Source organism: Clostridium oceanicum (genome assembly GCF_039521385.1).
In the GTDB taxonomy this organism is placed as follows: Bacteria; Bacillota; Clostridia; order Clostridiales; family Clostridiaceae; genus Clostridium_F; species Clostridium_F oceanicum.
The window spans coordinates 288,358-346,028 of the sequence record NZ_BAAACG010000013.1 but is presented as its reverse complement, the minus strand read 5'-3'; the positions used below and the strand labels follow the sequence as shown (position 1 = coordinate 346,028).

The 57,671-nt window shown below is 26.5% G+C and carries 44 protein-coding genes (2 of these 44 only partly in view); 6 read left to right on the top strand and 38 right to left on the bottom strand.

Annotation, left to right across the window (positions count from 1 at the left end):
- From ABDZ71_RS15490 to ABDZ71_RS15475, 4 genes are all read right to left on the bottom strand, one after another.
- A protein-coding gene (locus ABDZ71_RS15490) for a helix-turn-helix domain-containing protein (protein WP_343762974.1) crosses the window boundary here: on the bottom strand, nt 1–683 show its 5' portion. 571 nt of this gene lie to the left of the window's left edge; 683 of the gene's 1,254 nt are visible here — the first part of the coding sequence; it begins with the start codon at nt 681–683; its stop codon lies beyond the left edge, outside the window.
- Nucleotides 684–711: 28 nt separating this feature from the next.
- Nucleotides 712–2,016 carry a helix-turn-helix domain-containing protein gene (locus ABDZ71_RS15485; protein WP_343762971.1) on the bottom strand — a complete coding sequence of 435 codons (1,305 nt, stop codon included), beginning with the start codon at nt 2,014–2,016 and terminating at the stop codon, nt 712–714.
- Between the two features lie 460 nt (nt 2,017–2,476).
- On the bottom strand, nt 2,477–2,641 hold the full coding sequence (locus tag ABDZ71_RS15480; protein ID WP_343762969.1) for a YtxH domain-containing protein: 165 nt from the start codon (nt 2,639–2,641) through the stop codon (nt 2,477–2,479).
- Nucleotides 2,642–2,772: 131 nt separating this feature from the next.
- A complete protein-coding gene (locus tag ABDZ71_RS15475) occupies nt 2,773–3,816 on the bottom strand; it encodes a YkvA family protein (protein WP_343762966.1) in 1,044 nt (347 codons plus the stop codon).
- A gap of 588 nt (nt 3,817–4,404) precedes the next feature.
- Between ABDZ71_RS15475 and ABDZ71_RS15470 the strand changes: the two genes are divergently transcribed.
- Nucleotides 4,405–6,135 (top strand): ATP-dependent metallopeptidase FtsH/Yme1/Tma family protein, encoded by a 1,731-nt coding sequence (locus ABDZ71_RS15470; RefSeq protein WP_343762963.1) that lies wholly within the window; start codon nt 4,405–4,407, stop codon nt 6,133–6,135.
- Nucleotides 6,136–6,253: 118 nt separating this feature from the next.
- On the opposite strand, the gene ABDZ71_RS15465 is transcribed toward ABDZ71_RS15470, so the two are convergent.
- Nucleotides 6,254–7,258 carry a rhomboid family intramembrane serine protease gene (locus ABDZ71_RS15465; RefSeq protein ID WP_343762960.1) on the bottom strand — a complete coding sequence of 335 codons (1,005 nt, stop codon included), beginning with the start codon at nt 7,256–7,258 and terminating at the stop codon, nt 6,254–6,256.
- 54 nt (nt 7,259–7,312) lie between these two features.
- Nucleotides 7,313–8,374, bottom strand: coding sequence for an HD-GYP domain-containing protein (locus tag ABDZ71_RS15460; RefSeq protein ID WP_343762958.1), 1,062 nt, complete (start codon nt 8,372–8,374; stop codon nt 7,313–7,315).
- Between the two features lie 250 nt (nt 8,375–8,624).
- Here ABDZ71_RS15460 and ABDZ71_RS15455 point away from each other — a divergent pair, with 250 nt between their 5' ends.
- Nucleotides 8,625–9,005: a hypothetical protein gene (locus ABDZ71_RS15455; RefSeq protein WP_343762956.1), complete on the top strand. Its 381-nt coding sequence runs from the start codon at nt 8,625–8,627 to the stop codon at nt 9,003–9,005.
- Between the two features lie 10 nt (nt 9,006–9,015).
- Here the strand turns inward: ABDZ71_RS15455 and ABDZ71_RS15450 are convergent, their stop codons facing one another.
- The 6 genes from ABDZ71_RS15450 to ABDZ71_RS15425 form a co-directional block, all read right to left on the bottom strand.
- Nucleotides 9,016–9,447, bottom strand: coding sequence for a Fur family transcriptional regulator (locus tag ABDZ71_RS15450; RefSeq protein ID WP_343762954.1), 432 nt, complete (start codon nt 9,445–9,447; stop codon nt 9,016–9,018).
- A gap of 170 nt (nt 9,448–9,617) precedes the next feature.
- Nucleotides 9,618–10,166, bottom strand: coding sequence for a manganese efflux pump MntP (locus tag ABDZ71_RS15445; protein ID WP_343762952.1), 549 nt, complete (start codon nt 10,164–10,166; stop codon nt 9,618–9,620).
- A 470-nt stretch (nt 10,167–10,636) separates the two neighbouring features.
- Nucleotides 10,637–10,972 carry a single-stranded DNA-binding protein gene (locus ABDZ71_RS15440; protein ID WP_343762950.1) on the bottom strand — a complete coding sequence of 112 codons (336 nt, stop codon included), beginning with the start codon at nt 10,970–10,972 and terminating at the stop codon, nt 10,637–10,639.
- 277 nt (nt 10,973–11,249) lie between these two features.
- Entirely contained in the window at nt 11,250–11,951 is a 702-nt protein-coding gene (locus ABDZ71_RS15435) for a M48 family metallopeptidase (protein WP_343762948.1), read from the bottom strand.
- Nucleotides 11,952–12,127: 176 nt separating this feature from the next.
- Complete coding sequence (locus tag ABDZ71_RS15430; RefSeq protein ID WP_343762946.1) at nt 12,128–12,964, bottom strand: SLAP domain-containing protein; 837 nt, start codon at nt 12,962–12,964, stop codon at nt 12,128–12,130.
- Nucleotides 12,965–13,166: 202 nt separating this feature from the next.
- Nucleotides 13,167–17,099: a DUF5050 domain-containing protein gene (locus tag ABDZ71_RS15425; protein ID WP_343762944.1), complete on the bottom strand. Its 3,933-nt coding sequence runs from the start codon at nt 17,097–17,099 to the stop codon at nt 13,167–13,169.
- A 210-nt stretch (nt 17,100–17,309) separates the two neighbouring features.
- Between ABDZ71_RS15425 and ABDZ71_RS15420 the strand changes: the two genes are divergently transcribed.
- Nucleotides 17,310–17,816, top strand: a complete 507-nt coding sequence (locus ABDZ71_RS15420; RefSeq protein WP_343762942.1) for a YhcN/YlaJ family sporulation lipoprotein — start codon at nt 17,310–17,312, stop codon at nt 17,814–17,816.
- Nucleotides 17,817–18,067: 251 nt separating this feature from the next.
- Here ABDZ71_RS15420 and ABDZ71_RS15415 read toward each other — a convergent pair whose 3' ends face one another.
- The 14 genes from ABDZ71_RS15415 to ABDZ71_RS15350 form a co-directional block, all read right to left on the bottom strand.
- A complete protein-coding gene (locus ABDZ71_RS15415) occupies nt 18,068–19,537 on the bottom strand; it encodes an APC family permease (protein ID WP_343762940.1) in 1,470 nt (489 codons plus the stop codon).
- 572 nt (nt 19,538–20,109) lie between these two features.
- Nucleotides 20,110–21,579, bottom strand: coding sequence for an APC family permease (locus tag ABDZ71_RS15410; RefSeq protein ID WP_343762938.1), 1,470 nt, complete (start codon nt 21,577–21,579; stop codon nt 20,110–20,112).
- 671 nt (nt 21,580–22,250) lie between these two features.
- Entirely contained in the window at nt 22,251–22,721 is a 471-nt protein-coding gene (locus ABDZ71_RS15405) for an HAD family hydrolase (RefSeq protein ID WP_343762936.1), read from the bottom strand.
- A gap of 122 nt (nt 22,722–22,843) precedes the next feature.
- Nucleotides 22,844–23,593, bottom strand: a complete 750-nt coding sequence (locus ABDZ71_RS15400; protein WP_343762933.1) for a phosphate ABC transporter ATP-binding protein — start codon at nt 23,591–23,593, stop codon at nt 22,844–22,846.
- A 3-nt stretch (nt 23,594–23,596) separates the two neighbouring features.
- A complete protein-coding gene (gene pstA / locus ABDZ71_RS15395; protein ID WP_343762932.1) occupies nt 23,597–24,427 on the bottom strand; it encodes a phosphate ABC transporter permease PstA in 831 nt (276 codons plus the stop codon).
- 148 nt (nt 24,428–24,575) lie between these two features.
- The gene (pstC, locus tag ABDZ71_RS15390) at nt 24,576–25,439 is read right to left on the bottom strand and encodes a phosphate ABC transporter permease subunit PstC (protein ID WP_343762931.1); all 864 of its coding nucleotides are present in this window, start codon (nt 25,437–25,439) and stop codon (nt 24,576–24,578) included.
- Nucleotides 25,440–25,654: 215 nt separating this feature from the next.
- A complete protein-coding gene (locus ABDZ71_RS15385) occupies nt 25,655–26,515 on the bottom strand; it encodes a phosphate ABC transporter substrate-binding protein (RefSeq protein WP_343762929.1) in 861 nt (286 codons plus the stop codon).
- 337 nt (nt 26,516–26,852) lie between these two features.
- Complete coding sequence (locus ABDZ71_RS15380; protein WP_343762928.1) at nt 26,853–28,379, bottom strand: DUF5050 domain-containing protein; 1,527 nt, start codon at nt 28,377–28,379, stop codon at nt 26,853–26,855.
- Between the two features lie 112 nt (nt 28,380–28,491).
- On the bottom strand, nt 28,492–29,541 hold the full coding sequence (locus tag ABDZ71_RS15375; protein ID WP_343762926.1) for a cell wall-binding repeat-containing protein: 1,050 nt from the start codon (nt 29,539–29,541) through the stop codon (nt 28,492–28,494).
- Nucleotides 29,542–29,855: 314 nt separating this feature from the next.
- Nucleotides 29,856–30,362 (bottom strand): rhodanese-like domain-containing protein, encoded by a 507-nt coding sequence (locus ABDZ71_RS15370; RefSeq protein WP_343762924.1) that lies wholly within the window; start codon nt 30,360–30,362, stop codon nt 29,856–29,858.
- Nucleotides 30,363–30,563: 201 nt separating this feature from the next.
- Nucleotides 30,564–33,731 carry a leucine-rich repeat protein gene (locus ABDZ71_RS15365; protein ID WP_343762922.1) on the bottom strand — a complete coding sequence of 1,056 codons (3,168 nt, stop codon included), beginning with the start codon at nt 33,729–33,731 and terminating at the stop codon, nt 30,564–30,566.
- Between the two features lie 136 nt (nt 33,732–33,867).
- On the bottom strand, nt 33,868–37,050 hold the full coding sequence (locus tag ABDZ71_RS15360; RefSeq protein WP_343762920.1) for a leucine-rich repeat protein: 3,183 nt from the start codon (nt 37,048–37,050) through the stop codon (nt 33,868–33,870).
- A gap of 465 nt (nt 37,051–37,515) precedes the next feature.
- On the bottom strand, nt 37,516–40,500 hold the full coding sequence (locus tag ABDZ71_RS15355; protein WP_343762918.1) for a cell wall-binding repeat-containing protein: 2,985 nt from the start codon (nt 40,498–40,500) through the stop codon (nt 37,516–37,518).
- Between the two features lie 524 nt (nt 40,501–41,024).
- On the bottom strand, nt 41,025–42,047 hold the full coding sequence (locus ABDZ71_RS15350; RefSeq protein WP_425544722.1) for a cell wall-binding repeat-containing protein: 1,023 nt from the start codon (nt 42,045–42,047) through the stop codon (nt 41,025–41,027).
- Nucleotides 42,048–42,447: 400 nt separating this feature from the next.
- Here ABDZ71_RS15350 and ABDZ71_RS15345 point away from each other — a divergent pair, with 400 nt between their 5' ends.
- The 3 genes from ABDZ71_RS15345 (at nt 42,448) to ABDZ71_RS15335 (ending at nt 44,555) form a co-directional block, all read left to right on the top strand.
- Complete coding sequence (locus tag ABDZ71_RS15345) at nt 42,448–43,473, top strand: FAD:protein FMN transferase (RefSeq protein ID WP_343762915.1); 1,026 nt, start codon at nt 42,448–42,450, stop codon at nt 43,471–43,473.
- Between the two features lie 37 nt (nt 43,474–43,510).
- Nucleotides 43,511–43,897, top strand: coding sequence for a NusG domain II-containing protein (locus ABDZ71_RS15340; protein WP_343762914.1), 387 nt, complete (start codon nt 43,511–43,513; stop codon nt 43,895–43,897).
- Between the two features lie 139 nt (nt 43,898–44,036).
- Complete coding sequence (locus ABDZ71_RS15335) at nt 44,037–44,555, top strand: Gx transporter family protein (RefSeq protein WP_343762913.1); 519 nt, start codon at nt 44,037–44,039, stop codon at nt 44,553–44,555.
- Nucleotides 44,556–44,761: 206 nt separating this feature from the next.
- Here ABDZ71_RS15335 and ABDZ71_RS15330 read toward each other — a convergent pair whose 3' ends face one another.
- From ABDZ71_RS15330 to ABDZ71_RS15275, 12 genes are all read right to left on the bottom strand, one after another.
- Complete coding sequence (locus ABDZ71_RS15330; protein ID WP_343762911.1) at nt 44,762–45,973, bottom strand: N-acetylmuramoyl-L-alanine amidase; 1,212 nt, start codon at nt 45,971–45,973, stop codon at nt 44,762–44,764.
- Between the two features lie 225 nt (nt 45,974–46,198).
- Nucleotides 46,199–47,278, bottom strand: coding sequence for a cell wall-binding repeat-containing protein (locus ABDZ71_RS15325; RefSeq protein WP_343762909.1), 1,080 nt, complete (start codon nt 47,276–47,278; stop codon nt 46,199–46,201).
- A gap of 119 nt (nt 47,279–47,397) precedes the next feature.
- Nucleotides 47,398–48,432: an N-acetylmuramoyl-L-alanine amidase gene (locus tag ABDZ71_RS15320; protein ID WP_343762906.1), complete on the bottom strand. Its 1,035-nt coding sequence runs from the start codon at nt 48,430–48,432 to the stop codon at nt 47,398–47,400.
- Between the two features lie 278 nt (nt 48,433–48,710).
- On the bottom strand, nt 48,711–49,538 hold the full coding sequence (gene rnfB, locus ABDZ71_RS15315; protein WP_343762905.1) for an RnfABCDGE type electron transport complex subunit B: 828 nt from the start codon (nt 49,536–49,538) through the stop codon (nt 48,711–48,713).
- A gap of 17 nt (nt 49,539–49,555) precedes the next feature.
- Nucleotides 49,556–50,134 (bottom strand): electron transport complex subunit RsxA, encoded by a 579-nt coding sequence (gene rsxA / locus ABDZ71_RS15310; protein ID WP_343762903.1) that lies wholly within the window; start codon nt 50,132–50,134, stop codon nt 49,556–49,558.
- Nucleotides 50,135–50,183: 49 nt separating this feature from the next.
- The gene (gene rsxE, locus ABDZ71_RS15305) at nt 50,184–50,780 is read right to left on the bottom strand and encodes an electron transport complex subunit RsxE (RefSeq protein ID WP_343762901.1); all 597 of its coding nucleotides are present in this window, start codon (nt 50,778–50,780) and stop codon (nt 50,184–50,186) included.
- Entirely contained in the window at nt 50,780–51,358 is a 579-nt protein-coding gene (locus ABDZ71_RS15300; protein WP_343762899.1) for an RnfABCDGE type electron transport complex subunit G, read from the bottom strand. Before ABDZ71_RS15300 ends, rsxE begins: the two co-directional genes overlap by 1 nt.
- Nucleotides 51,358–52,275: an RnfABCDGE type electron transport complex subunit D gene (locus ABDZ71_RS15295; RefSeq protein ID WP_343762897.1), complete on the bottom strand. Its 918-nt coding sequence runs from the start codon at nt 52,273–52,275 to the stop codon at nt 51,358–51,360. Before ABDZ71_RS15295 ends, ABDZ71_RS15300 begins: the two co-directional genes overlap by 1 nt.
- 24 nt (nt 52,276–52,299) lie before the next feature.
- On the bottom strand, nt 52,300–53,628 hold the full coding sequence (rsxC, locus tag ABDZ71_RS15290; protein ID WP_343762895.1) for an electron transport complex subunit RsxC: 1,329 nt from the start codon (nt 53,626–53,628) through the stop codon (nt 52,300–52,302).
- Nucleotides 53,629–54,120: 492 nt separating this feature from the next.
- Complete coding sequence (locus ABDZ71_RS15285) at nt 54,121–54,747, bottom strand: prepilin peptidase (RefSeq protein WP_343762893.1); 627 nt, start codon at nt 54,745–54,747, stop codon at nt 54,121–54,123.
- A 261-nt stretch (nt 54,748–55,008) separates the two neighbouring features.
- Nucleotides 55,009–56,442 (bottom strand): sodium:solute symporter family protein, encoded by a 1,434-nt coding sequence (locus tag ABDZ71_RS15280; RefSeq protein ID WP_343762891.1) that lies wholly within the window; start codon nt 56,440–56,442, stop codon nt 55,009–55,011.
- Between the two features lie 163 nt (nt 56,443–56,605).
- On the bottom strand, nt 56,606–57,671 hold the 3' portion of the coding sequence (locus tag ABDZ71_RS15275; RefSeq protein ID WP_343762890.1) for an ATP-binding protein. Its footprint extends 488 nt past the window's final position; 1,066 of the gene's 1,554 nt are visible here — the last part of the coding sequence; its start codon lies beyond the right edge, outside the window; the stop codon is at nt 56,606–56,608.

Genomic DNA, 57,671 nt, shown 5'->3' with positions numbered 1-57,671 from the left:
GCTTTTCTTATATGATCTTCTACATAATGCATTAAATCTATAAGTTCTATAGCTCTTTCATAACTTTTGGTAAACTCATTAATTTTTATATAACAAATAGCTTCATTATATATTACATCTGCCAAAAGTTTATAATCTTTTCTTTCATATGCTACTTCTTTAATATTGTTATAATAACTTGCAGCTTCTATGTACTCTTCACTAATATAGAAAAATTTAGCTATATCCATATAATATATAACCTTATTTTCTTCTACTCCTGATTTTAACCAATAATCATAGTACTTAGATATTTTAAGTTGAATTTTTTCAATCTCGCCTTTTTTCAAGTAATATTTTAAAAGCATATGTAGTATATAAAAAGCAATATTAAAATATTCATATTCTTCTGCGTACTTTAAGTTGTATTCTAATCTTTCTTCATAGTCATCTAATTTACAATTATTTTTTAAAGTCTCTATATTTTCTAATAATTGCTCTTTAACTCCTGCTTTTAAATAACTAGTTTCTACTCCCAGTTTTAAAGCTATATCTTTTAATATATCTTCATCTGGTTTTACTTTATCATTCTCTATGCAGCTTAATTTTGATACAGAAATTTTGTCTCCACAAAGTTGTTTCAGTGTTAATCCTTTATATATTCTAGCTCTTTTAATTTTTTGTCCTACAGAAAGTATCTCCATATTCCTCACCTATCCACATTAAGTCTAATTACATATCTTTTATTATTCCAATTTTATTAAACATATCTACACCATAATTTAAATACTTAGCAGCTTCTTTGTCTCTACCATTATCTATATAGAATTTTCCTATAGTAATTGATATTTCACCCATCTTTTGTTTATCATCCATATTTTTAACAAAATTCAAAGCCATAAGAAGAGTATTTTCTGCTTCGTTTATATCCCCTTCTAACATATCTACACGGTACTTTAATAAGTAATAATATATCAAACTACCTTTATCGCCATTTTCTAAACTGGAAAGAATATCATCTAATGTTTTTTTACATTTATCTATATTTTTTTCTTTTATGTGGTTTTCACATATGTTAACTAAAGTTTCTATTATAAGAGGATCTTTGCTGTTCTCTCTTATTTTTTTTGCTCTATTAAAGTGTATAAAAGATTCTTCTAGGTTATCAAATTCATAAAATAATTTTCCTAAACTATTTTCTATTTTTGCAGTGTAATTCACATCATCTATTTCTTTAAATGTATCTAATGTTTTTACAGAATATTTTATAGCTTTATCCATATTACCTTTTTTGCTATACTCTTCTGATAACAATAATAATGAATTAGCATATTCTTTTTGATTATTTAATTGTTTAAATTTTTCTTTTGCTAAATATGAATAATCAATTGCTTTGTTAACGTTATCTAGCTTAAAGTAATTGAATGCGATGTGATAGTATATCTCCGCTAATAAACTGTCATTTCCTATATCATTATCTATATAAACTTTTTCTGCTTGTTGAAAATAACTACATGAAGAATGATATGCTTTAAGTTCTATTGTAAGCTTACCTAAATTAACAAAAGTATTAACTATTTCTTCATAGTTGTTGTTTTTTATAAAAATTACATTAGAAGATAATAAAAACTGTTGGGCAACTGGAAGTTCTCCTTTATGCATGTATATTAATCCTCTTAAGTATAAATTCTTAGCTTTTCTGTATTCTAAGCTATATTTTTCGCTATAATAACAAGCTTTTTCAACATATTGTTCCGCTATAATTAAGTTATTATTTAATACATGCGATTCCGCAATGTTTTCATAGTATTTGCATATTTTTTCTGCTTGAGTATCTTCAGATTCCATTAAATATTCTATTGATGTATTTAACGAATGTGCCAAATATTCTAAAAGATCCATACTAGGATTAGACTTTCCAGACTCTACAAGACTTATTTGCCCTGGTGTTATTCTATCACCAGCTAAATCTTTTAATGTCATCTTAAGTTCTTTTCTTCTTCTTTTTATTTTTTCACCCAAAGATAATATTTCCATGTATATCTTCCTCACTATTATCATAAATTTTATAATTTATATATTTTTGTCAACTTTATTATATCATATTTTTTCAATTCAGATAAAAAATTTGTAAAATCAATTACATATTTTATCATTTTTATCACATATATTTCATATTATAATAAATAATACATTTTTTTATTATAAATAATTAATATAATTCATTTAATTCATATAAATTATTTAATAGCTAAAACCCCTTTATAACTTGTATTCCTCCACTTAATAAGGTTTTATTTAATAGATAAGCATACTATATTTACTTACAATATTTTTCATAATATATTAGAGATATTAAGTATTATTTTATTAATTATTGATTTGTATATGCTTTATACTTATATATTCGTAAAAATAAAGAATCTACTTAAATTAAATTAAGTAGATTCTTTATTTTATAGATAAAATATTATAGAATTTTGTTTTAAAATAAGCTCTATTTCATGAAATATCTTACGTTGTCATACATATCTTCTGCCATATTCATCATGTTTTTGCCTGATCTTTTTATTTTTCTTTTAGTCTTTTTATCAATTTGTGGTGATAGCATCATTCCTGCTGCTACACCTAACATCATGCCAGATATAAATTTTCCACGCATACTTTATACACTCCCTTTAAATATATTATTATTATTTAATGGTTTATGTATATAGTATGTATTTTTAGATATTCTTAAACATTAATATATTAACTTAAATGTATTTTTGTTCCATGTTTTTTATTTAGCTTTTACTTTTGACTAACTGCATTGATATGATTATTGTTTTTGTTATTTTTATGTTGTCTATTTTTATATGATTTATTTGAATGAGGTTTTGAACTGTCCTCATTAAAATCATTCACAATATTCAATACCATATTAATTATTTTTTCTATATTTTTTCCACCTAATTTATTAGATATAAATTCAATTCCCTTTTTAACTAATTCAAATATATTATCCTTTCCTTGCCAATTACTTAAAATAATATCCTTAGGAACTTCTTCTATTACTTTATTTAGCCCAAAAAAAAGCACTGCTAAATCATCTATCTCTCCTAATACTGGTATAAAAGAAGGTATTATATCTATTGGACTTACTACATAAGTTAAAATAGATCCTATTAAAACTTTCATTTTTCTATCTACTCTTGGGTTTCTAAATAATCTATATAAAAGTACAGTAATATCAGGAACCACCATAGCAAATTCAAATACAGGCTTGTACTTATTTGGCACCTTTTTATTTATATCAAATCTAATATTAGAATAAGCATCTTTTTTTGGCTTTAAAAAATTAGATTTTTTTGTTTTAGTTTTAGTATCTTTAACTTTTTCTTCTTTTATATCTTTAGAATAAACAAAGTTATCTACAGATACTTTTATAGTATTTTTTAAAACTTCTATACCGTTTATTTTAAAGTACACATACGGAATTTTTTTAGACAAAATATCTAAATCTACTTTTACATTATCTTTATTACTCTTTAAACCATACTCTTTAAATTTTTTTGTAACTGCTTTTAAAGCAGTATTTTTTATAGCACTTATTATTTTAAGACCTAATAAATTAATCTTTAGTATTCTAACATTTAAAATATTTTGATTAACACTTCCTAATGCAAATTTTGCTTTAAAAGAAAACTCTTTTCCCCTTTTATAACTTCCTTCTATTTCTATAAATTCATTAATATTTATATCTTTAATATTTAAACCTTCTACGTCTAAATAATCTCTAATCAAAGTCATTATATCTGATTTAGATAAAGTAACATTAACAGCGGATAGCTTCATTATATGTACTTCCCCCTTTTTAAGCATATGAAAATAATTAACAAGCCAAATATATAACATATATTTCATAAAACACAACAAGTTTAAGTATATCCATACTAATCTTATAATTAAATTTCAAAGAGAATATAACTTACAAAATAGGGTAATATACTGACTTATTTATTTTTTAAATTGTCTTTACTAATTATACATAAATAAAGTATACACTAAAGATAACTTAGTTAAAACCTTTAAATTTTATTCTGTGTAATTTAATCCCATTTTTGTTCCATAAATTACATTAGTAAAATTTATGTGATTTATTAGACTCTAGATTAAAAATATTATAATATAGTTAATAACACACTAGTCAGAAAAATTATATTGTTATTTTGCTATAAATTTATTTTTTAAAATATAAAAATAAATAAAAAGTCAAAAATTCGATAGATATTCTTTAAAATACAATTACTTTATTTCTGCTAATTACTAATAGCTATAGTATTAGTAGTTTTTAAAAAATAACTAGTTTATAAATAACTATATTATAGTGACTAGTTATTTATTTAAATGTTTCTAATCTAAAATATTGAAGGGAGAAATGCTATGAATAAAATTAAAAAGAAAATTATTATACTTCCCATAATAACTCTATTGTTATCTTTGATGTCTATGATTGGATTAAATTTATATAACAATAAAGTTAATAATAAAAACTACAATCATTTTTTAAATGATATTAAAAATAAGAAAATCTCAGAAGTGTATATTACAAATACACCTAAAATAAAAGTAAAACTTACTAATGGACAAACATATCAAACTGATAACCCTCGTTCTTTAAACTTTAAAGAAGATCTTCTTAAAAATGGGATAAAAATATCAGAACACTCACCTATGACTTCAAGAGAATTAATTCCTTTTATAGTTCTTATTGCTTCTTCTATATCAATAGTATTCATAGCTTTAAAAAATACTTCTTTTAAAAGAAAAAGTCGTAATTCAGTAGATTCTTTACAATCTAAGGAACTAGAAGAAATGACTCATAACTTTGACTCTGTTGCAGGAAATGAAGAAGCAAAAGAAAGTGTACAAGATGTTGTTGATTTTTTGAAAACTCCTGAAAAATACACATCCTATGGTGCAAGAATGCCTAAAGGAGTTATCCTATATGGTGAACCTGGTACTGGTAAAACACTACTTGCAAAAGCTGTAGCTGGAGAAGCTGGTGTTCCTTTTTATGCTGTTTCAGGATCTGACTTTGTACAAGTTTACGTTGGTGTAGGTGCCAGTCGTATTCGTCAATTATTTAAAAAAGCTAGAAATAAAGGTAAAGCTGTTATATTTATAGATGAAATTGATGCCATTGGTAAGAAAAGAGCAGGAGAATCGATGGGTGGATCTGAAGAAAGAGATCAAACTTTAAATGCATTACTTACAGAAATGTCTGGATTTAATGAAAAAGAAGGTATTGTTGTAATTGCAGCAACAAATCGTCTAGATGTTTTAGATGATGCTTTATTAAGACCTGGTAGATTTGATAGACATGTAGAAATAACACTTCCAGATGTTAGAGCAAGAGAACAAATTATAAACTTACATTTAAAAAATAAACCTGTTGGTAAAATAAATATAAAAGAACTAGCTAAAAAAACTGCTTACTTTTCTGGAGCCAAAATAGAGAACCTTATGAATGAAGCTGCTATTTTAGCTTGTAAAGAAAATAGTACTAATATAGAAGATTCCCATTTAAATAAAGCCTTTTCTATAATACTTGCAGGATACGAAAAACAAAACAGAGATTATATAACTCATGAAGACAAAAAAATAACTGCTTATCATGAGATAGGTCACGCTATGATAACAAAGAAGATTTTACCTAATGAAAAAATTTCTAAAGTAACTATAATACCAAGCACTAAAGGGGCCGGCGGTTACACTCTAAGTATTCCTGAAGATTCTTTATATCAAAACAAAGAATATTTAAGAAAAAGAATCATGGTTCTTTTAGGTGGAAGAGCTGCTGAAGAAATAGCCTTTGGTAAAAATCTTATAACAACTGGAGCTCACAACGATCTTCAAAGAAGTACTTCTATAGCTTATAATATGGTTTCTCACTATGGTATGGGAAAAACTTTAGGTTTATTAAATATGCAAGAACTAACTAAATTAAATATAGACCAAAAGGAAATCATAGAAGAATGCAAAAACTTAGTAAATGAATTATATACAGAAGTAAAAAATATTCTAACAAAAGAAAAAGAAATGTTAGATAACTTAACAGAAAAACTTATAGAAAAAGAATCTCTTCATAGTGAAGATTTTGAATCTATCTAATAATAAAAATATATAAATTAAAAATTATAGCTACTAGTTTAAAATAATTTAAACTAGTAGCTTTTTTATTTTCTATAAAACTACTTAACTTATAAACACAGTATAAATAATATTTTAACTACATTTTATTAACCTCTTTTTCTTTAAAGCTTACTAAAAATATAATTAGAGATACTAACAATCCTCCAATTAATCCACCAATATGTCCAAAATTATCCACATTGTGGATAGAAAGTCCTATTATTAGGTTAATAACTATAACAGAAATTATATTTTGCATAAAACCTTTTCCTATTTTATGCTTATTTCTATAAGCCAATATAAGAGTTGCCCCTAAAAGTCCAAATATAGCTCCAGAAGCTCCTATAGATACTGAATCTGAAAATTTATAACTAAAAACTGATGAAACTATTCCAGATATAAAATATATTATTAAGTATTTTATCTTTCCATAATAAGATTCTACTAAGGGTCCTATTGCATATAAAGCATACATATTTAAAGCTATGTGCATAAGCCCTCCATGCAGAAACATACAAGTTATAAATCTATAATATTCACCTTGATCAATAAGATAGTTTACTTTAGCACCTAGCATAACTAAAACATTTATATCACTATTAAATAAATTTCCTGATAAAAACATAGTAACAATATAAAACAATATATTTATAACTATTATTGAATAGGTTATTACAGGAATCTTTCTATTATTATTTACAATATGTGAAAGTTCTCTTTTCTCTTCTGGAACATAAGTTATATCTTTTACTAATTGACTTGATTTAATTCCTGAATAAAATATAACTCTGTCTTTATAATTTAATATAGTAGAAAATTCTTCTATTTCTTTTATTTTTATAGTTTCTATTATATTGTCAGCATAATTTGATTCTGTCAATAAGATTATATTTAAGTGTGCATTATAAATATTCAAGCTATTTTTTATGTATAATTTCAAATCATCTACATTTAAGTTTGAAATCATATCTTCTGTTGAAAATAATAAGACATCATTATAATCACTATATTTTTTTACTGCACCCCAAAGTCCATTAATTCCATTAAATTCACCTATTTCTATTACATTATAACCATTTAAACTTATTAGCTTTTCAATCAAATTTTTTATAAATTTATCTATTTAACTCACTCCTAAGCAAAAAATTTAAAATATTTATCTTACTATTTCCTCTATTGTTATGTTAGGATTTTTTAATAAATCTAATTCATAATATATTTTGCTATCTTTATCTAAAAAGTCATTAAATATTCTAATTATAGGTCTATCTGGATATCCTGCATTTTGACTTACAACATATCCTTCCTTATTATTTGAAAGTCTTATATGGCACCCTAATGGATATATAGCAAAAGTATGCCTAAACTTTTGTACCATATCTTTATCAAACATACTTCCAGAACCAGAAAGTATTAATTCATATGCTTCATTAGGTTTAAATTTTGCTCTATAACATCTATCATTACTTACAGCATCATAAACATCACATACACAAACTATTTTTGCCATAGGAGATATTTCGCTGCTTTTAAGACCATAAGGGTATCCTTTTCCATCTACTCTTTCATGATGTTGTTCCACTATTTTAGTTATAGTATCTGTAATTTTAATATTTTTTTGAAGCATTCTTTTTCCGTATATAGGATGTTTTTTTATTTCTTTAAATTCTTCCTCTGTAAGTCTACCTTTTTTCTTTATTATTTTAGATGGAACTTTTATCTTACCTATATCATGAAGTATTGCTCCAATTCCTATTTCTTTTATCCTATTTTCAGTAAATCCACAAGACATCCCCATAAAAGTAGTCATAATACAAGTATCTAAACTATGAATATATGTATAATTATCATAAGTTTTTATATCATAGAGAGACTTATTCACATCCCCTACATCTATTATATAACCTATAATTTCTTCTATTTCTTTAAAAGATTCTTTTACTTTTTTTCCATTAAAGTCATGAACATTTTTCATAACATTAGACATAGATCTTATAGTTGTTTGTTTAAGTTTATTTAATTTTTCATCCTCTACTAATACATCTTCTAATCTCTCATCTTGTATATAAACATACAAGACCCCTATTTGCTTTAATTTATTAATATAATTATTAGTAAGTTTCATTCCAGCTTTTAATAATACTTGTCCTTCTTCTGAAAATATACTTCTACCTAGCACCTCATCTTCTTTTACATTATTTATGAATTCAAGTCTCATCAACATACACCTCAAAAAACCATAATACATTTTTATATTTTTATATTATCTAATTTATAAAACTAATAAATGGGAAAATATAAATATTACTTTAATATAAATATTCTACCTACTTTTTTAAATGCCTCCAAAAATGTATAAAAACTAATTTATTTGAATATATAAATATGATCTATATACTTAAGTATTATTTACATTTATTGGTAAATAAGTTATTATTATATTGATATTTTAAAATGGAGGTTAAATTTTGAGAAAAAAGTTTAATAAAAAATCATTAGTGAAAAAACTTATAGCATTTATGTTTATTTTACTTTTTATTTTTATAATATATCATAATTATAAAGTAAATAAACAAACAGATATAACTTATACTGTTGAAAATTACATGACTACAGGATTATTTAACAAATATAGAATGTACAGCATAGATAATTTTGATTTAACATTTTCCGATGGAAACATAGCTGTAGTAAAAGTTTTTGGAACTGATAAAGAATCTCCACACAAAAGAATATCTTATAAAGTATTTGTAGAAAAAAATAAAAAAGGGATTTGGAAAGTAAAAAAAGTATATAAAGAAAATACCACTGCAAAAAAAGATGAGTATTATAAAAAACGCTTAGAATAAAACACTAAGCCTATCTTAGTGTTTTATTTTTCTTTTTTATACAAGATTTACATATACCCTTTATCTTAAGCTGATGATCTACACAACAAAATCCAGTCTTTTTTGTGACAAGCTCATCTATCTGAGGAATCGGACATTCTATTTCAATTTCTTTATGACACATCTTACATTCTACTATGTGTTTAGGACTTTTATGTTTCTTTAATATATATTTGCTCTTACCATCATCTATAATAAATTTTTGTATTAAATTTTTATTACTAAAAATTTCTAAATTTCTATACACAGTAGATAAATTTATAATTATTCCTTTTTCCTTTAACATATTATAAATATCTTCTACACTTAAAGAATGGTTTTCTACATTAAGAATATTTAGTATACTTACTCTAGCTTTTGTAATTTTTAATTTTTTTTCTTTTAATAAGTTTTGTGAACCCATAAAATCACCTTACTATAATATATATAAAATTCAATACTTTCAGATTATTAAATCAATATTCTATATAAGTTATTTATCGATAGGTTGTACTATTTATTGATAATAAATACCTAGTTAAAATAACTACCCCTAGAACTAATTATATAACATATATTTAATTTTATAAATGCTTAAAAGAATATCATTTTTATACCAAATATAATTAATATTATTCCACCTATATAATCTGCGTATCTAGATACGATAGATATCTTTTTTAAATACCTTGATATAAAAAATGCAACACTGCACATAACCAAAGTAATTAATCCAATAAATATTCCATTTAAAAATAATAAGCTTCCTTTTATTACATTTAAAGTAGTAAATCCTACAACTAATGCATCTATACTAACAGAAATTCCTAATATAAAATACATTTTTGTGCTCAAAAGAATATTTTTATTCTTTTCTTGTCTTCCTTCTTTAATCATTAAAAGACCTACAATAGCTATTATTATACCACCTATAACCTTTGGTACAGAAACTATGTATGTATTAAATAAGAATCCTCCTAAGCCCCCTAAATAAGCAAACAAAAATTGAAAAAATGCAAAAGATATTATAAAATATATCTTATTAATTTTTTTTATTTCATTATTAAAACCTATAGAAAGCGCCACACCAAAGGCATCTAAAGAAAGTGCTAATCCAATTAAGAAAACATTATATATACTCATATATACTCCTATACTAAGGCATATTAAAATAAATAATTAGACGTTATACTAATATTTTTTAAAACTACTTTTTACTTTAAATCTAATAATAGTAAAACTATTATGAAAATCTAAATTAGTATATTCTATAAAATATTCTTTTTCTATTTGTCTTATTATTTATCTTTATATCCTAATTATTAATTTATAATTTTTAAAAACAGTTTATATATTCCATTAATATTTTTATTCAAGTAATAGTCAATTATTCTTTAGAATAAAAAAATACTTAAATTTTCAATTATTACTATACCCTTTATTAGTAAAAAAGACAAATATTTTATAATAATTAAACTTATAAAAATAATACATTATCTTCTTTTTTATTTAAATATCCTTAGCTTATAAGTATAAAATTTTACAGTACCTAAAAATAAATTTAGATACTGTAAAATTTTATAATTATATCTTCCCTATTTTCTATTGGTTTATTAACTATTAACCACTTCATCTAGTTTTTTAGGATCTAAAAATCTTACATCACTACATATTACTTCCATGTATTTTTTCTTTAATCCTTCTTTATTAGTATATAATCTAGTCTGCAGTTTACCTTCTACCCCTACTAGTTTTCCTTTTACCATATATTTTGATAGTACTTCAGCATGCTTTCCAAAAATAACTACAGGTATAAAATCAGCTTTGTCTTCTTTTTTGTAATGTCTATTAACTGCTAATGTAAATGTAAGTATAGATAATTCTCTATCTTCTATTTTTTTTAATTCTGCATCTCTTACAAGTCTGCCTATAAGCATAACTTTATTCATACTTACAACCTCCATATAGAATTTTATTATTTTAAATGAAATAAGACATATTAAAATAAAAGTCCTCTCTATGTCTAAACTTTTTCACATTAAAATCTTAAATAATACTTTTCTATATTTATGTCCATCTTTTTATTTTATAATCATATAACTATAGGAATGCTTTACCTTTAGCCTTTAATATAAACATTATTTAAAACTATGAATTATTGAAGAAAATTTAACTTATAAAAATAATTATACTTAAGTATACCTTCAAATATATTAAAAATCTTTATTAAAACTTCATCATAATCATACTACCATTTTCTTTTAACCAAGCTCTTCTATCTTTACAATCTGGAATTATACTAGAAACTAGGTTCCAAAAATCTTTAGAATGATCCATATGTTTAAAATGACAAAGCTCATGGACAACTATATAATCAATTATGTATAATGGAGCCATTATAAGTTTGTAATTATAATTTATATTTCCTTTAGAAGAACAGCTACCCCATAAAGTTTTTTGTGATTTAATAAAAATTTTATTAGGTAAGCATCCTAATATAGCTCCGTAATATTTAGTTCTTTCCTTTAAAACTTGAAGTGCTTTTTCTTTATAAAACTTTTTAAATTCACAATCTATTATTTCTTTTCTTTTTTCCTTTAATATACCTTTATTTATATCTACAATAAAATTATTATTTTCTAATTTTAAGTTACAATAAGAAGATTTAGTATAGTTTATTTTTAGTCCATATTTTTCACCTAAATAATAATACCATTTATCCTCACTTATCTTTTTTAAGCACTCTTCCCGCTGCATTACCCATTTCTTTTGCTTTCTTATTATAGACTCCACAGTAGATTTACTAACTCCCAAAGGTGCTCTAACTTCTATAAATCCAGTTTTTAAAATTCTCATGCTTATATTTTTTTTAGCTTTATATTTTATTTCATATTTAAAAATTTTTTTATCTAAATTTATAGTTTCCAAAACCCTATCACCTCAATAAATATATGGTACAACAAATATGGTTATGAATACAACAATAAATATACCTCTTTTATATAGCAATTTATGATATAGCTACATAAAAGAGGTATTAGAAATATTTAAATATATACAATTTATTTGAATGATTTTTATTTAATTATTAAATTTATAAATTCTTAAGAAACTTGATATTCTATTTTCCATGAATCAAGAGGAATATTAGATTCTGGAGTAACATTCATTTTAAAAGCAAAGTTACATACTTTAGCTTTTAAAGGCATCACTTTTAAATCATCTATTTCAAATACTTCTGAAACAACTAATCTATCTTTTTCATCTTTAACAGACATAGGTAGCTTTTCTATATTAACAGCCTTTTTTGAAGCGTTTCTTATAACTATTGTAACTAATAAAGTTCCTTCTTTACTTACCCCTATACTAAAAGTTGAAAAACTTACTTCTCCTTCTTTTATATCAGGTAACTCTTTTAAAAATTCATCATAAACTTTTTTACTTGATTCATCTATACCTTCTGGTAAATTTTCATATTCTACTTCGATATTTCTTAAAGCTTTTATATTACTATCAAAAACTATTTTCCAGTCATCTGAATCTATTTTATCTACTTTCAAGTCATCCTCTTTATCAAAATAAAGCTTCCAAGGTCTAGCAGCATAGGGAGGTATATTTCCTAGTTTTCTTAAATCAAAAATTTTATATGCTAGAGTTTTTCCTTTTGAATTTATTATTCTAAAAGGTACGTCTTCAAAATTAACTTCTTTAGCTAGTCCATTTCTCAAATATAATTTTACTTCGTATTCTTCTCCCATATCAAAGACATATATCCCTGCTACATTTATTTGGCCTTCTTTTATAGGAACTAACTCATCTAATTCTTCTTCAAGTATTTCCTTTTGTACATTTGACATGACAACATTGTCTTTTTCTAAAAGTGATAATTTTACATCTATATTTTTTTCTTTATTATCTGAACTGTTACTACATAAAGTCATACAAAACCTCCAAATTCAATTAATTATTACAAATTATATTATAACCTGTAATTTTTTCTAAATCAATTTAAAGTAAGAATAAATAAATATATTATCAGAAATCATAAAAAAGAACCAGTGAAAAATAACACTGGTTCCTACACTTTCTTATATCTGATTTTTTGTTATAAATCAATATTTTAAATGATATTATAGTTTAATTTTACTGTACCGCTTGTGCACTATCTATTGCTGATTGTGCATTATTTATTGCTGTTTGTAATCTTTGTGTTGTAACTGTAACACGACTAGCACTTGCGGTTTCATTCTTGCACATATTTTCAGCATCTCTTAATGCATAATTTAACTGATTTAACTTAATCTTTAGATTACTTAAATTTGAACTATATCTTTTATCATTTGGATTTTGGTTTACTAACTCTTGTAGCTTTTGTACTTTTTCATTTAATTCATCCACTTTTGTTGAACCTGCAATCATAGTAGTTTTTAAACCTTTAATGTTTCTGTATATAACTATATCATACACTTCTGTTCCAATGTTTCCTGCTTCATCTGAAGCTAAAACAACGTAATCAGTACGATCATCAGCAATCATTAATGATAAATTCACTGTAGAAACATCTTTTTGTGATTTTGAATTTATTACCCTACGTCCTATACCTTTCTTATCTGAACCACTTTCTATTCTATCTAAATCTTCTTTTGTCATACCATACTTATACAAATCAGTTCTTATCATATATATATATCCTGGTTCATTTAATTTTATACTTAAATTCTCTCCAGCATCAATTTCTTTATAATCCTTAGTTACATCTTTAAATTTTATCTGTATTTTCTGTATAACTGGAGGTTTATTATCTATTTTTATTATATTACTGCTTGGCTCTGATGATGCTGCTTTGTTAACAATAAATAATTTGTATTCTACTTCTTTATTTGCCTCACCTGATCCTATCACTAATTTTCTTCCATTCATACTACATTTAATTACCTTGGCTGCACCAGTAGAATCTGTTCCTGCATCACTAGGATTAAATGGATTAGACTTCTTATCTTCTGCTCTCCAAAGTCTATATTTACCTATTCCATCAGTTCTTATTGTATCTAAAGTTACAAGATATGGAGTTTCTCCATCTCTTAATTCTCTTCCTAAATCTATTTCGTCTCCACCTTTAACACTTACATATTTATTTATATAACTATTTTTGGGAACATATTCAGCTACAGGACTTACCTCTCCTGGTACATCTGTTGTAACTTCTCCATCTATTAAAGGAGCATGTGCATCTGGGTCTGCTGTTGCCTTGCCACTATACTTTGTTCCTATATATAAATAATATTTTGATTCTCTAAAGTCTCTATTATCACTATCCTTATTTATATTTTGAGCATCAGCTCTTGACATAATACTTCCATCAAAAGAATGTTTATCTAGTCCCAAAGCATCTTTAATTGGTTCTTGTCTGCTTATATCTGGGCTTCTATTAGTAGATACATACATTCTTTGATCTATCATTTTATATCCTGAAGGAACACTATGGTATTCCCAATATGATTTATACCACTTATTTATAGTAAAATCTCTAATATCTATTCCTCTATATCCTATTCCAATATAATCTTTGTCAACTATGTTCTTCTCATTTCCAATCATCTCATCTATAGAAGAAGATACAGGCTGTTCTACTTTTGTTAAAGCACTTTCTGCTTTTCCATCTTGAACTCTTGTTATTGTTATATAAAATTCTTCTCCTTGAGGTTTAAGGTCACATCTAACTTGAGCCATTTTAACATTATTGTTATATCTACCAGTACCTAATCTTTTCTCTTTATTTTTATCAGCATAGATATTAATAATATCGCCTTGCTTAAATCTTGCTCTGTAATCAGTATCTCCATTTCTAATTTGTGTTAAATCATCTCTTACTTCCACAATATCACGAGTTCCTGGATTGTTATATACCATTATTTTATTAGTATCATTTATCATTTCAGAAGGTATAGTAAGCTTCATAGTAACTTTTTTATCATATCCTACTACATCTCCTGTATATGTTCTAACACCTTGACCTATTTTTACATTTTTAGTATCCCATATTACAACTAATTGCTGCATAGTGTTATCTTTCATAGTAGCTGCAACTTTTTCTGGTAAATACTTAGATTCTATCCATTCTATAGGTTGATTTACATCATCATAAGCTACAGTTCTTGCTAAATTATCAAGTCTTACTATTTCCTCACCATTGTTTGGTTTACCCATTTCCATAGGTTTTACATTTCCATTACTATTTAAAGGTAACCTACATATTTTTTTATTATCTCTAGTAGTATAATAAATAAAATCTCCTACTATATTTATATATCCTACTGAATCATCGCTTAGCTTTATTTTTGTTCCACTACCATCTGTTTTTACTTTATATAACTTACCGTGATCATCATAGTTACTATAGTATATCCAATCTCCATAAGCATTTATATGGAATCCTCTGTTAAATTCACTTACCTTACCTTTTATAGGAACAACTGCTCCTGAACCTGTTTTTCTAACTTTACTAATTATACCAGCACCTGAACAATAATATATCCAGTCACCTTCTACCTGAACACAATTTGCCCATTCATCACATATTTTTCCTCTGTAGTTACCATCTTTATTTACTACATAAGGTTTATGTCCATCACTATAGTTACTATAATATATCCAGTCCCCTACTATATTTATATAAGCAACCTCATCTTTTGAACCATCATTATCTGTGCAAACTTGTCTACCATGTCTTCTACCTGATGGATCGACATATGCATCTGAACCATCTTTTTTAATTCTATAAAGTCTACCATGATCTGAATGGTTACTATAATAAATATATTCTCCAGAAATCGTTACATAAGCTGCTTTATCATCAAGCAATTTTTCTCTATCTGATCCATCTGTTCTAGATTTATAAAGCTTTCCTCCATCTGTATAATTACTATAATAAACATAATCATTAAGTACATTTACATATTGAACTTTATCTTTAGTAATTCTTCTATTGTACATATCGTCAAATCCGATTTTATAAAGATTTTCGTTATTAGCATTATTTACATAATAAACATATCTTTTACCATCTTCTGCTGCTATACCATTATTATTTATATTACCTGGTGAGTTACCTTCCCATAAGTTGTCCACAAGTTTTACACTATATTTTTGATTATTTGTCTCACCAACATATATATAAGCTTTGCCAAGAACAGTTTTATCACTAGATAGTATACTTACCTCTTCATAAGAAACTGGTGGAAAATAAGCTATAGTTTGTTTTACTCCTCTTATTAAATTACTATGTTTAAGTTTAAAATATTTAGCATCTGGAACTGAAGTTATAGCATTAATTTTCACGCTACTCATTCTACCATTTCCACGAGCATATATTTCAGCATCTATAGATGGAGGTACTAATTTATATTCCCCTTCTGTTTCATTCCACTTATAAATATGTTTATTACCATTAGCATCTATGTAAGTCATAGTATTACTTCTTGTAAAATCTTTTGTTTTACCATCTAAATATTTATCATCAAAAAGACTTCTAATTCTTTGATAGCTATAGTCATAAACATAATATATATTAAATCCATTACTATTTATTATTTCATTTACTAAAGACTTATTTTTATATAAATATTCTATAGAATAAGCCTTATCTTTTAAAATTACAAGACCATCTTCCATTGGAAGTCCAGAATAAAGATTTTTTACATTAAACTCCATTTTAGCTGGACTTTTCATAACTTCTCCATCTTTGGATTTTATATTTTTAACTTCAATAATATATTTTTTACCTGATAAATACTTACTCTTAGGCTTTACTTTTATAGACCTTTCTGTAACTGCTGAAATATCTACATCTATCTTTTCACCACTTACTTTATCATAAACTATAATATTATCTTTACTCATGCTACTAGTATCAATATCTCTATTAAACTTAACAGTCCAATTTTTAGATGGAGATATATTATTTTTAGTAGCTAAATTTCTATAATTTTCTCCACTTGCATAAACGAGCTTTGGTATAAAAACAAAGGAACTAGCTAGCATAATTACAATAAGAAAATTACTAATAATTTTTTTCACAAACTTACCTCCTTTTTATTTTCATAATATTAAATTATATATTTTTACTCTTAAACATATTATTTACAGCATTTTATCAGTTAGCCCATAAAATACTTTTTATATATATATATCGTACATATATTTAAATTTTTTAGAGGATTATTTAAATTACCGAGCTTTATAATAAAAATATTAAATATGAGAATACTAAATTTAAGAGGTGATTTTATGTATTTTAAAAAAAATAAAAGATTTTTAGCTTTAAGTTTTGTATTTTTAATGTTTCTAACACTAGCTTCAGGATGCACAAATAAAACTAAAGAAAATCCTCCTGCTAGTAACAAAGAAGAAAAAACTGAAGACAAAATGGATGAAAACAAAAATAAAATGGATAGCAAATCAACTGAACTAAACAAAAGATCTCAAAAAATAGCTGACCAATTAGTAAAAATAGATGGAATAGAAAAAGCTAGAGTTGTAATTTCTGAAAAAAGAGCTTTAGTTGGAGTAACTATCCCATCATCTGCAGAAGGTAAAATTACAGATGAACTAAAAAATAAAGTAAAAGAAACTACTAAAAATACTGATAAAGAAATAGAAACAGTTGCTGTTTCTGCTGATGCAGACACTTATAAAAGAATTTCTGAAATTGGAGATGGCTTAAACGAAGGAAAAGGACTAGAAGAATTTGCATCACAAATAAAAGAATTATTTAACAGAATAACTCCTCAATAATATACTTATTGGATACATTTTATAATATAAATTAGATTATCCATAGTTTTTAATTTTCAACATATAATAATGTAATGATTATAAATATATAAATTATAATCTTAATTATTACACCTTTCCTCAATAAAAAATACCACCATAAATTGGTGGTATTTTTATTGTATATAAAAGACTTATCAAAAGCTTAGATTTTTATAAATCTTTCGTATTTTATCATATTTAAATAAATAACAAGCCATATATAACTATCCTTACATGGCATCTTTTGTTATAGTACCATTTACCTCTATACTAGATTGTTCTTTTTCTTCTACTTCTAAATTCACTGATTTATCCTTACTTTTTACAGTTGCATAAGCATAGAATGCTCCTCCAAGTGCAAACCATCCTAAAATTATACTCCACTCATAAGGCCAAGAAAGGGCTGCTGGAAATCCTGGAAGATACATACAAAGCATACCTAAAGATAAAACTATAGCAGTACAACCTACTATTTTACCATGTTTAACTTTATAAGGTCTTTCCATCTCCGGTTCATTCTTTCTTAATGCTAAGAAAGATATTGCAACTGTCAAGTATGAAATAACTATAGTAAATCCACCAGAATTACTAAGCCAAACTAACATATTTCTTCCTAAAAGAGGCGCAAAAGTTGATATAACACCTATTAATATTATAGCGTTAGTTGGAGTTTTATATTTTGGATGAAGTTTTGCTAGAAAGCTTGGAAGCATATTAGATTCAGCCATTGAATATATTGCTCTGCTTCCCCCCATAAAGAATGAATTCCAGCTAGTTATTATTCCGCCTATTCCTGCTAATATCATTACTTTAGATGCAAGAGCACTTCCACCAAAAACTTTACCCATAGCATCTGCTGCAGCTAAAGTTGAAGTAGATACTTCTGCTTGAGTTAAAGCTACTGATGTACTATATATTATTAAAGCATACCAAACTATAGCCATAATTACTGATAAAATAATTATTTTCCCTATCTTTTTGAAAGGAACATTTATTTCTTCCGCTGCTTGAGGCAAAACGTCAAAACCTACATACATAAATGGTGTCATTACTGTAACCATAAGTACACCTTTCCCACCATTTGAAAATAATGGTTGCATATTATGAACATTACCATGAGCTATACTTCCTCCAAATAGTAAAAATCCTACACATGCAATAAGAACAGTTACAACTCCTTGCATAAAGGCAGCTGGTTTTACACCAAAATAATTAACTATGGTTATAATTATTGAACTTACCGCTCCTATTATTACCCAAGTAGCATAAACATCATACCCTGCTATTGTATACATAAAACCTTTTAAATAAGACGATGAAAATAAATACTCTAACACTGTAGGAAATGCAACCGCTTCAAAGGATACAACTGAAACGTAACCTAAAATTATAGCCCAAGTACATACAAAAGAAGGCTTTCTACCTAAAGCTCTATAACTAAATACATGCTCTCCTCCACATTTTGGCATAGCTGATGTAAGTTCTGCATAAGTGAGGCCAACAAATACTATCATTATACCTCCCATAACAAAGGCCATTATAGCTCCTAAACTACCGGCTGTTCTTATCCATTCTCCCGTTAGAACAACCCAGCCCCAACCAATCATAGCTCCAAACGCTAAAGCTATAATATCTTTTTTTGACAATACACGATCAAAATTTTCACTACTGGTACTGGCGCCACTACTATCAGATGACATAAAAAAAATACCCCCTTAAGTTATATGTTTTTAGATTAACTTTTTTATTTAAACTCCAAAACACTAGTTTAAATTAATAAATATCAATTAATAATTTAAATAAAAAAATTAATAAAATGCATAATAATTCACTTACTTTTATTGTAACAACCTACAACTTCTCGGTAGGTTGTTACTTTAATTATATTCTTTCCAAATATTACATGTCAATTATTTTTTAATATTTTTGAAAAATTTCATGTTTTTAAAAATTTATAGAAATATTTTTTATAATTTGATAAAAAATACTTGGTATTTTTATCAAATTAATACATAATATATTTTACGTTTTTTTGAAAAATTATATATATATTACTGAAATAAAATAGTCTTTGAAAATGGTTACAATATTTTTTTATGTCAATTTATTTTTAAACATAATAGTGTTAATTTATTGAATATATTAAGAACATAAAAAGAGGATATCTCAAAATAAAATTTTGAGATATCCTCTTTTTTATATTAATTTTATATAGACTATTTTACTTAGATTATTTTATATAAAATGAAATACATATCAGAATATAAAATTATTATACAATTGTTTTTTGTCTTACATCTTTACTATAATCTGGAATTCCTATCATTTCATGTTCGTATTTTGTTAATTCAACTCTATTTACTTTTCTATTAGCAGTTATATAAAATACAGCTCCTAAAGCAGTCCATCCAAGTATTATTGCCCATTCATAAGGCCATGAAAGACAAGATGGGAACCCTGGCATATACATAAGGAACATTCCTACTGTTAAAGCCAGTCCTACAATTCCTACTACTTTATAATTTTTAACTTTATAAGGTCTTTCCATATTGGGCTCTTTCTTTCTCAATTTCATGAAAGCTAAAACAACTATTGCGTAAGCTATTACTATACCACATCCACCTGCATTACTAAGCCATATTAACATATTTTTACCAAGTAATGGAGCAAAAGTTGATATAGCACCTATTAAAATTATTGCATTAGTTGGTGTTTTATATTTTGGATGTAATTTTGTTAAGAAAGCTGGTAACATTCCTGATTTTGCCATAGCATATATAGCTCTGCTTCCACCCATAAGGAATGAATTCCAACTAGTTATTATTCCACCTATTCCTGCTATAATTAAAATTTTTGCTGCTATATTACTTCCATTAAACATTTTCTTCATAGCATCTGCTGCTACCATATTTGATCCTACCACTTCTGTAGGTGTTAAAGCTACTGAACTACTATATATAATAACTCCATACCATACCACTGCCATAAGAACTGAAAGAGCTATTATTCCACCAATCTTTTTAAAAGGTATGTTTATCTCTTCTGCCGCTTGCGGTATTACATCAAACCCTACATACATAAAGGGCGTCATTACCGCTACGCCTATAACCCCTTTCATTCCAGAGGTAAATGTTGGATTAAGATTTGCTACATTACCATTAACTAAACTTCCTCCAAACAAAAGTATTCCTACACATGCTATCATAAAAGTTACAACACCTTGTAAAAAAGCTGCCGGTTTAACTGCAAAATAATTTACTATAGTTATAATTATAGAACTTACTGATCCAATTATAAGCCAATTTGCGTAAACATCATATCCAGCTACAGTATATAAATATCCTTTTAAATAAGAATTAGAAAACAAATATTCTAAAACACTTGGAAAAGCAACTGCTTCAAAAGCTACAACTGAAACATATCCTAAGATCATTGCCCAACTGCATACAAAAGATGCATTTCTTCCAAGCCCTCTATAACTGAAGACATGTCCTCCACCACATTTTGGCATAGCAGATGTAAGCTCTGCATATATAAGTCCTACAAATAATATCATTACTCCACCTAAAACAAAGGCTAGTATAGCGCCTAGACTACCTGCTGTTTTTATCCATTCACCAGTTAAGACAACCCATCCCCAACCGATCATAGCTCCAAAAGCTAAAGCTATAATATCTTTTTTAGATAAAACACGTTCAAAATTTTCTGAACTATTGCCGGCACTACTACCGTCTGTTGACATAAATAATCCCCCTTAAGTACTCACTTATTAAAAATATTTAAATAACTAATCTTTTATATTTATTTTCTTTAATGTGCATAAGACACGTTAAAATGAATCATATTTCAAATTTAACTTATATTTTTAAATTTATAAAAACATAAAAAATTAATTATTAATTATCACATTTATAATCACTATTAAGGTTAATTTATAAAAATCTTTATTGAAACAACTTGCAATTATTCCATAAGTTGTTATTTACATTATATTACTTTTTATGAAGGATTGTCAATCATTTATTATAATTTTGAAAATTTTACTTATTTTATAAGTATGCAAATTTGATTTACTTGCTTTAAATCATCTTATTCTTTGTAATTTATCAAATGTTCTAGTGTTAAATACCTTTTCATTCAATTACTCCTATTTTCTAAGTATTCCAAGTGTGTTTGATAAAATTTTCTAACAAAAAAAATAAAAGATATTAACCAATTAGTAATATCTTTTATTTCTATATATATGGTTTTTAATTATTATTCATTCAAATGTATATTTATACTTCATTTTTCACTATTACAACCTACTACTCTAAAGTAAAATCCTTCATTTTTTATAAAATGTGAAAAAAATAATTCATTTTATTAATAAAATATTATATATAAAGGTATATTTTTGAACATTTTACTCTCTTAATCTCTTAAAGTAGCCTTTATTCTATTTTTATTTTTAAACATAGCAAATACTGATTCAATATTTTTAACTACTATGTCTGATTCAATTAAACTTTTACTAAAACAGCCTTCTTCTCCTAATACACATATAGAAAGTACCGCTTTTTTAAACATCTCTAGATCATTTTTTCCATTTCCAACTGCTACTGTTTTTTTAGACCCTAATTTTTCTACAAATTCTTTTTTATATGCTGTAGCATTACCTTTAGAAAAAGTTTCTATAGCTAAAGGTAGTCCTTCTGCCTCTCTTCTTACATTTCCATAAGTATCTGCAGTTATTATATAAATTTTTAATGTTTCACTTAATTTTTTCAAGTTTTCCTTTACCTTTTCAGTTAAAATACCATCTACTGCTACAGTACCATTATAATCAAAAACAATGTTTTCTATATTCAAAGTATCCCATCCTGGAATGTCAACACAAATCATATTACTTTCTCCCTATAAATTTATTTTTTAGTTATCTCTTGTTCTATAATAAATAATTCTTTTTGTTTAGTAAACTCTACTTTTCCATCTTACTCTTATATCCTATTTTAAATTAAAAAATTTTATCCAAAAAGTCCTCCTATATAATTTAAAGTTCTTTGATCCTTAGGATTTTCAAATAATTTTTTTGTAGAAGAGTATTCTATAATCTTACCATCTAATATAAATGCAGTATTATCAGATATTCTTTTAGCTTGAGCTAAATTATGAGTAACTATAACAATTGTATATGTAGTTTTTAAATTTAAAAGCATATCTTCTATTATAGAAGTATTTAAAACATCTAAAGCAGAACAAGGCTCATCCATTAAAAGCACCTTAGGTTCTACTGCTAAAGCTCTTGCAATACATAATCTTTGTCTTTGACCTCCTGATAACTTTAAAGATGATATTTTCAAATCATCTTTAACCTCATCATACAGACCTACTAATTTTAATTTTTGTTCTACTATATCACTTACTAAAGCTTTATTTTTTATTCCATAATATTTTAGTACATAGCTAATATTTTTATAAATAGAAAAAGGAAAAGTTGCTGGAGTTTGAAAAACATACCCTATATCCTTTCTCAAGTCTTCTAAAGGCATCTTATTTATATTTTTTCCCTCGAAATTAATTTTTCCAGATATATTAGCATTTTCTGTTTCTTCTACAAGTCTATTTAAAGTTTTTAAAAATGTAGACTTTCCACAACCAGAAGGACCAATTATGGCAGTTATTTTATTTTTTTCTATAGGTAAAGATATATTTTTTAAAATATGTTTCTTATCTAAATAAACATTTAAATCCTGAATATCTAATATATTATCCATAAATTACCTCTCTTTCTTTTTAGAAAATATTAAAGAAAAAAGATTTAAAACTACAAGTATAAAAATAAGTATAAAAGCTGTACCATAAGCTTTCTCCATAGAAATCCCTTGACTTATAAGTATATATAAATGATAAGGAAGTGCCATAACTGGAGAAAACAAAGAATTTGGATTTGGTGCTGATATTACCGCAGAAGTTAACATAATAGGTGCCGTTGCTCCCATAGCAAACCCTGCTGATAGCATAATAGCAGATATTATTTCGTCTTTAGCACTTGGAAGTATTATATTTATAAAAGTATGAAATTTATCTATACCAAGAGCATAAGAAGATAAAATCATAGTCTTGTCTACTTCCTCTATAGCTTTCTCACATATAACTTCTATATAAGGAAATATCATTATTCCTAAAGTTATTCCACCAGACAATAAAGAAACTTTAAAATCAAGAAAATACACTAAAAAAGAATAACCAAACAATCCAAGAACAATAGATGGAACACCAGATATTGAACTTATAACAACATGCATAAAATTATTTATCTTTTTATTTTTACTATATAATGAAATATATATAGCTGTAGATATACCTAGTATTGATGCAGAAATTAAACTTATAAAAGTAAGACTTAAACTTCCAAGTATAGCTGGAAATACTCCCCCTTCTTTTCCAAGAGGCATTCCTTTTGGTTTCCCAAATATAAATTCTTTATTTATAGAAGAAAATCCATTTTTAAATATGTATATTAAAATAAAACTTATAATAGAAACTACAATAAAAGTACTAAAAAAATATAATAAATATAATAAAATATCTTTAAAAGACTTTTTCATATTAAAGTCTCCTTTTCTAAAAATTTTATAATTATTAATTTCAACTTAAAACTATGACTTCAATATATTAGCTCATAATTTACAACTTCTTAATCAGCATATATATTCATTAAAATTTTATATTTATAAGTAATATAAAATCTAAATATTATATATCTATACTTTTTTTAATCTTATAAAATAAAGTATTAATTATAAGAAGTATAATCATAAGTACAAAACCAGATGCAAATAAAGCATGATAGTGCATACTGCCAACTTGACTTGATCCCATTTCCAATGCAATTAAAGAAGGTATGGTTTCACCTTTTCCTAAAAGTTTAGGGAAAATAGGACTATTTCCCATAACCATCATAACTGCCATAGTTTCTCCCATTCCTCTACCAACAGCTAAAATAGTAGATGCTAGTATGGCCTTTTTAGAAGCCCTTATAACTAAATTATTAAGCATGTACCATTTAGACACTCCTAAAGCTTTTGAATACATATAATACTTGTTATAAACCTTTATCATAGTATCTGTGCAATTAGATATAATAAATGGAAGTATCATAATAGCTAATATAATCCCTGCACTTAAAACACACTCTCCTTGAGACATAGAAAATTTATCTTCAAAAAACTTTACTAAAACAGAAAGTCCTATAAATCCATAAACAACAGAAGGTATCCCAGATAACATATCTATAAAAGGTTTCAAAATTTTTCTTACACCACTAGGTGCAATATTTGATAAAAATATAGAACAACAAACGCCTATAGGCATAGCTATAATAACGGCTACAAAAGTTACATAAAAAGTTCCTACTATAAAATTAAATATTGAAAAATTAGAACTATCCTCTAAAACATTCCAAGAATTATTTAATATAAAATTAAATAAAGAAGTATTTTTAAATATAGGCAAACTTTCTTTTAATATAAACAAAAGTATTAAACATAAAATAGCTACAGATAAAAATGCTATACTCTTTACTACAACAAAAAATATTTTTTCTTCTTTTCTTTTCAAAAAATCACCTACTTAAAATTTCCTATGCATTAAACCATACACTGAATTAATTTATTTATAATCAATAATTTAAAATAAATTTAAATTTTAAAATAGCTAAATAATTATAATTAATCTTAATTTTAAAATCTATAATTTTCTAGTAATAAATATAAGAAAGGAAAAACTCCTTTCTTATGTTTTTAGTTTATTATGTTATTTTATATACCTTAGTATTATTTATTAGAAATAAATCCTGAATCATCAACTATTTTTAAACCTTTATCACTTTTTAAAAAGTCTACAAAAGTTTTTTCTTTATCATTTAAGTCACCATCTTTAACTACTAAAAGAGGTCTTGATATTTTATATTTTTTATTTAAAATATTTTCTCTTGTAGGTTTAATTCCATCTACTGCCATAGGAATTAATTTTCCTTCATTTTGTTTTACAAGACCTACAGACGCATATCCAATAGCATTTTTGTTATCTATAATCTTTTGAGTTAAAGCTCCCATAGATGGTGCTTGAATAGCATCTTTTGAAACTTTTTTATCTCCCATTACAGCTTTTTTAAATACTTTTGCAGCACCGCCACCTGCATCTCTAACTACAAGAACAATTTTTTCTTTTGGAAGTTTTGAATCAACATCACTCCAATATTTAGCTTCTCCAGAAAATATTTTTTGAATTTCTTCTTTTGTAAGACTTTCTTTATCTTTTAAAATTTCATTTTTAGGATTTACAGATACAGTTAAAGCATCAAATCCAAGTTTTATTTCTTTATAATTTTTCATCTTACCTTTTTCTTCACCACTAACTTCTCTTGAAACTAATCCAAAATTAGCTGTTTTTTCTATAGCAGCCTTCACCCCTGCTCCTGAACCACCAGAAGATACTGAAACCTTTATAGTTTTATCTTTTAAAGAATCACCTGCTTTAGAAATAACCGGTGCTAAAGTAGATGAACCTATACAAACTATTTTTCCGTTATCTTTAGAAGCATCCTTTGAAGTATCACTCTTTTTTGAACAACCTGCAAATACAATTCCTACAGATAAGGCTAAACTTAAAACTATTGCTAACTTCTTTTTCATCATTATTCCCCCTATATAACCTCTAATCTACATAAATTTTAACATACTTCAAATTTTTTTATAATATAATTAATATTGGTTTTTTTAATAGTTAAATGCCAATCTATAAGGTTTTATTATAGCCCTATCTTACTTATAAAATTTTATAATAATATCTCTTTAAAAATCACTTATACAAAATAAAAAAGCCATAACCTTTCACAAAATATTTCACTTTACTAAGAAATTATAAATTTATACTTTCTTTAATATAAAAAACTTCTAAATTTTAAGTAGAGTTTTTACTCCACCAAAATTTAGAAGTCTTTTTAAATTACATATTTAATATAAAAAAATATTAAGTTGTAAATTTCATAACCGTCGGTACTTTTATATTTTGTCCATCTTTATTTTCAACTGTACTTTCTACAACTATATAATAAATACCATATTGTTTATAGTTATCTTGAGGTTTTATTATAGCTTTTTTTCCTTCTTTAGAAATTGAAACTTTTGAAACTTTATTAAAAGAACTATCTAATACATAAATTTTATCCTTAAAATCTTGATCTTTTAATTCATGATTAAAATTCACAGTCCAAGTTTTATTTGTAGCTACTCCCTCTTTAGTCTGCAATTTTTTATAATCCTTAAATCTTTTATTAAATTCTTCTATATTTTCTTTTTCTTTATATAAAGTTTTTAAATTTATTTTTTTATTTACAGATTCAAAATTATTGTAATAATTCAAATAATCATCTTTCACATGAATATTTGTAACAAAATCATCTTCTAATAATTTTAATTCTAAGTTATCTTTTCTAATCTTATATAAATATCCACTATCTGAATAGTTACTAAAAAATACATAATCTTTATATTGAGCTAATTCTATAGCAGAATCCTCTGTTAATTTTTGATTATCTTGTCCATTTAAATCTATTCTGTACATTTTATAATCATCATCTTCATTACTATAATATATCCACTGACCATCAACTACTGGATATCGAATAGCATGAAGGTAGTCAAAAGATTTATCATCACATTTTGGATATTTAGATCTATCCCATTTATGATCTTTTTCAATTTCGTTATCAGAAAGATTTAAATATTTATAAGAACTATAACCTTTATCCGGTACAGGGTCATTCCAAGTTGAATCTACATGATAATTTTTTCCATATATGTTAACAATATTCCAAGCATGGCTTTCCCCCTGTGAAGTTCCTGTTACTCTAATAGTTTTAATTCCTACTTTATTTAGTAGAATTTGCATAGCTTTAGCATAACCATCACATACTGCCACATTTTCTATTAAAGCTCCATAGGCAGTATAGGAATTTTCTGAAACTATATTTTTGGTATCATAAGTTGTATTTAAAACAATATAGTCATGTATGGCAATTTCTTTTTCTATGTAACTCATATCATCCCTTATTAAACTAGATAAAATTTCATCTATTTTACTTTGGAAACTTTTTTTCATACTAGCTACCGTAGTAGAATTATAATTATATTTAAGTTCAAGAGATCCTCTTTCACCATTTGATATAAACCCTATATCTTGGGTATTAAAATAAAATATCTCTGGATGATCATCTAAAACTGTTTCAAGAACATCAAAAGCTTTATCACTATTTAACGTATAACTTGTAGTCTCTACATATGTTTTCATTGATCTTAGAGCTTCTAGTATATCATTATACAAATTTTCATTATAATCTTTTAAAACAGCATGATTTCTAGGAATTGAATGTTTTACTACATTCTTTCCTTCAAAGATTTTGTCTTTTGCTAAAACATTATTAAAATTAAATATCCCACTAAAATTAACTAAAGTAAATATTAATAAAAATGCTAACAATTTTTTTATAAATTTCATTCTTGTCCCCCCCTTATCTATATTATCTAACAAATTAAAGCCTTACTGTTTATATATTTTGTAACAGCTAAAATTTATTTCAAAATCACTTTTCAAACATCTAAATATCAAATTATTTTATTTCTATTTTATTTTTTATAACATGATCAATCTTTCTTATTAAAGAATCTGGTATAACACCTTCTCCTCCAATAACATCTCCCTGTCCATCAGTTTTTATATTTTGTTTAATATATTCAAGAGCATGTTTTGTACCTTCACGGTCTACTAAATCCATTAAAACTAAAGGAGAATTATATTTGCCCGCTAAAACAGAAACTGTCAAAGGATCTGAATAACTTCTCCTCACATTAGTTACATTAGCCACATAAAATTTATCATCTCTTAAATCATATTTATATCTTTCTAATATATTTAAATTAGTTTCAAATCTATCTTGTCCACCTTTTATTCTTTCTTTAGCAGATAACATTTTATAAGTTTCTTCTGGAACCATAAATTTTGTACCTATAACTGTTACATTAGACCTACTATAACTAACAAAATTCCTTGCTAATTTAGCACTTTCAGGATTCCTTGAAACTAACAAAAGAATTCTAGATTTTGAAGAAGCTATAGGTGCCACTGATAAAGCATCTGCAAATCCTTCTTGTCCATTAACAGCAAAAACCTCACTTGGATCTACTCCTAAACTATTTACTAAATAATTAGCTACTACTATATTAGTATTAAATCTATTTTGACCACTTAATTCTATTAAATTATAATTTGATTTTCTAATTTTCTTCTTTACATTACTACCTATTACACCATTTCCACCAATAACATAAACATTATCAGGTTGTAAGCAATCTAAAACATCTTCTGTTTCTTTAGGTAAATAATATTTACATGAAAGTATTATTGGAGCATCCAATACCTTTCCTAAAGTTGTTGCACTTAGAGCATCTGCATAACTTGTACCAGAAACAAGTATTACATTTTTACACTCTGAAGTCCAATTTTTTTTAGCAACCATTGCAGCTGTTTCATATCTATTAGCTCCGCCTATTCTAGTTATTACATCTGAATCTGCTTTAACTTTGTATATATTTATACATGTAAATAGTAACAAACTTACCATGGTAAATACAATAGTTTTTTTCATATTTAATTTTTTCATTTTTTATCCTCCCTATATATAATTTTTATAATATTCCCCAATATATTTTACGAATAAAAAACTTTATAGTTTAACTAAGGTACATTAAATTTAAAAAATAAATAAGTGAGTACGCTAGTCTATTTTTTAAAGTATATTCTTTTTAAACACTTAGACGTGGTAATCATAAAAAACGTATATTTATATAGAATGTTTTCACATTTTCTACAAATATACGTTTATTAATAACATTATAAGATTTTTAATATATAAAACAACATAGATATATACATTTTTTTATATAAATTGTATTATACTACAATCTAATAAATATATTATTTTTCTAATAAATCCTCATATGGCCAGCCGCCTTGTCCATTTTCTAAGATTAATAATCTACTTTCTTTTACTCCCTTTTCTTTTAAATAATTATAAGTATTTTTTGCTCCTGTTTTTCCACCAGGGCAAATAATAGCTATTGGATCCTCTGATGCTGTAAGCTTGTCCATAATTTTATCAATTTTAGCCTTTTGCTCATCAGTTTTTGCAGGAAATGCATTAGTTTCTATAGCTCCTTTTATATGATGCTTATCAAAATCGTCTTTTACTTGAATATCTACAATTATAATTTTTTCTTTTTTTTCAATTTTTGATTTTAATTCTTCTGCCTTTATGTAGTTATACTCATTTTTTTCTTCTGCCTTCTTATCATCTTGTTTAGCCTCTTGTTTAGTTTCTTCCTTTGTAGAAGTGCTTTTACTTTCATCCTTACTACAACCTGCTAGTGTAAATGAAAATAAAACTAACATGGATAATACTAAAGTCACAATCTTCTTTCTCATTTTAAAATCCCCCTATCTAGTTTTATAAAATACATACATGTTAATATTAGTATATTAATGTAAACAATTCTATAATTATAGTTTTTTTCAATATATCACTTTTTTAGTATTAATTTATATAATAACTATTTCTTTTTAAAGTAAACTATATAGTTTAAAATACATTATAAATATTAAATATAGAGTAAAAATTCGCTTATACTATTTTAAATAATTAATCTCAACAGAATCTAAAAAAGCAGTAGGTTCTATACTTATATTTTCTTTTGAATTATCAATTGTTACAGTTTTTAGATTAGTACAACCTTGGAAGGAATTTTGCCCTATACTACTTATACTTTCTGGAATTTTTATTGAATCTAAATTTTTACAATCTTTAAATGCATTATTGCCTATACTTTTTACCTTTTCATTGAAAAATACTGATTTTATATTATCGCAAAAAGCAAATGCAAAATGATCTATAGTTGTTACATTCTCTGGAATTTTTATTGATTGTAGCCCTTGACATTTTTCAAATGCACTAAATCCTATTACCTCTAAGCTTTTAGGTAAAGTTATAGATTTTATTTTTGCAGCATTAAATGCGCCTTTTGCTAGTTTTTTTATTCCCTCTGGAACTGTATAAGAATCTCCATATTTATCAATATATTGTATCAAGACTGTCTTATCTTTGTTACAAAGCATGCCATCTATATCCGAATAATTTTTATTATTTTCATCTACATTAATTTCCCTTAAATTATCACATTCAGCAAATGCCCACTCATTTATAGTTTCTATACTTTTAGGAATATCCACTGAAGTTAATTTTTCACAATGTAGAAATGCTCCAAATCCTAATTCTTTTAATCCATCTAATATTTTAAGTGATGACAAACTGTTGCAATTATAAAATGCATGGTCTCCTATACGTTTTACACTTTTTGGAATTATCACAGATTTTAAAGCAGAACATTTATAAAAGGCAGTGTCATTTATATTCTCTACACCTTCTGATATTGTTGCAGATGTTAAATTATCACAGTTATAAAATGCATCTTTTCCTATACTTTTTATGCTCCCTGGAATTTCTATTGATTCTAAACTACTACAATCAGTAAATGCTTCATTTTCAATAGATGTAACTTCCTTTCCCCCTATTTTTGATGGAATTACCACATTAGATTTATTTCCAACATACTTGGTTATAGAACCATCTTTAAATTTAAAATCAGATTCATCTACACTACTTATAGACTCCTTGCCATCTTGTACAATTTCAAAATTTTCTCTTAAAGAATACATTCCATAATCCAATAGAATTTGCACTTTATACTGTCTAGATTTTCCTGTTTTATTTGGATCAACTTTAACAACAACTTCATTTGTATCATGATCAAAATCAAATTTCACGTAATCTACATCAACATCCTTATCATTTACTGCTGGAGCTTTTACTTCTTCTCCATATTGTTCCTTTATAGTTTTTTCTACATGAGCTTTATAGCGTTCATAATTTTTTACTGGAGATTTAAATCTGTATTCTCCACCCTTGTCATTTGTTTTAATTTTAAATGGAGCATCTAATTTTTGACCAAACATATTAAAAAATCTTTCACCTGACCAATCATTAAAAGCAGATATTGCTAAATCCTGTACTGGTTCAAGATCTGTAACAAAAGTATTATTACAAGATAAAGTCTTTAAATTAGGTAAACTTTTTACAAAACTTAAATCTGTAATTTTGTTTGTTTCAAAGCTTAAGTATTCTAAATTCACAAGATTTTTAAGCACTTCTACATTAAGGGGTGCTTCACTACGACTACAATGATGCATATCAATCCATTTAATACTCTTAAGCTTTGAAATTGGAGTTAAATCAACTATTCCTCCATTATTATAAATATTTAAATGCTCTAATACTGTCATTTTAGAAAGTGGTGATAAATCTTTTATATAGTTTCTATCCACTTCCAGCCATTTAATTTTAGTTAAATTACTTAATGGTGATAAATCTGAAATGCTATTTTCGCTTAAATCTAATTCTTGTAAATTTATAGCATACTCCAATCCTGTCAAATCCGAAATACCACGAGTTCCATTAGCTGTTGTATCTGTTTTATCTACAATAGGTAAAAAATCACTGCTAAGTTTTTTTAAAGATTTCATATCTGCTTTTGTAATTTTTTCATCTGCTTTTCTATTTTTATCTATAGAATGATTTATTGCTTCTTTTAATTTAGTATTTTTTATAGTTACAACATCTTCATCACTTGTAGTTTGTGAGCTGCTTGAGCTTCCTTTATCATTCTTATCATTTGTATTCTGATTGTCAGTATCTTTTTGACTTTCTTCTTTTCCTTGTTCTTTTAAAACATCATTAACTTTTTCTATAACTTCATTAGGCATAACCATATATCCACCTAATGTTTTGATTTGTACATCTTTATTATTTTTTACATATCCTTTTATAAATCCAATGGCATTTTCTGTTGATTTAGATTCTTTAGTATCAGTTAAAACTAAAGGAGCTCCAAATTTTCCTGCTAGTGCTGAAGCTACTAATGCATCTGCATATCTTTCTCCTCTTGCATTAGCTACATATAAGTTATTGGATTTAATATTAAAATGCTTTAATACATTTAAATTAGTTTCAAATCTATTAGCTCCACCATTTACTCTATTTTTTTCTGAAACTCCTAAAACATTTAAAATTTCTTTTGGAACTAAATTTTCTGTACCTACAACTGTTACATTTGACTTATGCTTTTCTACAAATTCTCCTGCTAATTTTACATCATTTATATTTTTAGATGTTATCAAAAGCACTTGACCTTTAGAAGCTGCTATTGGAGCCACTGATAGTGCATCTGAGAATCCATCTTTACCATTTACAGCTAATACGTTGCTAGTATCAAATTTCAAATCATCAGCTAAATAATTAGCTACAGCTAGATTAGTTTCAAATCTATTTTCACCTCCTAATTCAACTAATTTATAATTATCTTTTTTAAGTTCTTCTCTTATAGATTTTGAAACTGATATTTCTCCTCCTATAACATAAACTTCTTTAGCTTTTAACGTTTTCAATGCTCTCTTTGCATTTTCATCTAGTTTTTTTGAGCTTGTTAAAATTATTGGTGCATTTAATTTCTTAGATAAAACAGCAGCACTTAATGAATCTGCGTAACCTTCACCTGATACTAGTATTACTTTATCTGATTTTTCCCAATTTAATGTAGCAACTTTAAAGGATGTTTCATATCTATTTTTTCCAGCTAATCTTTCCACCTGTCCTTTTGCTGCTTTAACATTTGTAGTATTCAGTGATGTAGCCATTATTAAACTTAATAACGCGGCACTTGCTAAAACTCCTTTTCTTTTCATAATAGTTTATCCCCCTATATTCAAATTCAGATAAATTTTAACATATATTATGACCTTTTATAACATAATGTTACATATTATCTATAGTTTTTTATTATAGTTAAATAATAGAACTATTATATTTTAAAATAACCACTTAACTTAAAGAAATTATTTTGTGGTAATCTGAATTTGGAAACCATTGATTACAATCATTTGGATCAAATCCCTGTGTAAAAATATGAACTTTACCATCACTAGAACAAGCTGTATTATCTTTAAAAGCTTCTTCATGTATTTTTAGTACTTCTTTAAGTATAGTTATAGATGTTAATTTGTTATTATAAAAAGAAAAGCGATCTAATGCTATATTTTCTGTGTCCTTAGAAAAAGTAGCAGAAACTAATTGGTTGTTAGCAAAAGCTCGATTACCTATTTTTTTTAAAGTTCCTGGAAAATCTACATATTTTAACTTATTTGAATTAAATGCATCTGCATCTATTTCTTTTACTCCTTCTGGAATAAATACTCTAGTTAACTCATTTTTTTCAAAAGCATTTGTATTAATTATGAAGCTATTTAACCCTTCTGGAATTACTAAACTAGTTAATCCCCTACCTTCAAATGCTTTTACTCCAACATTTGTTATAGTTTCACCTTTTTCATTAACTTTAGGTAAAAATAAACTTTTATTATTTTTTAATTTTTCTATTCCTTTTTCACTAAAACCAGTTATGGTTGTTCCTTCAAAATTAAAATCTTTAACTGTCCATTTATTTTCTATGTTTTCTATTTTTTCTTTTACTAGTATATTCACTTTAACTTCTAATTTTAACTCAGGATCTCCTTGAGATACTCCTTCTGGAAGGTTAAAATTTGCCACTGCAGTATATTGTCCCGATTTATTTTCAGTATATTGTTTATTAAGTATCCATTTTAATTCTACTTCATGCTTATCATTGTTAGAATCAACTATAAAAGCTTTTTCTGGTAGTTTACTCATTACTTCATCTTTAGATGTTCCAAAATCTACTACCACTGGTGCTACTTGATTTATTGATTTAATTGTTAATTCTTCTTTTATATCCTTCCTCTTACATTTAACTATAAGCTCATTATTTTCATTATCTAAATCAATTTTTCTTACAGAATTATTTTGTAACTCATATTGATTATCCTGATATTTAGGAGTTATTTCTACAGACTTATCTCCTACATGAAAATATTCTTCTGTTGCTGGGTTTTTCCACAATTCTTCCTCTTTTAAAATTTTATCTGCAAATACATATTTAACAGTTAATTTGGAAGGATTAAAAATATGATATTTATATTCTTCTAATTTGTTTGGATTTTTATAATCAGGTGTAAATAAATGAACTACCCCATCATAACCTAAATTATTGTGAAAAGCATTTAAAGCAAGTTCTTTAACACTACTTGGAATTCTAACATCTTTTAAATGATTCAGTGAAAAAGCATTTCGATCTATTTTTTCAACACCTTCTTCAATAGTAACAGAAGTTAAAAAAGTATCATGCCATGTGTTTTGAAATGCACTTACTCCTATGACTTTAACATTTCCAGGAATTATAACTGATGATATCTTATTTCTAGCAAATGCTTTTTTACCTAACTCTTTAACATTTTTAGGAATAATTATAGATTTAAAATTATTATTATTAAACCCGGATAAATACTGTAAAGTACTAGGTAATTTAACTTCAACCAATTGGTTATCACTAAAAGTCATATCATCTATTCTCGTAACCCCTTCTGGAATAGTTATAGTAGTTAATTTATTATATCCAAAAGCAGTATGTATAGTTTTTAAACCTTTGGAAAGTTTTAAACTTGATATTTCATTAAGTGTAAAAGCTCCTGCTTCTAATTTTGTAACACTGTCTGGTATAACTAAAGATTGTAGTTTATTACCATTAAAAGCTGATTCTTTGATAGTAGTAACACTTTTAGGAATATCAATAGAGGTTAAATAATTATGACGAAATGCTTCTTCTCCTATTATTTCTACTGTATCTGGTATCTTTACATATGTTAAGTTTTTCTTCATAAAAGCCTGATTTCCTATAGAAGTAACCTTTTCACCATTAATTATATCTGGAATTATTATTTTTGTTTTATTCCCCTTATACCCAGTAATCTTACCATTAGAAAATTGAAAATCTTTTTGATCTTTATTAGTTGTAGCTTGTGAATCTCCTGTATTTCCTGTAGTTTGTGAACTACTTGAACTTCCTTTATCATTGTCATCATTTGTATTTTCCTTATTAATATCTTTTTCACTTTCTTCTTTTCCTTGTTCTTTTAAAACATTATTAACTTTTTCTATAACTTCATTAGGCATAACTTTTTCTCCACCTAATGTTTTAATTTCTACATCTTTATTATTTTTTACATATCCTTTTATAAATCCAATGGCATTTTTTGTTGATTTAGATTCTTTAGTATCAGTTAAAACTAAAGGAGCTCCAAATTTTCCTGCTAGTGCTGAACCTACTAATGCATCTGCATATCTTTCTCCTCTTGCATTAGCTACATATAAGTTATTGGATTTAATATTAAAATGCTTTAATACATTTAAATTAGTTTCAAATCTATTAGCTCCACCATTTACTCTATTTTTTTCTGAAACTCCTAAAACATTTAAAATTTCTTTTGGAACTAAATTTTCTGTACCTACAACTGTTACATTTGACTTATGCTTTTCTACAAATTCTCCTGCTAATTTTACATCATTTATATTTTTAGATGTTATCAAAAGCACTTGACCTTTAGAAGCTGCAATTGATGCTACTGATAGTGCATCTGAGAATGCATCTTTACCATTTACAGCTAATACGTTGCTAGTATCAAATTTCAAATCATCAGCTAAATAATTAGCTACAGCTAGATTAGTTTCAAATCTATTTTTACCTCCTAATTCAACTAATTTATAATCATCTTTTTTAAGTTCTTCTCTTATAGATTTTGAAACTGATATTTCTCCTCCTATAACATAAACTTCTTTAGCTTTTAACGTTTTCAATGCTCTCTTTGCATTTTCATCTAGTTTTTTTGAGCTTGTTAAAATTATTGGTGCATTTAATTTCTTAGATAAAACAGCAGCACTTAATGAATCTGCGTAACCTTCACCTGATACTAGTATTACTTTATCTGATTTTTCCCAATTAGACGTAGCAACTTTATAAGATGTTTCGTATCTGTTTTGTCCTCCTAGCCTTTCTACTTCTCCTTTTGCTGCTTTAACACTAGTACTTGCTATTGAAGTAGCCAATACTAAACTCAAAAGTGTAGTACTGGTTAAAATTCTTTTATTTTTCATAATACCCCCCCTAATATGTAACATCCAAGTAAATTTTACCACATATTTCATTTTATTAAGTTATAATATTACATATTATCTATTGTTTTTAACTATAGTTAAATAATAGAATTATAATATTTCTAAATAATCAGGAAGAATAAAATCACACACTATCATAGACACTATTTATTTAATCTAATTACTTTTAACTTAATAAATTTACTAAAACTATTTATAATTCTGTATATTAAAAAAGCTATTGAAAAGTTAGATACTTTTCAATAGCTTTTGGTATGCTTATTTAGTTTTCAGTTTGTGATATGATCAAACTATTTTATGATTTTAATATGAATTTGTTTTGATATGTTTAAAGATATGTTTTGTCATTTCTCAAATGCCAATTAATTAAATCCGCTCATTTATTTAAATTAAGTAGAAGGAAGGAAATCCTTCCTTCTCTTAAATTTAGATTATTCTAAATTACTATTTAGCAAGTGATATTGAAGTAAAGTTTAAAGCATTTCCGTTTGAATCTATTGCATTCATACCTTTTGCAGGTTTTATAACTATTCCTTTTTTAACTTCCTCAGCTGTGAACTTGTGAGCATCATCTATAGTTATAGTTATAGTTTTTACTTTATCATTATCTTTATCTGCATCAAGTTTTGATTCTGTAAGAGTTCCTTCCTTTTTAGTATCTCCTACATATACATCAAAATCAACTGCAATATTTTTTTCATCTTCTACAATTGAATCTGCTTTCATATCTTCACTAAATGTTAAAATTAACTTATTGTTATCAGTTAATTTAGCTTCTTTAACTGTAGGACGTACATTTTCCTCTAAAGTAATTACTTTTTTGTAATCTTTCATTACGTCTCCACCTTTAGCTTTAACACCTGAGATTGAGATGTAACGATCTCCATTAAATGTATTTGATCCTGATTTAATTGTTAATTCAACATTTTGCTTACCATCTTTTGCAGGTCTTAATGTAGCTTTTTCAACTACTGCTTTTTCAATTTTATAATTACTTGCATCAGTAGCAGTTTTACCATCTAATTCTTTATCAAAAGTAATTGTTATTTTATCATTATTATCAACAACTACACCATCAGTAACTACTTTTGGTTCTCCTTTACTTTGTGCAACTTCTTCATCTATCCCTCTAGTGAAAGATATTTTCAAAGCATCTGAAGATGCTGCATCACCTTTGATTAATGGTGATATAGTATCACCTTCGAAGCCTTCTAATGTTAAATCATAAACTGCACCTTCTATGTCAGCTATTTTTTTAGCTTCGATTCTTAAAGCTTTCTTATTTCCTTCAACAGCTATTAAATCAGCTTTATTTAATTCTTTATTAACAGGTGTTGTTACATAATCTTTAACATGATTTCCCTTAACAACTATTTTTGTTAATTTATCATTAGACACAACATCTTTATCAAAAGTTATTTCTACATATTCTTTATTTTCTTTGCTAACTTTATCTAAAGCTTTTATATATTTAGTAGATACAACTTTTGGAGCTACTGTTTTTATTGTAAAGTTTTCAAGTTTTGAATATTCTTTTCCTTTTTCTCCTGAAAGATCTGTATATTCATCTACTGTAACTTTAGTAAGATCTTTAGCAGCAGTACCTAATGTACAAACATATTTTGTTTTGTCTTTACTATCTTGTTTAACATTTTCAGGTGCTACTTCTGTTCCGCTAACCTTTATTATAGGATTTTCTATTAATTCTTCTGAGAATTTAACTTCAAATTTAGTTGAACTTAAAACTTTTATGTCAGCTACTTTTGGAGCTACTCCATCTTTTTCACCTTTTCTAAATTTAACAGTTGCAGGTGTTGGAGCTATTAAATTGTCAGCAAAGTCTTTTTGTCCATTAAATGTTGCAACAATATCTTTTCCAGCTTCTACATCATTACCTAATACATATTCTACTTCTGAGTTTCCTGCTGATAAAGTTCCTGTAATACCCTTAACTTCTGTACCATCTACATATTTAAATGTTGCAGTACCTACTTCTTTTATTGGTTCAGAAAATTTAACTTTAACTTTACCTGCATTAATTTTTTCAGTACCAACTATAGTAGGTCTTACAGTATCAGCTTTAACTTCTATAATCTTGTTGAAAGGTTTAATAGTTTCAGTCTTTTCTTCTTTTTCAACTTTTTTAGCTTCTATATCCTTACCTTCAACTAAATATTTTCCAGCTTTAAAACTATCTTTAGCTACTAGAGTTAATACTTTACCATCTTCTGATAACCTACCCTTAACTCCTTCTTGTGATTCTTTAGTTTCACCTAATAGAGTTAAATCTATATTTTGAACTTCATTTTTTTCATTTAAAACTGTTGATTTATCAATTGCTTTATTAAATGTTACGTTCATTTCTTTTGCGTTAACAGCTTCTATTGATTGAACTGCTAATTCTTTTACTTCTGGTTTAACTGCTTTGTTGATTGCTTCAACAACTTCGTTAGGTACAGCAATTTCTCCACCTACTGCATTTAAATCAGTTTTTTCATTAGCATGTTTATCTATATAATTAATTGCATTTTTAGTATAGCTTGTATCCTTGCCAGCAGTTAAAACTAATGGTGAATTATATTTACCTGCTAAAGCTGATGCAACTAAAGCATCTATAGGATCTTGACCTATACCATTTGCAACGTATAATTTTTCTCCTGCTACTTTAAAAGCATCTAATATTTTTAAGTTAGTAGCAAATCTATCATGACCACCATCTACTCTTTTAGATGCTCCTAATAGTTTGTAAACTTCATCTGTAACCATGTTATCAGTTCCAACAACTGTTACTTTTGATTTATGATCTTTTACAAATTTAATTGCATTTTCAGCATTTGCTTTATCTTTACCTACTATTAAAAGTATTTTTCCTTTTGATGCTGCAACAGGTGCCATAGTTAAAGCATCTGCAAGACCAACGCCTCCGTTTACAACGAATACTTCGTCAGCTTTTACGCCTTGTTTTTCTACTAAGTAGTTAGCTATTTTTAAGTTTGTATCAAATCTGCTTTGTCCACCTAATCTTGTTACATTATAAGATTTTTCTAATCCACTAACTAAACCTTTTGATAAAACTCCTTCTCCACCTATAGCTATTACATTTTTAGGCTTTAAAGTGTCTAATGCTTCTTTTGCTTTTGCATCTAATTCATTAGATCCTGTTAAAATTATTGGTGCATCCATTTTTTCTGCTAATACTGATGCGCCTAGAGCATCTGCAATTCCATTACCTGAAACTAGTATTACATTTTCTGCTCCATTTTTCCAGTTTTCTTTAGCAACTTGTGCTGCTGTTGCATATCTAGTTCTTCCACCTAGTCTTGTTATTTCACCTTTTGCTGCTTTAACATTTGCAGTTGTTACTACAGTAGTTAAAACTAAACTTAGTACTGTAGCACTTGCTAGTGCTCTTGTGCTTTTCTTGTTCATTTAGTATACCCTCCTCAATATTATGGATAATTATTTATAATATATAAAAATTTAATTAAACTAATACTTACTAATTTATGTTATTTAAATATAAATTAACCAACTATGTTCAATTATAACATAGCAATATAATTCTTTCCATATTTATTACATATTTCATTATATATCATAAGTTGTACTTTTTTCAATATATTAATTTTATTGTAACTTAATTATTTTTTTACAAAAATATGTATAATAACCGTTTTTATTTCTTTTTTCTTTTATATTCGACAAATTATTTTCCTTTTTTTATATTTTTATGTATATAATCTATTATTTATATTAAAATATATTAAATTCATTATAAGTATATAAATGTAATTTATTCTTTATTCATACTGATTTCTACATATTTTGTTAAATACCTTCATATATATAAATTTTTTTATATTAGTTTACTAAAAATTCATAAAAAATAAGAATGAATACTATATTTAGTATTCATTCTTATTAAATCTGTTAATCCATTCTATTAATAAAATTTAATCTATAGAAATAACTTGAAAATCTCCTACACTTTCTCTAAATCTATCTTCAGTTTTTTGAGATATTGCTCCTTTTCCTCCTATAATATATATATTAGAAGAGTTTGATATCTTATCTTTCATAAATTCCTCTGCTCTTGAAGTATCTTCCTCTGAAGCTGCTTTACCATTTAGTATTAATGGTGCTCCTGTTTTTGAAGCAGCTGCTGATGCTACTAATCCATCTGCAAATAAAGTTTCTCCTACTGAACCACAATATCCTCCGGTAGCTATATAAACATTATTAAAGTTTAATCCTTTATTTTCAAAATATTTTAATACTGCAAGATTAGTAGTAAATCTATTTTTAGAATCATTTTTACTTGTAATTCTAGTTGCTCCTACAGAACTTACTACCTTATTTGGTAATATTCCTTCTCCTCCTACTGCTAAAATCTTTAAATTGCGTCCTTTAATTTTAGCGTTATCTTTTATAACATTTGGAACGTTTTGTTTGTTTGCAAATAACACTGGGTATTTTTTAATTGCTGCAATAGATGCAACTGATAGAGAATCTGCATAACTATCTAATCCATTAACTAATATAGCAGTCTTTGTATTAGGACTTAAATCTAATATTTTCTCTGCTACTTTTACATTAGTTGCATATCTATTTTGACCTGAATAACGCTCAGTAGTATATCCTTTTGATGTTAAACTATTTTCAATACTAGATGATACAACTCCTGTTCCACCTACTATGTAGATTTTTTTGGCACCTAAAGATTTGATTGTTGCTAATACATTAGCTTCTAAATTACCATTATTGCAAGTTAAAAGTATTGGTGCTTGAAATAAGTTTGAAAGCGGTGCTGCTGATACAGCATCTGCATATCCTAACCCATTTACTAATATAACTGAATCTGATTTTCCAAAAACTTGATTAGCTACATTATTAGCTGTTTCAATCCTACTGTGGCCTTCTATTCTATTTATTTTAGCAGCTTCTGCCTTTTCAAAGTCTAATCCTAAAGTTATCATAGCTACTAAAACCACAAGACTTATTACTCCAAGTATTTTCTTATTTTTCAAAAACACTAATATCCCTCCTATCTTTCTTTATTATATTATTCGTTAACTTTTTCCAAATTTTTATATCATAAATGTAAAATAGTTATAAAATATTTTTTACATTTAAACATAAGCCCTTTGTATATTGAAATAATTTACTACTTTTAACTATAATCTAAAAGTAATTATATCTTTAACTTTATTTATTTGAACAAGCCCTACATAACCTATATAATAATATAATGTATACATATTTGTTTAAAGTTTTAATTGAAATAATTTTACATATTTAGCTATATTAAAATGAATAATAGATTTAAAATTAACTAGTTATTTATTTTAGTGTGACTTATATAAAGGTGGCGATAAAATGAAACTAAAAAAATTAACAATAATCTTTCTATGTTTTTCTCTGTTAGTTTTTTCAGGATGCACGAAAAAACTAGAACCAAAAGAAACAGAAACTTTTCTTATGGGTACTATAGTAAAACTTAAAGTCTATGGCAAAAATGCTGACAAAGCTCTAGAAGATTCTGTAAGACGCATATCAGATATTGAAAAAAAGATGTCTACTAATATAACATCTAGTGAAATTTCAACTATAAATAAAAATGCAGGAAAAAAATTCACTAAAATAAGTAAGGATTCTTTTAATGTAATAAAATCTAGTATAAATTACAGTAAAAAAACTTCTGGTGCTTTTGATATAACAGTTGAACCTTTAGTAAAACTTTGGGGTATTGGTACTGATAAAGCCCATGTACCTTCTGAATCTGAAATTAAAAATAAAGTTTCTTATATAAACTATAACGATGTAATATTAGATTCTAAAAATTCTTATGTTAAATTAAAAAATGAAAATCAAGCTATAGATTTAGGTGGAATTGCAAAAGGATATACTGCCGATGAAATAAAAAAAGTTCTTTTAAAAAATGATATAGAATCTGCTTTTATAAATTTAGGTGGAAATTTATATGTTCTTGGTAAAAATCCTGAAAAACATGCTAACTGGAATATTGGAATACAAAACCCATTAGAACCTCGTGGAGATTATCTAGGAATTGTATCTACAAAGGATAAATCTATTGTAACTTCTGGTACTTATGAAAGATTCTTTGAAAAGAACGGAAAAAGATATCATCATATATTTAATACTAAGACAGGCTATCCTGCTGAAACTGGTCTTTTAAGTGTATCTATAATATCAGATAAATCTATAGATGGTGATGCACTATCTACTAGCTCCTTTGCTTTAGGTCTTGATAAAGGAATTAAACTCATAGAAAGTTTAGATAATGTAGAAGCTATCTTTGTAACTAAAAATAAAAAAGTATACTTAACTTCTGGACTTAAAGATAATTTTAAATTAAGTAATACAAGTTTCAAGCTTAATTAAAAAAATTTAAATAAAATAATTTACGTAGGTGATATAAATGAAAAAAGGAGACAAAATTGCTTTAATAGTTATTGGAGTTATGCTTATTATAAGTACACTTGGTGTAGCAATATTTAAATACACTCAAAAATCTACAGACCATCCTATGGCTATTATAAAACAAGATGGAAAAGTAATTAAAAGAATAGATTTATCTAAAGTAAAGAAAAAAGAAACTTTCAATATATATTATAAAGATAAAGATTATAATACTGTAGCTTTAGAACCTAATAGAATTAGGTTTTCAAAATCTACTTGTCCTGATAAAATATGTGTAAAAACTGGATGGCTTACTAAACCTGGTGAGACTTCTGCTTGCCTTCCTCACAAACTTATAATAAAAATAGAAAGCAATAATTCTGAAGTAGACGAGGTTTCTTATTAGTATTTTTATTTCTACTAAAATATAATTATAATATAATACTCTAGTAGTTTAGGTTCATTGATAAATTTCGTGATTAAATGGATCTTTGATTATTTACCTTAATATTAAACCTTTATTTAAATAGATTGGATGGTTATTTATGAATAATAAAAATACAAAAAAGATGATATTTTTAAGTCTAATGGTGTCTATTGCCCTGGTAATATATATAATTGAATCACAAATTCCTGTACTTTTTCCTGGAATAAAACTAGGACTTGCAAATATAATATCTCTTGTAACTTTAATTATGGTAGGAGGCAAAGAAGCCCTACTTGTAATGTTTTTAAGGACACTTTTAGGTTCTATGTTTATGGGAAGCATGTCAGCCTTTATGTTTAGCATAGCCGGCGGCATTTTAAGTAATATAGTTATGATAGTTCTCTATACCAAATTTAAAAAATATTTTAGTTTATCTATAGTAAGCTTAATTGGAGCAGTTTTTCATAATATAGGACAACTTCTTGTAGCTTCTTTTATAATTAAAGACTTTAGAATATATATATATCTTCCTGCTCTTTTAGTATCTGCTATAGTAACTGGCTACTTTATAGGACTATGTGCTAAATTCGTAGAAAAAAACTTATCAAAAGTAAATATGTTTAAAGAAATAAAATAAACTTTCAAAGCATATATTTATAGAAAACCTTTCACTTCACTTAAAAATCCTAAATTATTTTCTTAATACGCATATTAGGAAAATGATTTAGGATTTTTAAAATTTATTTAAATAGCTTGTCTAACATATTATTTTTAGGATTTTTTGTTAAATTTCCTATTAAATCTGAGTTACTTATTTAAAAGTATTCTTACTTTTTATTTATTTTAATAACTCATATTTAAAACATCAAATACACCTTTAGCTATAGCATTGGCATATTTAGTTTGATAACTATGAGTATTTAATTTTTTCTCTTCTTCTGGATTACTTAAAAATCCAAGTTCTGTAAGAATTGTTGGGTATTTAGTATGCTTAATAATATATAGATGTGAACCATCATATTTAACTCTATATACATTCCCTAAATCTTCTACTATATGTTTTTGTACAGCTCTTCTTAATTTTTGACCTTCAACGCTTCCAGGAAAATAAAATGTTTCTGTTCCATTAACATCATGATCACCATAAGAATTACAATGTATACTTATAGTATATTTGGCTTTACATTCATTAGATATATCACACCTTTTTCGTAAATCTGGAGCATCATCATATGGAGTTATTTCAGGTATTAGGTCTATATCACTTTTCCTAGTATATACTACATTTATTCCTCTCTCTTCTAATGTATTTCCTAATTTTTTAGCTACTGCTAAATTTATATCTTTCTCTTTAGTACCACTATATCCTATTGCTCCTGAGTCACGACCTCCATGACCTGGATCTATACATATAGTAACTGCTTTTTTAGATCTTGCTTTTACGCTTAATATAAGTTTCACTTTTCCATTATAGCCGCTAACTGTTCCTGAGTAAACATGAGTTCTTACTGTAGAAGTATCTACACTTTTAGAATTCCATGTAACTTGTACTGATTTTTTAGATCCATCATTAAGTACTACTTGTACAGTTTTTGGCAAAGTATACTTATCATCTTTATATACTGTTTTATTTATATCATTTATTGTTTTTATATCTTTAGATGTATCTTCTTTTACTGTGAATTTCATATGTACACTTTGAGATAACTCTTCTTTATCTGTACTCTTTACATTTTGCACATTAATATTATAAGTTTCACCATATTTATAATGATTTACTGGAGTTATTTTTACTATTTTACCCTGGGTAGCTAATTTTACTTCTACCTCTTTTCCCAAAGAATCTGTAACTTTTATATTTTCTTTATTTACTTTACTCTCATCCACATTCCTGTTAAATCTTACATCCCATGAATGATCTACATCAACATTAGTTTTTACCCCTAAATCTTTTGTTATAGACTGTGCATAAACTGTTTTATAAGAAAAAATACACATAAATAACATTAAAAATAATACTACAAAACTTTTTTTTCTTATATTATTACTCAACATAATAATAATACGCCTCCTCTTATAATATACAATATAGTAAACATTCAAATAAATATTATAAAATCAGTAGAATGCTTATACGTTGTAATATATACTTAATGATATCAGAAAATAATGTAAAATTAAATAATTTTAACCAATTTTTTATATAAAAAAGAACCAGTAAAAATCATACTGGCTACTAAATGGTCTATATAAATATTTTCTTTCTATTTTTAAGTTTATTTAATCTATTGAAATTACCTTGAAATCTCCTACCGTTTCTATATATCTATCTTCTATTTGTTTTGATATTGCACCTTCTCCGCCTATAATAAATACATTAGAAGATTGTAAAATATTATCCTTTATAAAATTTTCTGCTTTTAAAGCATCACTTCCTGATAATGCTTGTCCACTTAATATTAATGGAGCACCAGTTTTTGAAGCTGCAGCTGACGCTACTAGTCCATCTGCAAACAAAGTATTCCCTACTGTTCCTGAATATCCTCCAGTAGCTATATAAACATTATTAAAATCTAATCCTTTAGTTTGAAAATATTTTAAAACTGCAATATTTGTAGTAAATCTATTTTTAGCATCATCTCCAGTTGTAATTCTGACTGCACCTATTGAATTTACTACTTTATCAGGTAATATTCCTGAACCCCCTACTGCTAAAACATTCAGATTACGTTCTTTTATTTTACTATTATTTTTTATAACACTTGGAACATTTTCCTTATTCCCAAATAATACTGGATATCTCTTAATAGCTGAAATAGATGCTACAGATAAAGCATCTGCATAACTATCTTGTCCATTTACTAATATTGCAGTATCAGTAGTTGGACTTGACTCTAATATTTTCTCTGCTACCTTTACATTAGTTTCATATCTATCTATACCAGCATAACGCTCTATTATATATCCTTTTAATTTTAAACTATTTTCAATAGTAGAAGATACGACACCTACGCCTCCTACTATGCAGACTTTTTTTGCACCTAATGATTTAATTGTATCTAATACATTAGTCTCAATACTGCCTCTATTATAAGTCAAAAGTATTGGTGCTTGAAACAAATTTGAAAGGGGTGCTGCTGATACTGCATCTGCATATCCATATCCATTAACTAATATAACAGAATCTGATTTTCCAAATATTTCTTTTGATACAGTGTTTGCAGTTTCAATTCTATCACTACCACTTATTCTACTTATTTTAGCAGCTTCTGCTTTTTCAAAGTTTAAACCTAAAGTTACCATAGCTACTAAAACCACAAGACTTATTGCTACAAGTATTTTCTTGTTTTTCAAAAACACTAATATTCCTCCTCATAAACAACTAATAAATTAATATTACTAAGCATTTAAATTAAACTAAATACTAACTCGCATTATCTGTTATGTATTTATATCAATTGACCTTTTACTAATAAAAGCTACATACCTAAAACTTCAAATACACCTTTAGCTATAGCATTAGCATACTTATTTTGATAACTATCAGAATTAAGCTTTCTTTCATCTTCTGGATTACTTAAAAATCCAAGCTCTGTAAGTATTGTTGCTGATGTAGTATGTTTTGCAATATATAGCCATGATCCATCTTTTATTCCTCTATTTGTTGTTCCTAAGTCTTCTACTATATGTTTTTGTACAGCTTCTGCTAATTTTTTTCCTTCAACACTTCCTTCATAATAATATGTTTCTGTTCCATTAGCACTAGATGCACTAAAAGAATTAGCATGTATACTTATAGTATATTTTGCATTGGCTGCATTAGATATATCACACCTTTTTTGTAAATCTGCACTCACATTAAAAGAACTTGTTTTTGGTGCTAAATCTATATCAGTATCTCTAGTATAAATTACATTTATTCCTCTTTGTTTTAATATATTTCCTAGTTTTAAACCTACCTTTAATGTTACATCTTTTTCTTTAACCCCACTATATCCTATAGCTCCTGGATCACGGCCACCATGACCTGGGTCTATGCATATAGTAACCCCTGGATTAGGTTTTTGAGGTTCTTCTTTTACTATAAAGCTCATATGTGCTTTTTGTAATAAACTATTGCCATTTAAATCTTTTACATTCTCTACATTAATATCATAGGTTTCAGAATACTTATAAAAGTTTACTGGAGTTACTTTTACAGTTTTTTCATTAGTAACTAAATTCACAGCTACTTTATTACCTAAAGAATCTGTAACTTTTATATTATCATTATTAACTGTATTTTTATCTGCATCTTTATTAAAAGTTATAGTCCAAGTATAGTTGTTATCAACATTAGTTTTTACTCCTAACTCTTTTGTTACAGAGTCTGCATATACACTTTTATAAAGAAAAATAGACATAAATAGTGTTAAAAATAATATTACAAAACTTTTCTTTTCTACAGTAGTACTTCTAATAACAATCCCCTCCTTCTTTTTATAGTTATAATGCAGTAGGTATTTTAAATACAATAATGCTAGTGAAACCCAAATATAAAATCATAACATAATTAAAATATAGTTTCCTTTATAAATTTATATATATCATTTTCTATATATGGATAAAATGTACTGTAATACCATAAACACTATAGCTTTAATTTTATAATAACAGAAAATAAATTCTCATAGAAGAATTTTGTCGAAATTTGTACATAAAAAAGAACCAATAGGAAATCCTACTGGTTCTTAAATACTTAATTTTATATATCATCTATAAAATTAAACTTTAATTTTTATATTTGATTTTATTATTTAGCAGCTGCTGGATTAATCTTTACTTCTTTTCCATGAGCAACTAATGCATGAGTTGGGCATTTTTTAACACAAGCTAAACATTTAACACATTTATCTTGATCTATTTTTGGTAGATTATTTTCTATAACTATTGCCTCTACTGGACAAGTTCTTACACATAATCTACAAGTCATACATCCAACGGAACATACATCTTTAACTGCTTTTAAAGTATCTCTTGAGTTACATGCAACTCTTACTACTTCTGAAGCTTTCTTTAATTCTATTACGCCTCTTGGACATTCTTTTACACATGCTCCACATCCAACGCATTTAGATTCATCAACTTCTGCAATACCATCTTTTATGTGTAGTGCATCAAATTGACAAGCTTTTACGCAGCTTCCAAGTCCTAAACATCCATTGGCACAAGCTTTTGCTCCGCCACCTGGAAGTACTGATGCCTCTTTACAGTCCATATCTCCGTAGTAATTACCACTTTGTTTTGCGTTGCCGCAAGTTCCTTTACATTTTACATATGCCTTTTCAGGTTCAGTATCTTCTACAGTAACACCCATTATTTCTGCAACTTTGGCTGCTACCTCAGCTCCTCCAACTGAACAACAATTTGGTTTTGCTTCTCCAGATGCTACAGCTTGAGCATAAGCGTCACATCCTGCATATCCACATCCACCACAGTTTGCACCGGGTAATGCTTCTTTTATTAATGGTACTTTAGGGTCTACTTCTACAGCAAACTTTTTAGATGAGTAACCTAAAAGCACACCGAATATAAGACCTAATCCACCTAAACTTAATATAGGATATAATAAATCGTTCATATTCTAATTTACACCTCCTAGTGAAGTAGTCCTTGGAATCCTAAGAAAGCTATTGCCATAAGTCCTGCTGTAATCAATGATATTGGTAATCCTTGCATTGATTTAGGCATTTTGTCACAACCTTCTAATCTTTCTCTTAAACCTGCAAGTAATACTATTGCAAGCATATATCCAAGACCTGAGAAAATTCCAAATACTAATGATTGTAATAAATTATGTTGCTCGTTCATGTTTAATATAACAGCACCTAATATAGCACAGTTAGTTGTTATAAGTGGTAAGAAAATTCCTAGAGCTTTATAAAGGTTTGGACTCTTCTTTTTAATAACCATTTCAACAAATTGAACTAGTGATGCTATAACTAATATAAATGATAAAGTATATAAATATGTTATGTTAAGCGGTACAAGTATCGCATGATATACTATATATGATATAAGTGATGCAAGTGTCATAACGAAAGTAACTGCAAGTCCCATTCCTGTAGCGGTTTCAACCTTTTTTGAAACACCAAGGAAAGAACAGATACCTAAAAATCTTGACAATACGAAGTTATTTACAAACAACGCTGATATAATTAATGCAAATATATTCATCCTTTATTCTCCTTTCTAAGGACATTTCTATTTTAAATCTTTCTCTTGGTTAGTTTTTCTTTAATTTTCTATAATTCATGATAGCCATTAATATTCCAACTGTAAAGAAAGCTCCTGGTGCAAGAATCATTATTATAGCTGGTTGCCAAGTTGTTGGCATTATTTGTGCTCCAAATAGTTGACCTGCTCCTAATAATTCTCTTATAGCACCTATGATTGTTAATGCTACTGCAAAACCTAAACCTTGACCTAATCCATCAAAGATAGATCCTAATGGACCATTTTTAGAAGCATATGCTTCTGCTCTTCCAAGAATCATACAGTTAACAACTATAAGTGGTATAAATATACCAAGTGATTTATATAAAGATGGTACAAAACCTTGCATTAAAAATTGAAGTAATGTAACAAATGATGCTATTATAACTATAAATGAAGGTATACGAACTTTATCTGGTATTACTTTTCTAAGTAATGATACAACTAAGTTGGATCCTATTAAAACAACTGTAGATGCAAGTCCCATACCTATTCCATTTTTAGCACTAGTTGTTACTGCTAAGGTAGGACACATTGCTAATGCTTGAATAAATATGACATTTTCATCAAAAATACCATTCTTAAGTCTTTCTCCTAATTTACTCATTAATTTTGTCCTCCCTTCAATTCAGCTTTATAATAATCTACTGCTTCATTAACACCTTTTGTAACAGCTCTTGAAGTAATTGTTGCACCTGTTATTGCTTGAACTTCGCTTTTATTTGCTGGTGCAGTTTTTACTACTTCAAGTTTTTTATCTGTTGGTTTTCCTTTAAATTGTCCTGAGAATTTAGGTTGTGGTGCATTAGCTCCAAGTCCTGGAGTTTCTGAGTGAGAAAGTATTTTTATTCCTTTAACTTCTCCTTCTTTAGATACTCCAACCATCATTTCTATTTGTCCACCATAACCTTTTGTTAAAACTTTTATAGCGTATCCTGATACATCGCTTGATTTTTTACCTTCATTAACTTCTGTTACATTTCCTTTTGATTTTCCATCCATTATTTCAAATGAATCTGCTTTTGGAAGAACTTCTTTCATAGCTTCACTATTTGTTTTTGCAACTTGTTTTGCAATTGGGTCTTTCGTCACTAGGAAAGCTCCTCCTAAAATTAATCCTGCTACTGCTGTAACTAGAAGTAATTTTAAACCTAATTTTAATGTTTCATTTTTCTCATTTGCCATTACTTCTTCACCTCCCCAAATACTCTTGGAGTAACGTACTTATCTATTAAAGGTACGCATAAGTTCATTAATAATATTGAATAAGAAACACCTTCTGGATATCCACCAAATACACGTATAACTGTTGTTATAAGTCCACAACCCATACCAAAGATAACTTTACCTTTTACAGTCATTGGTGATGTTGTATAATCTGTTGCCATATATAATGCTCCAAGCATTAATCCACCAACAAATATTTCATATCCACCGTTTCTGCCCATTATTGTAGTTAAAACAAGAACTGTACCAATATATGATACTGGTATGTGCCAAGAAATAACACGTCTATATAAAAGATATGCTGCTCCTATAAGTAGTGCAAGAGCTGATGTTTCACCTAAACATCCTCCTATATGTCCTATAAAAGCTGATCCTATACTTGGTAATTGTCCTTCTCCTGCTTTAAGTATTGCAAGAGGAGTTGCAGTTGTAACCCCATCTACTGTCCAAGTTGTCATAGCAACTGGCCAAGATGCAAGTAAAAATGCTCTACCTGCTAATGCTGGGTTTACGATATTTTGTCCAATTCCCCCGAAAAATTGTTTTACTACTATTATTGAAAAGAAACTTCCTATAGCAACCATCCATAGTGGAAATCCTGATGGTACGTTAAAAGCTAATAAAAGTCCTGTTACTACGGCACTTAAATCACCGATAGTTACTTCCCTATGTGTTAGTTTTTGCCATGCATATTCTGCTATTACGCAAGATAATACAGCAGTTATTATAACTAAAAGAGCTTCTAACTTAAAGAAATAAACTGCTGCTATAGTTGCTGGAAGTAATGCAATTATAACATCTCTCATAATTGTTTGAACTGTATCTTTAGAACGAATATGAGGAGATGATGACAATGTATACATTGATTCAGACATTTAAAAGTCACTCCTTATTTCTTATTATTTCTTACTATTTTTTCTTTTTTCAGCTATAACATGTCTTTTAGCTGTTCTTATTGATTGTATTAAATGACGTTTTGCTGGACATGAGAAAGTACAACATCCACATTCTATACAATCTAATCCATGGCTTTCTTCAAAAGCGCCATATTCATGTCTTTTTGCTAGAGAATCTAATGCCGATGGTATTAGATTCATTGGACAGGCAGTAACACATCTTCCACATCTTATACAACTTGATGCTTCTGGTAATACTGCTTGCTCTTTAGTTAAACATAATAAACCTGAAGATCCTTTGACAGATGGAACATCTAATGTTGACATAGTCATTCCCATCATAGGTCCTCCTGCTATAACTTTAACTGGATCTTCTTTAAATCCATCGCAAGCTTCTATTAATTCTTTAAGGTTTGTCCCTAATTTCATTCTAAAGTTTTTAGGATTTTTAACAGCTTCTCCTGTAACTGTAATAACTCTTTCAGTTAAAGGTCTTCCAAGTACTATTGCATTATATATTTCACGTACTGTTGCTGTGTTTTGTACAACACATCCTGCATCTGCTGGTAATTTTCCTGATGGAACTTCACGCTTAGTTATTGCATATATTAATTGTTTTTCTGCACCTTGTGGATACTTAGTTTTTAAAACTTTAACTTCTATATTAGAAATCCCTTTGCAAGCTTCTTTCATTTTTTCTATTGCATCTGGTTTATTGTTTTCTATTCCTATATATCCTTTTGCTTCTGGGAATACTTTTAATACTATTTTTAAACCTTCAACAATTTTATCTGATTCTTCAAGCATTAGTCTGTGGTCACAAGTTAAATATGGTTCACATTCTGCTGCATTTACTATTATAGAATCAATTTTTTTGTCTGGTGGAGGTGAAAGCTTTACATGTGTTGGGAAACAAGCACCACCCATACCAACTATACCGGCATCCTTAATAAGATTTATAATTTCTTCTTTTGAAAGTTCATTGTAGTCTTTTGGTTTAGTAAATTCTATTTCTTCATATTCCCCATCGTTTTCTACAATAACAGCATTTACTTTAGTTCCTGCTGCTGTTAAAACTGGTGCAATATTTTTTACCGTTCCTGAAACACTACTAAATATAGGAGCTGAAACAAAACCTGTAGCTTCCCCTATTTTTTGTCCAACTAATACCCTGTCCCCTTTTTTAACTATTGGATTACAAGGAGCGCCTATATGTTGAGACATAGGAAACACTAAGTTACCTTTTGGTAAATATTCTTCTATAGGCTTTTTTTCTGTAAGGTATTTCCCATGTGGTGGATATATACCTTTTTTAAAAGTTAATAAGTCCATATTAATCCTCCCATCCTTAATTTCTACATGTTTTTACACATGAATTTATTGATAATTTTAGTTCTTTGAAATATAATAAAATAATTTAAAAATTATTAAGCACAAGTAAATTGTATAAAAAAACAAAATAAAAAACTACATTATTCTATTAAAATGCAATTTTTGAGTCGTTTTATGCATACTACTACACTTCATTTATATATAAGTTTATATAGTAATTTATTCTTTTGTATTAAACAACAAATTTCCAGAAAATTTAACTTATTATAATAAATTTTAATTATTTATGCAATAACTATTTTATAGTAATTTATCTATATCTGCAAGTAGCTTTTTACTAAATATCATTACATTTTTTTACATATTTTAAGCTACAAAATATATTATATTATTCATTCACTATTATATGTTTTTTGTAATCGATTTACAAGTCCTACAAGTGCGTTTAATTTATAACATATTCATTTAGTGGTCAATATGATTCTATGATATTTATTGTAATATATTCATAAAATTTACATTTAGTATTATAACTATAAGACTAGTCAAAGAAACAATTGGAATAAATGGTATTGAATCTTGCAATTGTTTCTTCCTTACCATTACGATGATAAGTCCAATAATAGATCCTAAAATACACGATAAAGTTAAAATTAAAAAAGCTTTTTCAAATCCAAACAATAATCCTGTTATCAGGAATATGTCTCCATCCCCAGCACCCATTGCTTTTGTAAAATATGCAATTAAATAGATTAGTCCTCCTACCACAAGTCCTCCTAAAACATATTCTAAAATTTGTTTTCCTGAAATAGCATCAATAATAATATATGAAACCTGAATCATAAATATAATTAAAAAAGGTTTAATATATACTTTTTTGGTATAAAAATCTATAATGCCTGCTGTAATTAAATAACAAATATATGTTATATATTTAACATATTTTAAACAAATACCATATCGTAAATATAATATTACAAAAAGTACCATTGTAATTATTTCTATAAATTTTTTTGGATATTTTTTTTTATTATTTTCATCAATTCTACAAATATATCTATATAATAGAAATCCTATAAAAAATCCTATAAAACTAATAATCATAAATTCCTTAATCATAAATATTCTCTCCTTAAAAAATATTTAAATAAATAACTAAGACACATTCAAATAAATAAAAATGGAATCCTATAGAAAAAATTATCCTAAGGAAATATTAAAAAGTAATTTAGTAAAATATCATATTAAAATATATTATCCCTTTTTATGTAATCTATAAAAAAATTCTAAATTTAAGATATAGCAAAAATTTCATCTCAAATTTAGAATTAGTTATCTATTTAATGTACTTTATAGGATTATTGACTATCTATATATTATTTATTCTTGTTCCTTTTTTACTTTCTTTTTAGTAATAAACACAATAAATAAAATCATTGTTATTAAAGAAAATATTATTCCTGTTGATTGTGCATTTAATATCCATATACCTTTATCATTATTATAAAATTTTAAAAATAAAGTTATTATGACACCTACTATTGCAGATATAAATGCTGAAGTTGTATTTGGTTTTTCAGAAAACAATCCAAATATAAGTGGTACTGTAAGGGATACTGACATTAAAGTATAAAATATTGACAGAGCTGTTACTATATTGGTTAAAAGTAAAGCCATACAAACTCCTAATATTCCTCCAACTATTGTAACTATCCTACTTACCTTTAATAATTTTTTATCTTCAACTTTAGAATTTATAAAAGTTTTATATATATCCTCGCTAAAAGTCGTAGTAAGCATATATAAAACTGCATCTGCCGTACTAACTTCAGCTGCAAATATTGCAGCTAATGCCAATGCAGATATTGAAAAGGGCAATAACTCTTTCATTATTTTAGGAAGTGCTAAATCTGCCTGCATAAGATTTGGATATACTGCAAAAGCACACATTCCTAATATAGTAGGTAAAAAAGCAAATAATATTTGAACTATAGAACACCAAAAGGCTCCTTTTTTAACTGTCTTAACATCTTTTGCTCCATATACTTTTCCTATTAATCCAGGAGATATAAAAAAAGATGGGGTAAGCATTAAAAACCATCCTATTATAGTAGTTATACCGATACCTGTAGGACTAAAGTATTTTGTAGTTTCTATAGCATTTCCTAAATTACTAGCTATCTTCATATGTAATCCATTGAATCCTCCAACTGCTGAAAGAGCATAAGGAAGTGCTATTACAAAACCTAAAACAATTATAACTAATTCTAGTATATTAACTATTGCACTAGATAAAAGTCCTCCTGATGAAAAATATAAAGTTATAACTACAGCTGCTATCAGTATTCCTGTAGTTTTATGTATACCAGAAGTTACATTTAAAATCCAGGCAATTCCCATAAGTTGACCTGAAAACAGAGCTAAAGTTCCTACAATCATCATTATAGATATTGCCCCTTTAAAATATTTAGAATATCTTAAATCTAAATAATCTCCCAAAGTATATAGGTTATATTTCATTGATTTTTCCCATATTTTAGGTCCTATAAAAAATGCTAAAATTAAAGTTCCTATCCCAGACATAAAAATCCAAAAATAAGATGATACTCCAAACTTATATGCTATTCCTGTTATTCCAACAGTAGAACCTGCACCAATGTTTGCTGCTATTAAAGTTGTAAATAACAATTTTGAATTTAATTTTCGTCCTGCTACAAAAAAATCTGAAGAACTCTTTACAAATTTACCAACAATAAAACCAGTAGAAATTAAAATAATTGCAAAAACAATTATACAAATCAAATAAACGTTCATCTCTTAACCCCTTTTATAACAATTAATTTCTTAATCTATAATTTAAAACATATATAATCACAGTATATTATACCAAATAAAAATGTTTTAAGATAAATTTTATATACTCTTATTTATCTTAAAACATTTTTTAGAAGAATTCAGTTGTTATTTACTTTTATATCTAAACCAATAAAAATTTTACATAGAATATAACTTTTTCATCTTTATATTCAGCCCATATTTTACCGTTTTGTGATTCAACTATGTTTTTTGCTATAGCAAGTCCAAGTCCACTACCTCCTGTAGATGTAGACCTTGATTTTTCCAATCTATAAAATCTATCAAACATTTTGTTTAAATCATCTTGTGATATTTCTTTACACTGATTTGATATTGCTACTATAACAAAGCTTTTTTCTTTATATAAATTAATCCCTATTTCTCCTGGTTTTAAACTATACCTTACTGCATTCATAAGTAAATTTTCAAATACTCTCACAGTTTTATCTGGATCAACTTCTACAAATGTTTTATAATCTTCTATTTCTTTTTTTATGGTTACATTATTATCTTCACATATAGGAACTAATTCTTCTGCCAACTGCTCTAATAATTCACCTAAAGAAATAACTTGGTTTTCAAATTGATTTTGATTGTTATCATTGCTATATTTTGTATACTCAAACAAATCATTAATCAAAGTTTTTAGTTTTTCCGATTTATTATAAGATATATTAACATAGTTATATAATTGATCTTCATTTTCATATTTTTTATCTTTTATTAGTCCTAAATATCCCATTATAGATGTAAGCGGTGTTCTTAAATCATGAGATACATTAGTTATAAGCTCATTTTTCGTTTTTTCCGCTTTTCTCTCTTTTTCTATCTTTTCTTTTAGCTCTTTTGCCATGTAATTTATATTGTCTGCTAAAAGAGCTAATTCATCATTTCCTCTTTTTGTAACTTTAAATCCTAAATTACCTTTAGATATTTGTAAAAGTCCACTAGATAACTCTTTTATATATTTCATTTTCCTTTTAGTTAAAAATAAAAATGTTCCGATAAATGTAGTTACAGAAAGTAATGATGCTAAAAAAGATATATCTTTAGTATAATATTGAACTTCTTTTCTTGGTACTCCTTTTATAATTGCATATGCTTTAGTGTCAGAAAAGCTTACAGGATTTATGCTCATATATTCTTTTCTTCCATCACTTGAAGGTGATGAATACTCTATATTATCT

What these genes read in the sequence shown, in the direction of transcription:
- pstA (WP_343762932.1), bottom strand. Translation starts at nt 24,427, where the DNA reads ATGAAAAAGTCTTTTAAAGATATTTTATTATATTTATTATATTTTTTT.
- ABDZ71_RS15280 (WP_343762891.1), bottom strand. Translation starts at nt 56,442, where the DNA reads ATGAACGTTTATTTGATTTGTATAATTGTTTTTGCAATTATTTTAATT.
- ABDZ71_RS15385 (WP_343762929.1), bottom strand. Translation starts at nt 26,515, where the DNA reads ATGAAAAAGAAGTTAGCAATAGTTTTAAGTTTAGCCTTATCTGTAGGA.
- ABDZ71_RS15345 (WP_343762915.1), top strand. Translation starts at nt 42,448, where the DNA reads ATGAAACTAAAAAAATTAACAATAATCTTTCTATGTTTTTCTCTGTTA.
- ABDZ71_RS15480 (WP_343762969.1), bottom strand. Translation starts at nt 2,641, where the DNA reads ATGCGTGGAAAATTTATATCTGGCATGATGTTAGGTGTAGCAGCAGGA.
- ABDZ71_RS15485 (WP_343762971.1), bottom strand. Translation starts at nt 2,016, where the DNA reads ATGGAAATATTATCTTTGGGTGAAAAAATAAAAAGAAGAAGAAAAGAA.
- ABDZ71_RS15300 (WP_343762899.1), bottom strand. Translation starts at nt 51,358, where the DNA reads ATGGCAAATGAGAAAAATGAAACATTAAAATTAGGTTTAAAATTACTT.
- ABDZ71_RS15380 (WP_343762928.1), bottom strand. Translation starts at nt 28,379, where the DNA reads ATGAAATTTATAAAAAAATTGTTAGCATTTTTATTAATATTTACTTTA.
- ABDZ71_RS15365 (WP_343762922.1), bottom strand. Translation starts at nt 33,731, where the DNA reads ATGAAAAGAAAAGGAGTTTTAGCAAGTGCCGCGTTATTAAGTTTAATA.
- ABDZ71_RS15350 (WP_425544722.1), bottom strand. Translation starts at nt 42,047, where the DNA reads ATGATAACTTTAGGATTAGACTTTGAAAAGGCAGAAGCTGCTAAAATA.
- rsxA (WP_343762903.1), bottom strand. Translation starts at nt 50,134, where the DNA reads ATGAATATATTTGCATTAATTATATCAGCGTTGTTTGTAAATAACTTC.
- ABDZ71_RS15450 (WP_343762954.1), bottom strand. Translation starts at nt 9,447, where the DNA reads ATGGGTTCACAAAACTTATTAAAAGAAAAAAAATTAAAAATTACAAAA.
- ABDZ71_RS15415 (WP_343762940.1), bottom strand. Translation starts at nt 19,537, where the DNA reads ATGTCATCTGATAGTAGTGGCGCCAGTACCAGTAGTGAAAATTTTGAT.
- ABDZ71_RS15340 (WP_343762914.1), top strand. Translation starts at nt 43,511, where the DNA reads ATGAAAAAAGGAGACAAAATTGCTTTAATAGTTATTGGAGTTATGCTT.
- ABDZ71_RS15460 (WP_343762958.1), bottom strand. Translation starts at nt 8,374, where the DNA reads ATGAGACTTGAATTCATAAATAATGTAAAAGAAGATGAGGTGCTAGGT.
- ABDZ71_RS15285 (WP_343762893.1), bottom strand. Translation starts at nt 54,747, where the DNA reads ATGATTAAGGAATTTATGATTATTAGTTTTATAGGATTTTTTATAGGA.
- ABDZ71_RS15470 (WP_343762963.1), top strand. Translation starts at nt 4,405, where the DNA reads ATGAATAAAATTAAAAAGAAAATTATTATACTTCCCATAATAACTCTA.
- ABDZ71_RS15355 (WP_343762918.1), bottom strand. Translation starts at nt 40,500, where the DNA reads ATGAACAAGAAAAGCACAAGAGCACTAGCAAGTGCTACAGTACTAAGT.
- ABDZ71_RS15370 (WP_343762924.1), bottom strand. Translation starts at nt 30,362, where the DNA reads ATGAGAAAGAAGATTGTGACTTTAGTATTATCCATGTTAGTTTTATTT.
- ABDZ71_RS15410 (WP_343762938.1), bottom strand. Translation starts at nt 21,579, where the DNA reads ATGTCAACAGACGGTAGTAGTGCCGGCAATAGTTCAGAAAATTTTGAA.
- ABDZ71_RS15405 (WP_343762936.1), bottom strand. Translation starts at nt 22,721, where the DNA reads ATGATTTGTGTTGACATTCCAGGATGGGATACTTTGAATATAGAAAAC.
- ABDZ71_RS15295 (WP_343762897.1), bottom strand. Translation starts at nt 52,275, where the DNA reads ATGTCTGAATCAATGTATACATTGTCATCATCTCCTCATATTCGTTCT.
- ABDZ71_RS15375 (WP_343762926.1), bottom strand. Translation starts at nt 29,541, where the DNA reads ATGAAAAAATTAAATATGAAAAAAACTATTGTATTTACCATGGTAAGT.
- ABDZ71_RS15445 (WP_343762952.1), bottom strand. Translation starts at nt 10,166, where the DNA reads ATGAGTATATATAATGTTTTCTTAATTGGATTAGCACTTTCTTTAGAT.
- rsxE (WP_343762901.1), bottom strand. Translation starts at nt 50,780, where the DNA reads ATGAGTAAATTAGGAGAAAGACTTAAGAATGGTATTTTTGATGAAAAT.
- rnfB (WP_343762905.1), bottom strand. Translation starts at nt 49,538, where the DNA reads ATGAACGATTTATTATATCCTATATTAAGTTTAGGTGGATTAGGTCTT.
- rsxC (WP_343762895.1), bottom strand. Translation starts at nt 53,628, where the DNA reads ATGGACTTATTAACTTTTAAAAAAGGTATATATCCACCACATGGGAAA.
- ABDZ71_RS15440 (WP_343762950.1), bottom strand. Translation starts at nt 10,972, where the DNA reads ATGAATAAAGTTATGCTTATAGGCAGACTTGTAAGAGATGCAGAATTA.
- ABDZ71_RS15330 (WP_343762911.1), bottom strand. Translation starts at nt 45,973, where the DNA reads ATGTTGAGTAATAATATAAGAAAAAAAAGTTTTGTAGTATTATTTTTA.
- ABDZ71_RS15400 (WP_343762933.1), bottom strand. Translation starts at nt 23,593, where the DNA reads ATGGATAATATATTAGATATTCAGGATTTAAATGTTTATTTAGATAAG.
- ABDZ71_RS15475 (WP_343762966.1), bottom strand. Translation starts at nt 3,816, where the DNA reads ATGAAGCTATCCGCTGTTAATGTTACTTTATCTAAATCAGATATAATG.
- ABDZ71_RS15360 (WP_343762920.1), bottom strand. Translation starts at nt 37,050, where the DNA reads ATGAAAAATAAAAGAATTTTAACCAGTACTACACTTTTGAGTTTAGTA.
- ABDZ71_RS15420 (WP_343762942.1), top strand. Translation starts at nt 17,310, where the DNA reads ATGTATTTTAAAAAAAATAAAAGATTTTTAGCTTTAAGTTTTGTATTT.
- ABDZ71_RS15430 (WP_343762946.1), bottom strand. Translation starts at nt 12,964, where the DNA reads ATGACTTTATGTAGTAACAGTTCAGATAATAAAGAAAAAAATATAGAT.
- ABDZ71_RS15335 (WP_343762913.1), top strand. Translation starts at nt 44,037, where the DNA reads ATGAATAATAAAAATACAAAAAAGATGATATTTTTAAGTCTAATGGTG.